General features: G+C 70.0%; 42 protein-coding genes, 1 tRNA gene and 3 pseudogenes. 34 read left to right on the top strand and 12 right to left on the bottom strand.

Translation table 11 applies throughout. From position 1 onward, the window contains the following. Positions 1–564: 564 nt before the first annotated feature. The 3 genes from ABZY11_RS14445 to ABZY11_RS14435 all read left to right on the top strand — a co-directional run bounded on the left by ABZY11_RS14445 (position 565) and on the right by ABZY11_RS14435 (position 4097). Positions 565–1494 carry a class I SAM-dependent methyltransferase gene (locus ABZY11_RS14445; protein ID WP_356479428.1) on the top strand — a complete coding sequence of 310 codons (930 nt, stop codon included), beginning with the start codon at positions 565–567 and terminating at the stop codon, positions 1492–1494. Positions 1495–1967: 473 nt separating this feature from the next. After that, positions 1968–3125, top strand: a complete 1158-nt coding sequence (locus tag ABZY11_RS14440; protein WP_356479427.1) for a CoA transferase — start codon at positions 1968–1970, stop codon at positions 3123–3125. A gap of 414 nt (positions 3126–3539) precedes the next feature. Further along, complete coding sequence (locus tag ABZY11_RS14435; RefSeq protein ID WP_356479426.1) at positions 3540–4097, top strand: hypothetical protein; 558 nt, start codon at positions 3540–3542, stop codon at positions 4095–4097. 464 nt (positions 4098–4561) lie between these two features. On the opposite strand, the gene ABZY11_RS14430 is transcribed toward ABZY11_RS14435, so the two are convergent. After that, the gene (locus ABZY11_RS14430) at positions 4562–5044 is read right to left on the bottom strand and encodes an RICIN domain-containing protein (protein WP_356479425.1); all 483 of its coding nucleotides are present in this window, start codon (positions 5042–5044) and stop codon (positions 4562–4564) included. Positions 5045–5149: 105 nt separating this feature from the next. After that, complete coding sequence (locus tag ABZY11_RS14425; RefSeq protein WP_356479424.1) at positions 5150–5986, bottom strand: aldo/keto reductase; 837 nt, start codon at positions 5984–5986, stop codon at positions 5150–5152. Positions 5987–6679: 693 nt separating this feature from the next. On the opposite strand from ABZY11_RS14425, the gene ABZY11_RS14420 reads away from it, so the two are divergent. Together ABZY11_RS14420 and ABZY11_RS14415 are read left to right on the top strand one after the other, a co-directional pair. Then, positions 6680–8296, top strand: a complete 1617-nt coding sequence (locus ABZY11_RS14420; RefSeq protein ID WP_356479431.1) for a glycosyl hydrolase family 8 — start codon at positions 6680–6682, stop codon at positions 8294–8296. A 10-nt stretch (positions 8297–8306) separates the two neighbouring features. Then, the gene (locus ABZY11_RS14415) at positions 8307–10370 is read left to right on the top strand and encodes a PQQ-dependent sugar dehydrogenase (protein WP_356479423.1); all 2064 of its coding nucleotides are present in this window, start codon (positions 8307–8309) and stop codon (positions 10368–10370) included. 81 nt (positions 10371–10451) lie between these two features. Here ABZY11_RS14415 and ABZY11_RS14410 read toward each other — a convergent pair whose 3' ends face one another. Both ABZY11_RS14410 and ABZY11_RS14405 read right to left on the bottom strand, forming a co-directional pair. After that, positions 10452–12251 carry an AMP-dependent synthetase/ligase gene (locus ABZY11_RS14410; RefSeq protein ID WP_356479430.1) on the bottom strand — a complete coding sequence of 600 codons (1800 nt, stop codon included), beginning with the start codon at positions 12249–12251 and terminating at the stop codon, positions 10452–10454. Between the two features lie 334 nt (positions 12252–12585). Next, a complete protein-coding gene (locus ABZY11_RS14405; RefSeq protein WP_356479429.1) occupies positions 12586–13497 on the bottom strand; it encodes a LysR substrate-binding domain-containing protein in 912 nt (303 codons plus the stop codon). A gap of 110 nt (positions 13498–13607) precedes the next feature. Here ABZY11_RS14405 and ABZY11_RS14400 point away from each other — a divergent pair, with 110 nt between their 5' ends. Continuing rightward, positions 13608–14636 carry a bile acid:sodium symporter family protein gene (locus ABZY11_RS14400; RefSeq protein WP_356479422.1) on the top strand — a complete coding sequence of 343 codons (1029 nt, stop codon included), beginning with the start codon at positions 13608–13610 and terminating at the stop codon, positions 14634–14636. Between the two features lie 55 nt (positions 14637–14691). On the opposite strand, the gene fdhD is transcribed toward ABZY11_RS14400, so the two are convergent. Further along, a complete protein-coding gene (gene fdhD / locus ABZY11_RS14395; RefSeq protein ID WP_356479421.1) occupies positions 14692–15540 on the bottom strand; it encodes a formate dehydrogenase accessory sulfurtransferase FdhD in 849 nt (282 codons plus the stop codon). A gap of 284 nt (positions 15541–15824) precedes the next feature. On the opposite strand from fdhD, the gene ABZY11_RS14390 reads away from it, so the two are divergent. The 18 genes from ABZY11_RS14390 to ABZY11_RS14305 all read left to right on the top strand — a co-directional run bounded on the left by ABZY11_RS14390 (position 15825) and on the right by ABZY11_RS14305 (position 39131). Next, positions 15825–16775 (top strand): beta-ketoacyl-ACP synthase III, encoded by a 951-nt coding sequence (locus tag ABZY11_RS14390; protein WP_356479420.1) that lies wholly within the window; start codon positions 15825–15827, stop codon positions 16773–16775. 67 nt (positions 16776–16842) lie between these two features. Continuing rightward, positions 16843–17520, top strand: a complete 678-nt coding sequence (locus ABZY11_RS14385; protein ID WP_356479419.1) for a GntR family transcriptional regulator — start codon at positions 16843–16845, stop codon at positions 17518–17520. A gap of 75 nt (positions 17521–17595) precedes the next feature. Beyond that, complete coding sequence (locus tag ABZY11_RS14380; protein ID WP_356479418.1) at positions 17596–19059, top strand: VWA domain-containing protein; 1464 nt, start codon at positions 17596–17598, stop codon at positions 19057–19059. 207 nt (positions 19060–19266) lie between these two features. Further along, the gene (locus tag ABZY11_RS14375; protein WP_356086781.1) at positions 19267–20448 is read left to right on the top strand and encodes an ROK family transcriptional regulator; all 1182 of its coding nucleotides are present in this window, start codon (positions 19267–19269) and stop codon (positions 20446–20448) included. A gap of 155 nt (positions 20449–20603) precedes the next feature. Beyond that, the gene (locus ABZY11_RS14370; RefSeq protein ID WP_356479417.1) at positions 20604–22130 is read left to right on the top strand and encodes a sugar ABC transporter ATP-binding protein; all 1527 of its coding nucleotides are present in this window, start codon (positions 20604–20606) and stop codon (positions 22128–22130) included. Then, positions 22127–23173, top strand: a complete 1047-nt coding sequence (locus tag ABZY11_RS14365; protein WP_356479416.1) for an ABC transporter permease — start codon at positions 22127–22129, stop codon at positions 23171–23173. Before ABZY11_RS14370 ends, ABZY11_RS14365 begins: the two co-directional genes overlap by 4 nt. 80 nt (positions 23174–23253) lie before the next feature. After that, positions 23254–24291, top strand: coding sequence for a substrate-binding domain-containing protein (locus tag ABZY11_RS14360; protein ID WP_356479415.1), 1038 nt, complete (start codon positions 23254–23256; stop codon positions 24289–24291). 68 nt (positions 24292–24359) lie between these two features. After that, positions 24360–25598: a Gfo/Idh/MocA family oxidoreductase gene (locus tag ABZY11_RS14355; RefSeq protein ID WP_356479414.1), complete on the top strand. Its 1239-nt coding sequence runs from the start codon at positions 24360–24362 to the stop codon at positions 25596–25598. Between the two features lie 12 nt (positions 25599–25610). Next, on the top strand, positions 25611–26615 hold the full coding sequence (locus tag ABZY11_RS14350; protein ID WP_356479413.1) for a sugar phosphate isomerase/epimerase family protein: 1005 nt from the start codon (positions 25611–25613) through the stop codon (positions 26613–26615). A 309-nt stretch (positions 26616–26924) separates the two neighbouring features. Further along, entirely contained in the window at positions 26925–30653 is a 3729-nt protein-coding gene (locus ABZY11_RS14345) for a ThuA domain-containing protein (protein ID WP_356479412.1), read from the top strand. Between the two features lie 131 nt (positions 30654–30784). Then, positions 30785–31903: an inositol-3-phosphate synthase gene (locus tag ABZY11_RS14340; protein ID WP_356479411.1), complete on the top strand. Its 1119-nt coding sequence runs from the start codon at positions 30785–30787 to the stop codon at positions 31901–31903. Continuing rightward, complete coding sequence (locus tag ABZY11_RS14335) at positions 31900–32931, top strand: SCO3242 family prenyltransferase (protein ID WP_356479410.1); 1032 nt, start codon at positions 31900–31902, stop codon at positions 32929–32931. The genes ABZY11_RS14340 and ABZY11_RS14335 overlap by 4 nt, the downstream gene beginning before the upstream one ends. After that, on the top strand, positions 32928–33815 hold the full coding sequence (locus ABZY11_RS14330) for a sugar phosphate isomerase/epimerase family protein (protein ID WP_356479409.1): 888 nt from the start codon (positions 32928–32930) through the stop codon (positions 33813–33815). Before ABZY11_RS14335 ends, ABZY11_RS14330 begins: the two co-directional genes overlap by 4 nt. A gap of 21 nt (positions 33816–33836) precedes the next feature. Next, positions 33837–34499: an EboA domain-containing protein gene (locus ABZY11_RS14325; RefSeq protein WP_356479408.1), complete on the top strand. Its 663-nt coding sequence runs from the start codon at positions 33837–33839 to the stop codon at positions 34497–34499. Next, positions 34499–35347 (top strand): TatD family hydrolase, encoded by an 849-nt coding sequence (locus ABZY11_RS14320; RefSeq protein WP_356479407.1) that lies wholly within the window; start codon positions 34499–34501, stop codon positions 35345–35347. Before ABZY11_RS14325 ends, ABZY11_RS14320 begins: the two co-directional genes overlap by 1 nt. Positions 35348–35351: 4 nt before the next feature. After that, complete coding sequence (eboE, locus tag ABZY11_RS14315; RefSeq protein ID WP_356479406.1) at positions 35352–36527, top strand: metabolite traffic protein EboE; 1176 nt, start codon at positions 35352–35354, stop codon at positions 36525–36527. Continuing rightward, positions 36524–37930 carry a nucleotide pyrophosphatase/phosphodiesterase family protein gene (locus ABZY11_RS14310; protein WP_356479405.1) on the top strand — a complete coding sequence of 469 codons (1407 nt, stop codon included), beginning with the start codon at positions 36524–36526 and terminating at the stop codon, positions 37928–37930. The genes eboE and ABZY11_RS14310 overlap by 4 nt, the downstream gene beginning before the upstream one ends. Positions 37931–37979: 49 nt before the next feature. Then, a complete protein-coding gene (locus ABZY11_RS14305; RefSeq protein ID WP_356479404.1) occupies positions 37980–39131 on the top strand; it encodes a sugar phosphate isomerase/epimerase family protein in 1152 nt (383 codons plus the stop codon). Positions 39132–39402: 271 nt separating this feature from the next. Here the strand turns inward: ABZY11_RS14305 and ABZY11_RS14300 are convergent. Further along, positions 39403–39664: pseudogene (locus ABZY11_RS14300) on the bottom strand (DUF2254 family protein); the annotation flags it as partial. 251 nt (positions 39665–39915) lie between these two features. Here ABZY11_RS14300 and ABZY11_RS14295 point away from each other — a divergent pair. After that, positions 39916–40000 (top strand) — tRNA-Leu (locus ABZY11_RS14295). Between the two features lie 122 nt (positions 40001–40122). Here the strand turns inward: ABZY11_RS14295 and ABZY11_RS14290 are convergent. Both ABZY11_RS14290 and ABZY11_RS14285 read right to left on the bottom strand, forming a co-directional pair. Beyond that, complete coding sequence (locus tag ABZY11_RS14290; protein WP_356479403.1) at positions 40123–41583, bottom strand: amino acid permease; 1461 nt, start codon at positions 41581–41583, stop codon at positions 40123–40125. 221 nt (positions 41584–41804) lie between these two features. Further along, positions 41805–41999, bottom strand: a pseudogene (locus tag ABZY11_RS14285) (sphingomyelin phosphodiesterase); the annotation flags it as partial. Between the two features lie 269 nt (positions 42000–42268). Between ABZY11_RS14285 and ABZY11_RS14280 the strand changes: the two are divergent. The 6 genes from ABZY11_RS14280 (at position 42269) to ABZY11_RS14255 (ending at position 48901) form a co-directional block, all read left to right on the top strand. Further along, positions 42269–43285, top strand: coding sequence for a LacI family DNA-binding transcriptional regulator (locus ABZY11_RS14280; RefSeq protein WP_356479402.1), 1017 nt, complete (start codon positions 42269–42271; stop codon positions 43283–43285). Then, positions 43282–44856: a sugar ABC transporter ATP-binding protein gene (locus tag ABZY11_RS14275; RefSeq protein ID WP_356479401.1), complete on the top strand. Its 1575-nt coding sequence runs from the start codon at positions 43282–43284 to the stop codon at positions 44854–44856. Before ABZY11_RS14280 ends, ABZY11_RS14275 begins: the two co-directional genes overlap by 4 nt. Continuing rightward, a complete protein-coding gene (locus ABZY11_RS14270) occupies positions 44846–46819 on the top strand; it encodes a substrate-binding domain-containing protein (RefSeq protein ID WP_356479400.1) in 1974 nt (657 codons plus the stop codon). The genes ABZY11_RS14275 and ABZY11_RS14270 overlap by 11 nt, the downstream gene beginning before the upstream one ends. Before the next feature lie 118 nt (positions 46820–46937). After that, entirely contained in the window at positions 46938–47906 is a 969-nt protein-coding gene (locus ABZY11_RS14265) for a ribokinase (RefSeq protein ID WP_356479399.1), read from the top strand. Further along, the gene (rbsD, locus tag ABZY11_RS14260) at positions 47903–48292 is read left to right on the top strand and encodes a D-ribose pyranase (protein ID WP_356479398.1); all 390 of its coding nucleotides are present in this window, start codon (positions 47903–47905) and stop codon (positions 48290–48292) included. The genes ABZY11_RS14265 and rbsD overlap by 4 nt, the downstream gene beginning before the upstream one ends. 9 nt (positions 48293–48301) lie before the next feature. Continuing rightward, complete coding sequence (locus tag ABZY11_RS14255; RefSeq protein ID WP_356479397.1) at positions 48302–48901, top strand: hypothetical protein; 600 nt, start codon at positions 48302–48304, stop codon at positions 48899–48901. A 4-nt stretch (positions 48902–48905) separates the two neighbouring features. Here ABZY11_RS14255 and ABZY11_RS14250 read toward each other — a convergent pair whose 3' ends face one another. After that, the gene (locus ABZY11_RS14250; RefSeq protein WP_356479396.1) at positions 48906–49331 is read right to left on the bottom strand and encodes an SMI1/KNR4 family protein; all 426 of its coding nucleotides are present in this window, start codon (positions 49329–49331) and stop codon (positions 48906–48908) included. Positions 49332–49366: 35 nt separating this feature from the next. Here ABZY11_RS14250 and ABZY11_RS14245 point away from each other — a divergent pair, with 35 nt between their 5' ends. The 3 genes from ABZY11_RS14245 (at position 49367) to ABZY11_RS14235 (ending at position 51557) form a co-directional block, all read left to right on the top strand. Next, positions 49367–49513: a hypothetical protein gene (locus tag ABZY11_RS14245; protein ID WP_356479395.1), complete on the top strand. Its 147-nt coding sequence runs from the start codon at positions 49367–49369 to the stop codon at positions 49511–49513. A 248-nt stretch (positions 49514–49761) separates the two neighbouring features. Then, positions 49762–50721 (top strand): hypothetical protein, encoded by a 960-nt coding sequence (locus ABZY11_RS14240; protein ID WP_356479394.1) that lies wholly within the window; start codon positions 49762–49764, stop codon positions 50719–50721. Continuing rightward, positions 50718–51557 carry an alpha-L-glutamate ligase gene (locus ABZY11_RS14235; protein ID WP_356479393.1) on the top strand — a complete coding sequence of 280 codons (840 nt, stop codon included), beginning with the start codon at positions 50718–50720 and terminating at the stop codon, positions 51555–51557. Before ABZY11_RS14240 ends, ABZY11_RS14235 begins: the two co-directional genes overlap by 4 nt. Here ABZY11_RS14235 and ABZY11_RS14230 read toward each other — a convergent pair. The 3 genes and pseudogenes from ABZY11_RS14230 to ABZY11_RS14220 form a co-directional block, all read right to left on the bottom strand. Further along, a pseudogene (locus tag ABZY11_RS14230) lies at positions 51545–51934 on the bottom strand (3'-5' exonuclease); the annotation flags it as partial. The gene ABZY11_RS14235 and the pseudogene ABZY11_RS14230 sit on opposite strands and share 13 nt — an antisense overlap. Continuing rightward, complete coding sequence (locus ABZY11_RS14225; RefSeq protein WP_356479432.1) at positions 51910–52188, bottom strand: hypothetical protein; 279 nt, start codon at positions 52186–52188, stop codon at positions 51910–51912. The pseudogene ABZY11_RS14230 and the gene ABZY11_RS14225, both read right to left, overlap by 25 nt. Positions 52189–52298: 110 nt before the next feature. Continuing rightward, positions 52299–52771 (bottom strand): class F sortase (locus ABZY11_RS14220; protein WP_356479392.1); only part of this gene is annotated, 473 nt, incomplete at its 5' end.

Raw genomic sequence — 52771 nt, 5'->3', positions numbered from 1 at the left:
GCAGATCGTGCGTTACGCCGTCGATGACGAGGCGCACGGTCGTGGCGTCGGCGTCGGCGGCGGCGTCGGCGGGGGAGGCGGGCGCGGCGACGGCGGCCGATGCCGCAGACACGGCGATCGCGGGTGTGGTCACGGCGGCGGTTCCGGCAAGGAAGGTGCGGCGCTTCATGGGTACGCTCCGGCGTCGGCTCGATGGGGGCGGCGTGAGCACCGTATGGGCTCGGCCATAACGCGTCAACACCGTTGCAGCGCAAGTTTGTTGGGCGGTGGGTTAACGCGTTAAAGCCTGTTCGGAGGTGGTGTTCGTGACGCCGGTTCGTCTCTCGCCCTGCTCACCAGGGGAGACTCCCCTCCTTTGGTGGGTCGTTGTGTCCCGGAGAGGTTTCGACCCCGAAGTGCTTGACGCATGGATGACTCACGACGCGGGAGGTCCATGACGCATCATTTCTGCGGCGCTCGGATGCGTGTGACTTCTGCGGTGCTCAGCTGGGTGCACCGATGTGGCGGATTGCCGAATCAGCAAGAAAGCTTGCCAGGGGTTTGGCGGGTGGTGAGGCTGTCCCCATGACTCAGCACACCGATCACGGTCATCACCAGGACACCCCTCACAGCCACCACCACGGCGCGCCCCAGGGGCATCACCACGACACCGTCGACCTCGACTGGGACGTCATGGGGCCGATGCTGGAGCAGGAGGCCGAGGTCAGCCGGCCGCAGTACGAGGAGGTCGCCCGCTGGATCGCCGGGCTTCCCGAGGCACCGAAAGTGCGCAGGGTGCTCGACATCGGCAGCGGGCCGGGCGTGATCTCCTGTCTGCTCGCCGAGGTGTTCCCCGAGGCGGAGGTCGTCGCCGTCGACGGCACCCCGGCACTGCTGGAACGCACCCGCGCCCGCGCCGAACGGCTCGGCCTCGGCGACCGGGTCCGTACCCGGCAGGCCGACATCCCCGACGACCTCGACGGGCTCGGCGCCGCGGACCTCATCTGGGCGGGCAACGCCCTGCATCACATGGGTGACCAGCGCGCCGTCCTCGCCGGCTTCGCCGCACTGCTGCGCTCCGGCGGAACGGTCGCCCTGGCCGAGGGCGGTCTGCAGCCCCGCCGCCTCCCGCGCGACATCGGCATGGGACGGCCCGGTCTGGAGGCCAGGCTCGAAGCGGTCAACGCGGACCGGTTCGAGGACATGCGGGCAGCGCTGCCCGGCGCCAAGCGGGAGACCGAGGACTGGAACGCCCTGTTCACCGCGGTGGGGCTGGAACCGCAGGGCACCCGTGGCTTCCTGCTCGACCTTCCGGCACCGCTCCCCGACGGGGCCCGCGACCACGTCGTCGCCGAGTTCACCCGTCGCCGCGAGATGCTCGCGGACGGCCTCGCGGCCGAGGACATCGCCGTACTCGACCGGCTGCTCGACCCCGAGGACCCGGCCGGACTGCGTCGGCGTCCCGATGTCTTCCTGCTGTCGGTGCGTACCGTGCACCTGGGCCGACGGGACTGACGGGAGCCCCGGCGCGCATCCGGTCCACCCGCTCAGCCCTTGGGTTCCGAAACACAGTGGACCGGGCACGGGAGATGCACGCATGGGCGTATCCCTGAGCCGGCCGATCCCACCCCCTTCGTCGCGATCACCAAGGCTGTGATGGAAAGCCGCGTCCCCGGGGGTACACCGGTCCACGATGCACAGCCGCGTGGACCGGATGCGCGCGCTGCCGGACGCCGATCCCGACCCCGCCCGCGTACGCGCGAAGCCGCTGCCGGCGCTGTCGGCCTGACCCCTCGACGGATTGGAGTGGTACGGGGTGTCCGCGCGGGACATCTCGTCCACTGCGGTGGAGTGTCCGGCAGGCCCAGGATGGGGCCTGACGATCCCGGCGCATCGAGAGGAAGTCACATGCAGCACCGCAGCCACCCCGGTAGGCCCCACCGACGCATACCCGTACCCCGGATACGCGGATTCCGGACGGTGACCCGGTGAGCACCCCCGTTCCCGGCCCCCTGTCGGGGGTCGTGGTCGCCGACTTCGGACGGGTGCTGGCCGCTCCGTACGCCACGATGCTCCTCGCGGACCTCGGCGCCGACGTCATCAAGGTGGAACGTCCCGGCTCCGGCGACGACACCCGCGCCTGGGGCCCGCCCCGCGCCCACGGGGAGTCGACGTACTTCCTGTCCGTGAACCGCAACAAACGGTCCTTCGCCATCGATCTCGGCACGCCGGACGGGCGCCGCGACGCCCATGAACTGGTGCGCCGCGCCGATGTGCTCTTCGAGAACTTCCGCCCGGGCACGATGGACAAGTACGGACTCTCCTACGCGCAGGCCCAGGTGCTCAACCCCGGCATCGTCTACTGCTCGGTGACCGGATTCGGGGCCGGTGAAGGCGCCGCGCTGCCCGGCTACGACCTGCTGCTGCAAGCGGTCGGCGGGCTGATGAGCGTCACCGGGCCCGCACCGGGACAGCCCGTCAAGACGGGTGTGGCGCTGGTGGACGTGCTCACCGGCCTGCATGCCGCTGTGGGGGTCATGGCGGCGCTGCGCCACCGCGACGCGACCGGTGACGGCCAGCACGTCGAGGTCAATCTGCTGTCCTCGCTGCTGTCGAGCATGGTGAACCAGGCGGGTGGCTACACCCTGGCCGGTCAGGTGCCGGGCATCCTCGGCAACCGTCACCCGTCCATCGCCCCGTACGAGATCTACCGGGCGGCGGACCGGCCGCTGGTCGTCGCCGTCGGCAACGACCGGCAGTTCCGGGCCCTGTGCCGGGGCCTGGACGCCGAGGAACTGGCCACCGACCCCCGGTTCGCTTCGAACGCGGACCGGGTCGCTCACGTCGATGTGCTGGCCGAGGAGATCTCCACGCGGCTCGCCCCGCGCACCGCAGCCGAGTGGTTCGCCCTGCTCACCCCGCTCGGGGTGCCCTGCGGTCCGGTCAACGACCTCGCGGGCGCCTTCGACCTCGCCGAACGCCTGGGCCTGTCCCCGCGGGTCGCACCGGCCGACGCGGGCCCCGGCGACCCCATGCGCCTGGTGGCCAACCCCATCGGGCTGTCCCGCACCCCGCCGCGGTACGAACGGCGGCCGCCGCGCCTCGGCGAGCACACCGAGGAGCTCAGGCGCTGGCTGGACGGCTGACCGTCCGCCGAACCGCTCCTTCCAGCCCATCCGGCGCGAGTCGGCCAACACGGCGCCGCCGTGGAACGAGCTGCGGGACCCGCGGCGGCGAAGTGCGGACGGGGCCGTGGACGCCCGGCGTCCACGGCCCCGTCCGCTGCCCGGACCGTGTCAAGAACGGACGCGCTGCCGCCAGGGTGAGTGGGCATCAGAAAGTCCCCTGGACAGGCTAATGGCGGATCAACTCGCCTACGAATAACGGCAATTGATACCCTGCCTAATTATATGAAAATAGCATATGGCGTACTTTATGTACCTCGATCGGAGCGCAGGGGGCGATCCTCGATATGTCTGAAATGACAGGTATGGGGATGGTCGGTACGTTCATCCACGGGTCGACTGCTCAGCCGACCTCTCTGAGACAGGAGAAGCGAAATGATTACCCGTTCCACCATCGTTACGGCCGCCGTCGCGGCCGCTGCGGCCCTGGCCGCCACCGGCATCACCTACGCCTCGGCCGCCACCTCCGAGCCGGTCCAGGCAGCTCAGGCCGTCGAGCAGGCCGCTCCCGCTCCCGGTTCGGCTCTCGGCGGCGGCGACGTCGGCAAGGGCAACGAGGGCAAGGGCAACGAGGGCAAGGACAACGAGCGTGGCGGCTACGGCGGGGGCCGTGACCACTACGAGGGCCGCATCCACATCAACGAGCGGACGTACTCCGACGAGCGGGGCGGCTGCGTGACCGTGGTCAGCGGTCTCGGCTCCAAGAGTCTCAACATCCGCAACGACAGCCGCCGGACCGTCGAGGTCTTCCGCGGGGCCACCTGCGACAACGGCGCCCCCATCGCCACCGTCGGACCGCACAGCTCCAGCGACGGGGTGCACCCGGGCCACGTCCACGGCGGCGTGTGGGTCAAGAACGGAGTGGTGGGCAGCTTCCGGGTGATCGAGCACCACTACGACGAAGGCCGTGACCGCGGTGGTCGAGACTGGTGACCGAGTCACTCGGTTGACGTAGGACCCCGGCCCGCCGCAATCGGGCCGGGGTTCCAGTCAGGGTATCCGGCCGGAGCGGCCGGTCGGATACCCGCACCTGAACGACGAGTGACAAAATCAAACACCTGCCAGGCCATGTTAAGCCGGACGGTGAGGCACTGCCAGCCGACCGGAACAGCCGTGCCGCACACGGCCACCGGGCTCCGGTTCCTTTCCGGTTCCGGGATTCGGCTTCCGGGATTCGTTCTCGGCCCGCGGCCCTCGGTGGGGCCCGGCGACCGGGCGGCAGAACGTGGCGCCGGCGCGGCAGACGCCGCCCATGTCCCGGCCGCCAGGGGGGCCGACGGGCCGTCTTGGCCCAGGGGGAGTGACGGCCCGGGCGGCACGCCCCGAGGGGCCACCCGAATTCCGGTCCGCACGCATCCCCGCATCCGCACGCATCTGCGTGCCGGACTGTATCCGGCCTATGCCCCGGGGGTGTCCCGCACCGGCTCCAACTGCCACCACTGGCTGGGGGAGTCGGTGTCCTCCCACTGCTGGACCCGTCCGCAGTCCGCCGTGCTGCCGTCGGCCACTTCGAGGACGAGCCCGCTGATGAAGCTGACCAGGGTCACCACCCCCGGCGCTTCCAGGTGCTGCTCGATCAGCCATTCCTGGGCGCCGTAGTTGTTGGCCCGCCACTGCTGGATCACGGCGCCGTTCTCGGTGGAGGCGTTGGCGACGTCCAGACGCTTTCCGCTGTGGGCATTGACCAGGTAGTAGAGCGCGGCGCCCTCGTGCACGGGCGACAACTGCCACTGCTGGGCCGCCGAACCGCTCTCCTCGCCCTGCTGGACCGGGGCGCCGCCGCCCTTGGCGGAGCCGTACACCTCCAGCAGCAGCCCACTGGCCACATTGCGCAGCCGGTAGCGGCCCGCTGCCACGACGGGCGCGGTGTCCCCGCTCATGTTCCGGTCCTTCCTGCCCGAGGGCTGTCCCGTAGCGGACCGCCGCCCGGCTCGGCAGCCGGGCGGCGGTCTGTGTCGTGTGTTTCGGAGATACGGCGCTACGGATCAGGCGCCGAGGTTGAACTCGCCGGGGTTCGGGCCGAGGCGCTTGCCCTCGTCGAGCGCGGCGAACGCGGCCAGGTCGTCGGCGTCCAGCTCGAAGCCGAACACATCGAGGTTCTCCACGATCCGGGACGGTGTCACGGACTTCGGGATCACCACATTGCCGGTCTGGATGTGCCAGCGAAGCACCACCTGTGCGGGGGTGCGGCCGTGCTTCTGTGCGATCGCGACGACCGTCGGGACCTCCAGGAGGCCCTTGCCCTGGCCCAGCGGCGACCAGGCCTCGGTCGCGATGCCGTGCTTGGTGTGGAAGGCGCGCGAATCGGCCTGCTGGAGCTGCGGGTGGAGCTCGATCTGGTTGATCACCGGGACCACGGAGGTCTCGCCGAGCAGGCGCTCCAGGTGCTCGGGGAGGAAGTTCGAGACACCGATGGCCTTCGCGCGGCCGTCGGAGTAGATCTGCTCGAAGGCCCTGTACGTGTCGATGTACGCGTCCTTGGCCGGCACCGGCCAGTGGATCAGGTACAGATCGACGTAGTCCAGACCCAGTTTGTCGAGCGAGGCGTCGAAGGCGCGCAGGGTCGCGTCGTGGCCCTGCTCGGTGTTCCACAGCTTCGTGGTGACGAACAGATCTTCGCGGGCGACACCTGAGGCCGCGATCGCCCGGCCGGTGCCCCGCTCGTTCTCGTAGATCGCGGCGGTGTCGATGCTCCGGTACCCGGACTCGATGGCGGTGGCGACCGCCTTCGCGGCCTCGTCGTCCGGCACCTGCCAGACACCGAAACCGAGCTGCGGCATCTCGACGCCATTGTTGAGAGTGATGGAGGGGACCTGGCTCACGAGCGGTCGATCCTTACGTCGTCGGTTGGTACTCGCATGGTCAACGATCACCGGCCGCCATGCATTCCCCTGCCGCCCGACGTTCCATGGCTCCTCACCCGACCCGCCCGGGGGCGGCACAGGCCCGCCGGGTTGTCGCCGCGACCCCGCCCGTGATCGCTCCGGCCCCATCCGTCCGGGCCATTGATCGCGTCCCGTCAGCACGCGACCCTGGAGCACGTTCCTGAATGCTGGACACTCTTGTGAACGTGCAACGCCGAGTTCCCGAACGAACGACTCCGAGCGAGGTCGAAGTGACGAACCCTTCCAGGCGGGCGCCGCTCCGGCGGGGCAGCCGCACATCCTCGCCGAGGGCGACAACTTCCGGTTCAACATGCACACCGTCGACCGGGACACCTCCTCGGGACCGCTTCAGGACATCCATCTCCTGCTCACCCGCATGCGCGGCTACCAACTGGTCTGAGTAGCGGGAGGGGCGGCACGCCCTCGCCAGGCCGGGCGGCGGGGTGTGACTCGCTCCGAAGGGCTGCCCGCACTCGTCCAACCCGACTGTCCCGCCCGAGATTTGGGCCCGCGCGGGGCATTGACAGAAGGCTCCGCAGGGAATCCTATGCAGTGTCGGTTAGGAACCTTTCCTAACACCGAACTCGGAAGGGATCATCCGTGCACCCTGGCGCACCCCCACGCCGCTTGGTGGCTGTCCTCACAGGTCTCAGCTGTCTGCTCCTTCCCCTGCTGGGTCACCTCCCGAAGTCCTACGCCGCCACCCACGCGTACGAGGCCGAGAACGCGGCCCTGTCCCGGGCCGCCGTGGCGACGAACCACACCGGCTACACCGGCACCGGCTTCGTCGACTACACCAACATCGCCGGCGGCTACATCGAGTGGTCCGTCGACGCCGCCACCGCGGGCTCCGCCACGCTCGACCTGCGCTACGCCAACGGCACCACCACCAACCGCCCGCTGGACATCAGTGTGAACGGTACGGTCGCCGCCTCCGGCGTCGCCTTCGGCGGGACCGGGTCCTGGGACACCTGGGCGACGAAGACCATCAACGCACAGCTCGTCGCCGGGACCAACACCGTCCGGGCCACCGCGACCACGGCGAACGGCGGCCCCAACCTCGACTACCTCAACACCGGGATTCCCGCCGCCGGCGGTCCCGCGGTGCCCTTCGGCAGCCATGAATTCCCTTACGCGGCAGGGACGCTGAAGCCGTCGGGCTCGCAGTCGGCACTCGACCAGGCCGTGATCAAGACGTACAACGCCTGGAAGTCCGCGTTCGTCAGGAAGAACTGCGGCAACGGCTGGTACGAGGTCATCTCGCCCGACGCCGACCATCCCTACGTCGCCGAGGCCCAGGGCTACGGGATGGTCGTCACCGCGACGATGGCGGGGGCCGACCCGGAGGCGAGGACCGTCTTCGACGGCATGGTCAAGTACATGCTCGCGCACCCCTCGGTGAACAACGCCAACCTCCTCGCCGCCGAGCAGGACGCCTCCTGCAAGAGCGTCGACGGCTCCGACTCGGCGACCGACGGGGACCTCGACGTCGCCTACGGGCTGCTCCTCGCCGACAAGCAGTGGGGCTCCACCGGCACGTACAACTACAAGGACCTCGCGGTCAAACACATCAACGCCATCAAGAAGAGCGAGGTCAACCCGACCACGCACCTGATGCTGTTCGGCGACTGGTCGGACTCGGGCGAGTCCCACTACTGGATGACCCGCTCCTCGGACTGGATGATCGACCACTTCCGCGCCTTCAGGACAGCCACCGGTGACAGCACCTGGGACACCGTGCGCACGGCGCACCAGAACCTGATCACCTCCCAGCAGTCCAAGTACGCCTCCGGGACGGGACTGTTGGCGGACTTCGTCGTCAACACCAACACCACGGCCAAGCCCGCCCCGGGCGAGGTGCTGGAAAGCCCCAACGACGGCGACTACTCCTGGAACGCCTGCCGTGACCCGTGGCGCATCGGCGCCGACGCCGTCACCAGCGGGGACAGCGCCTCGCTCACCGCGGCCCGCAAGCTCAACTCCTGGATCAAGACCAAGACGGGCGGGGACCCGGACAAGATCGCCAGTGGCTACCACCTGAACGGTTCGGTGTTCGACAGCGGCAACGACATGGCGTTCACCGCCCCGTTCGTCGTGACCGCGCTGACCGACTCCGGTTCCCAGGCCTGGCTCGACGCACTCTGGAACAAGCTCGCCACCACGTCGATCGACCCGCAGCTCTACTACGGCGGGAGCGTCCAGCTCCAGTCGATGATCGTCGCATCCGGTAACTACTGGGTTCCCTGAGGAGGTTCGGATGCAGGTCGGAACGCTCACCACGGCACGCAGCAGAGTGGCGGCCCTCACGGCCGTGCTGCTCTGTACCGCCCTGGTACAGGCCGTCCCGCAGTCGGCCTCCGCGGCCGCCACCCGGTACGAGGCGGAGTCCGCGACGATCGTCAAGGGCGCCGCCGAGTCCAACCACTCCGGCTACTCGGGCACCGGATTCGTCAACGGTGACAATGTCGTCGGCAGCTATGTGGAGTTCACGGTCACCGCGGCCTCCGCCGGCACCGGGAAGATCGCCATCCGGTACTCCAACGGCACGGCGGACGCCCGGCCCGCCGATGTAGCCGTGGACGGCACGGTCGTCTCGGCCGCCCGCGCCTTCAACGCCACCACCGACTGGAACACCTGGGCCACCTCCACCCTGACCACGCCGGTCAAGGCGGGCGGCAACAAGATCCGGCTGACGTCCACGACGGCCAACGGGCTGCCCAATCTCGACTACCTCGACGTCACGGTCACCTCCTCGGACACCGAGGCCCCCACCGCACCCACGGCGCCCAGCTGCTCGGAGATCACCGAGAACAGCCTCACGCTCAACTGGGGCGCCGCCACGGACAACGTGGGTGTCGTCGCGTACGACATCTACGAACACGGCAACAAGTTCGGCGAGGCGCCGGGCACCGCCACCACGAAGAGCCTGACCGGGCTCGCCCCCGACACCACGTACAACCTCACACTGTTCGCGCGTGACGCGGCCGGCAATGTGTCAGCGGTCAGCCCGATCGTGGACTGCACCACCCTGCGCAGTTCCGACACCACCGCACCCTCGGCACCCGGCACCCTGTCCGCCTCGGGCCTCACCGCCAACAGCGCCGTCCTGAACTGGGGCGCGTCCACGGACGACAAGGCCGTCACCGGCTACGAGGTGCGCAGCGGCAGCACCGTCTACAAGACCGTGACCGGCACCCCGCCCGCCACCACGACCACACTCACCGGGCTCGCCTGCGCCAGCCCGTACACCCTGGACGTCGTCGCCAAGGACGCGGCGGGCAACGCCTCACCACCGAGCAACACGGTCACCTTCACCACCCCGGACTGCGCCACCGACGGCGGTGTGCCGTCCGGCATCGCCACCGTCTCCAGCGGCTGGTCCATCCCCTGGGGCACCTACTGGATGCCCGACGGCAAGACCGCGCTGGTGACCGAACGGGACAGCTTCAAGGTCCTCAAGGCCACCCCCGACGGCACCCGGACCCAGGTCGGGACCGTACCCAACGCCGTCACGACCGACGGCGAGGGCGGTCTGCTCGGCGTCGCCGTCGACCCGAAGTGGTCCACCAACCACTACGTGTACTTCATGCACACCGCGTCCGAGGGCAACCGCGTCGCCCGTATGACCTACGACGGCAGCTCGCTCAGCGGGTACACGGTCCTGCTCCAGGGGATCAAGAAGAGCAGGTACCACAACGGCGGACGGCTTGCCTTCGGCCCCGACGGCTACTTGTACGCGTCGACCGGCGAGGCGCAGACCCCCGACCTCGCCCAGGACAAGAACTCGCTGAACGGCAAGATCCTGCGGATGACGACGGACGGCAAGGCCGCCCCCGGCAACCCGTTCGGCAACTACGTCTACAGCTACGGTCACCGCAACCCGCAGGGTCTCGCCTTCGACCGCAACGGCCGTCTGTGGGAAGCGGAGTTCGGCGACAGCAAGAAGGACGAGCTCAACCTCATCAAGCCGGGCAGGAACTACGGCTGGCCCGTCTGCGAGGGCACCTGCACCACCGACGGGATGACCAATCCGAAGAAGACCTGGAACATCTCCGAGGCCTCGCCCAGCGGGATCGCCATCGTCCGCAATGTCATCTACATGGCCGCCCTGAAGGGCGAACGGCTGTGGCGGGTGCCCATCACCGGTGACACCGAGAACCTCGGCACACCGAGTGCGTACTACGTCGGTACGTACGGCAGGCTGCGCACGGTCACCAAGGTGCCCGGCCAGGACCAGCTCTGGCTCTCCACCACCAACTGCGACAACAAGGGGAACGAACCCGACGGCTCGGACAAGCTGTTCCGGGTCTCGATCACCTAGGGACTCTCGTCCGGATCGGGCCGCGGCCGCGGTACCGTTTCGCCCGCCCCGTGGGCTGTACCGCTGGAGCACCCCGGTGCCTCAGCGGTACAGCGCGTCGACCTCCGCCGCGTACGCCGTCTCGATCGCCCTGCGCTTCAGCTTCAGCGACGGGGTGAGCAGACCGTGCTCCTCGCTGAAGGGATGCGCCAGGATCCGGAACGTACGGATCGACTCGGCCTGCGAGACCGCCGTGTTGGCGGCCACCACCGCCCGCCGGACCTCCATCTCCAGGTTCGGGTCGCGCACCAGTTCCTCCGGCTTCAGCGGATCCCGCCCCTGCATGGCGAGCCAGTGGTCCACCGACTCGTGGTCGACCGTGACCAGGGCCGCGACGTAGGGCCGGTCGTTGCCGACCACGATGCACTGCGCGACCAGCGGATGCGCCCGCACCCGCTCCTCCAGACCGGTCGGCGACACACTCTTGCCGCCCGACGTCACCAGGATCTCCTTCTTCCGCCCGGTGATCGTCAGATAGCCGTCCTCGTCGAGCGAACCGAGATCCCCGGTGGCCAGCCAGCCCTCGCGCAGCACTGCTTCGGTGGCCTTCGGGTCGCCGAGATAGCCCTCGAACACATTGCTCCCGTGCAACCACACCTCGCCGTCCTCGGCGATGTGCACGGTCGTACCCGGGATCGGCAGCCCGACCGTGCCGTACCTGGTGCGTTCCGGCGGATTGGCCGTGGCCGCTGCGGTCGACTCGGTCAGCCCGTAGCCCTCGTACACGGTGATGCCCGCGCCCTCGAAGAACAGCCCGAGCCGCCGCTCCATCCCCGAACCGCCGGACATGGCGTGCCGGATCCGGCCGCCCATCGCGTCGCGCACCTTCTTGTACACGACCTTGTCGAAGAACTGGTGCTGCATGCGCAGCCCGGCGGACGGCCCGGGACCGGTCCCGAACGCCCGCGCCTCCAGCGCCTCGGCGTACTTCACCGCGATGTCCGCGGCCTTGTCGAACGGCCCGATCCGGCCCTCCGCCTCGGCCTTGCGCCGGGCGCCGGCGAAGACCTTCTCGAAGATGTACGGAACCGCCACGATGAACGTCGGCCGGAACGACGCCAGGTCCGGCATCAGCGCCCTGGCCGACAGCTCCGGCTGGTGGCCCAGCTTCACCCGGCCGCGGAGCGCCGCGATTTCGACCATCCGGCCGAAGACATGGGCCAGCGGCAGGAAGAGCAGGGTCCCCGCCTCGTCACCCGGCTTGGAGTGGAAGACCGACCTCCAGCGGGCGACCATGGTGTCCGTCTCGAACATGAAATTGGCGTGCGTGAGCACACAGCCCTTGGGGCGTCCCGTCGTCCCCGAGGTGTAGATGACGGTGGCGGCGGACTCGGGCGTCACCGCGCGGCGGTGGCGGTGCACCACCTCGTCCTCGACGTCCGCCCCCGCGTCGACCAGCTCGGCCACCGCGCCGGCGTCCAGCTGCCAGAGCCGCTTGAGTCCGGGCAGCCGGTCGATCACCGAGGCGATCGTCATCGCGTGGTCCTCGTGCTCGACCATGACGGCGGACACCTCGGCGTCGTGCAGCATCCACAGCACCTGCTCGGCCGAGGACGTCGGATAGACGGGTACGGACTGGGCGCCGACCGTCCACAGCGCGAGGCCGAAGAGCGTCCACTCGTAGCGCGTACGCGACATCAGGGCCACCCGGTCGCCGAATCTGACGCCGTGCGCGATCAGTCCCTTGGCCAGCGCCAGCACCTCGTCGCGGAAGGCCGCAGCAGTGACATCCCGCCATTGCCCGCTCGCGTCCTTCCGACCGAGCGCGACCCGGTGCGGGTCCTCTTCTGCATGGTCGAACACCACATCGGCCAGGCCGCCCACGAGGGGCGCGGCCGCCATGGGTGGGACAGTGAACTCGCGCAATGACCTGCTCCTTGTGGCGCTCCGCACAGCGCCGTGACGCTACCCCACCGGGCGGCGCGGCGGGAGGGGCCCGTACCGGCGGACAACGTGGCATATGCACAGGTCAGCCGCCGAAATCCGGCCAGATGGGCAAGGCTCGGGCGTGGCCTGGACCGTACGGTAAGCGGCAGCCTCCGGAATCTCCACCGAATCTGTACGCCGCTACCACTCCCGTTCCGGGCTCATACGCGGGGATCCACCCGCAATTGCCCGGATCGGACGGGGCGAGTCCGTGACCGCCACTGGCCATGCTTCCCTTGCGCGCAGGCGGTCATGCGCCGTCCCGGCCGTTGATCGAGCCCATCGTGCCGACGCCGCGGATCAGCCGGTCACCGCCCGCCAGGATCGCCGCCGCCAGGGCATCCGCGGCCTCGTGCGCCCCGTCGCGACGCCGGCCGTGCGACAGCACGAAGTCCACCCCGCCCAGCTCCGGCAGACCCGCCCTGGCCGGCACCGGCGCCAGGCCCGGCGGGATCAGCCCCCGGCTGTGGGCCATCACGCCCAGCCCCGCATGGGCCGCCGCGATCAGCGCGCTCAGGCTGGTGCTGGTGCAGGCGACCCGCCAGGACCGGCCGTGCTCCTCCAGGACCTCCAGGGCGCGGGCCCGGGTGATGCCCGGCGGCGGAAAGAGGATCAGCGGAACCGGACGGTCCGGGTCGATCCGCAGCTGCGGTGCGCCGATCCAGGTCAGCGCGTCCTGCCAGACCAGCTCGCCGTGGGTGTCACCGGCGCGCCGCTTGGCGAGCACCAGATCGAGCCGGCCGGCCGCGAGGCGCTGATGCAGCGTCCCGGAGAGCTCCACCGTCAGTTCCAGCTCGACCTCCGGGTGGTCGCGGCGGAACGACTCCAGGATCTCCGGCAGCCGGGTCAGCACGAAGTCCTCGGAGGCCCCGAACCGCAGCCGCCCGCGCAGCCGGGTGCCGGTGAAGAAGGCCGCCGCCCGCTCATGGGCCGCGAGTATCGTCCGGGCGAAGCCGAGCATCGCCTCGCCGTCCACGGTGAGATCGACCCGGTGCGTGTCCCGGGTGAACAGCTGCCGCCCCGCAGCATCCTCCAGACGCCGCACATGCTGGCTCACCGTGGACTGCCGCACCCCCAGCCGGCGGGCGGCCTGGGTGAAACTCAGCGTCTGGGCGACGGCGAGAAAGGTACGGAGCTGAGCCGGGTCGTACATGTGGACCAGGCTATCGCAAACCGTGATGACAGTGAGAAGGGTGTGCGGGATTCCCGATCGCCCCGATCGGGAGCAGCATGGAGTGGGCACGACCAGACCCAAGAGAACATGTGGAGCACATGAGCCGCCGCACCCTGAAGCTGCCGTCCTGGCTGCCGCTCGACCCGTACATCCTGGCGCTGATCGGCACCGTCGTGCTCGCCGCGATACTGCCCGCGTCGGGGACCGCCGCAGAGGTGGCGGGCGGTGCCTCGACCGGAGCGGTCGCCCTCCTCTTCTTCCTGTACGGCGCCCGGCTCTCCACCGCCGAGGCACTGGACGGGCTCAAGCACTGGCGGCTCCATCTCACCGTGCTGATCTGCACCTTCGTTGCGTTCCCGCTGCTCGGGCTGGCGGGCAGAGGGCTGGTTCCGTACGTCCTTACACCGCAGCTCTACAGCGGTTTCCTCTTCCTCTGCCTCGTCCCGTCGACCATCCAGTCCTCGATCGCCTTCACCTCGATCGCCCGCGGCAACGTGCCCGCGGCGATCTGCGCGGGCTCCTTCTCCTCGATCGCCGGGATCTTCCTCACCCCGCTGCTCGCGGCCGCCCTGCTCGGCAACAGCGGCGGCGGATTCTCGGCGGACGCGCTGCTGAGGATCGGGGCCCAGCTGCTGCTGCCGTTCGTCGCCGGGCAACTGCTGCGCCGCTGGATCGGTGGCTTCATCACCCGCCACAAGAAGGTCCTCGGCTATGTCGACCGCGGCTCGATCCTGCTCGTCGTCTACACGGCCTTCAGTGAGGGCATGGTCGCGGGCATCTGGCACCAGGTCACCCCGGCCCGGCTCGGGGCGCTGCTCGGCGCCGAAGTGCTGCTGCTCGCGCTGATGCTGGCGCTGACCTGGTACGGGGCGAAGCGGCTCGGCTTCGACCGGGACGACCGGATCGCCATCCAGTTCGCCGGTTCGAAGAAGAGTCTGGCCTCGGGGCTGCCGATGGCGAGCGTGCTGTTCGGGGCGCAGGCGTCCCTCGCCGTACTGCCGCTGATGCTCTTCCACCAGATGCAGCTGATGGTGTGCGCGGTGCTCGCCAAGCGCCGCTCGCGCGATCCGCGGGAAGAGGACGTGGCGAACGGCGCGGTGCCGCGTGAGCCCGCGGTCGCGAGCTGACGGCGCGACCCGCCCGGGGACACTCCGCCGGGCGGGCCGGTCGCCCGACAGGCTCTCAGTCCCGGCCGGCCGTGGCGTCCAGGGCGATGCGGTGCTCGCCCGCGTACACGTTCATCGACGGACCCCGCAGAAAGCCGACCAGGGTCAGTCCGGTCCCGGCCGCCAGATCGACGGCGAGGGACGACGGAGCCGAGACCGCCGCGAGCATCGGGATCCCGGCCATCACCGCCTTCTGGGCCAGCTCGAACGAGGCCCGCCCCGACACCAGCAGAATCGCCCGGGACAGCGGCAGCCGATGGTCGGTCAGGGCCCGGCCGACCAGCTTGTCGACCGCGTTGTGCCGGCCGACGTCCTCCCTGATGTCGAGCAGTTCGCCCGTCTCGGAGAACAGCGCCGCCGCGTGCAGCCCCCCGGTCCGGTCGAAGACCCGCTGCGCGGCGCGCAGCCGGTCGGGGAGGGCGGAGAGCAGCGCGGGCTCGACCCGGACGGGGGGAGCGTCGGCGACCGGGTGCCGGGTCGTGGTGCGCACCGCGTCCAGACTCGCCTTGCCGCACAGCCCGCAGGACGAGGTGGTGTACACATTGCGTTCGAGCGTGATGTCGGGGACCGCGACACCGGGGGCGAGCTTCACGTCGACCACGTTGTACGTGTTGACGCCGTCCGCCGTCGCTCCGGTGCAGTAGACGATCGACTGCACCTCGGAACCCTCCCCGATGACGCCCTCGCTCACCAGGAATCCCGCCGCCAGCGCGAAGTCGTCACCCGGTGTGCGCATCGTGATGGCGAGCGGCCTGCCGTTCAGCCGGATCTCCAGGGGCTCCTCGGCGACGAGCGTGTCGGGGCGGGTGGAGACGGCTCCGTCCCGGATGCGGATGGTGCGGCGACGCTCGGTGACCCGTCCCATGGCGGTTGAACCCGATTCTGTACGTGGTGGAAGAGGAGAGCTGGTCTCCGGGGTTTCTCATTGTCCGGCATGGAGCTTGTCCGGCATGGAGCGCACCGGGCGACGAGCGGGAGAACATGTCACGTCGACAGAATATTGTCCGCAATGTGCTTTCCGGGGCGTCAAGGCTGTTGCCAAGCCTCCAACCTCCGGGTGATATTCCTGTGGGAACACGTGCCCCTGTACCCGGCAGTAGCGACCAAGACTGGATGGTTCCTGCCATACGTAGCGAGGGGACCCCGTACATGACCGGCTCACGTGTCGTGGCGCTCGGCCACTATCAGCCCGCCAAGGTGCTCACCAACGACGATCTGGCGGCCATGGTCGATACCAGCGACGAGTGGATCACCAGTCGCGTCGGCATCAGGACCCGTCACATCGGGGGCCCGGACGAGCCGGTGGACGAGATGGCCGCGCACGCGGGGGCCAAGGCGCTGGCCGCGGCGGGGCTGCGACCGGCCGAGGTCGACATGGTCCTGGTCGCCACCTCGACCGCGATCGACCGCTCGCCGAGCATGTCGGCGCGCGTCGCCGCCCGGCTCGGGATGGGCTCGCCCGCGGTGATGGACATCAACGTGGTCTGCTCCGGCTTCACCCACACCCTCGCCACCGCCGACCACGCCATCCGGGCCGGGGCCGCCGAGCGCGTCCTGGTCATCGGTGCCGACAAGATGGCGGACATCGCCGATTGGACCGACCGCAGCACCTGCGTCCTGCTCGGCGACGGAGCCGGCGCGGCGGTCGTCGTCGCGGACCCGGACGAGAGCGGCCGGCCCGGGATCGGTCCCGTTCTGTGGGGTTCGGTGCCGGAGATGGGGAAGGCGGTGCGGATCGAGGGGACGCCGCCGCGCTTCGCGCAGGAAGGGCAGTCCGTCTACCGCTGGGCCACCACACAGCTGCCGCCCATCGCCCGCAAGGTGTGCGAGAAGGCCGGTGTTGCGCCCGAGGATCTTGGGGCGGTGGTGCTCCACCAGGCCAATCTGAGGATCATCGAGCCGGTCGCCAGGAAGATCGGCGCGGTCAACGCGGTCATCGCCAGGGATGTCGTGGATTCCGGCAATACGTCCGCGGCCTCGATCCCGATGGCCTTGTCCAAGCTGGTGGAACGCGGCGAGGTGCACAGCGGTGCGCCGGTTCTGCTCTTTGGTTTCGGCGGGAATCTCTCGTACGCGGGTCAGGTGATCCGCTGTCCCTGAGGGACGTTGTGCTCGGTAGACTGTAGACGATAAGCAATGGGTGCTCGTCGGCTGGAGGGGGACCGCGATGTTGTCCACAGGACTGCCGCAAGGGGCTGTGCCGAAGCTGGAACGGCCCGGTCCGCTGCGCGAACGCGTCTATGAGGCGCTGCTCGAACTCATCACGACGCGTGCGCTCCGTCCCGGCCAGCACCTGGTCGAGAGCGAGCTGGCAGGCCATCTCGGGGTGTCCCGTCAGCCGGTGCGCGAGGCGCTGCAGCGGCTGAACACCGAGGGCTGGGTCGACCTCCGGCCCGCCCAGGGCGCGTTCGTGCACGAGCCCACGGAGGAGGAGGCGGACCAGTTGCTCTCGGTCCGCACCCTTCTGGAGGCGGAGGCCGCGCGTCTTGCCGCGGCCAATTCCCCCGCCACCGGCATCGCCGCCCTGGAGGAGCTCTGCGCCAAGGGCGAGCAGGCCGTCGCCGACGACGACGTGGACCTGGCGGTCGCCACCAACGCGGCCTTCCACGCCAAGGTCATGGAGCTGGCGGGCAATGTCGTCCTCGCCGAGCTCGCGGGCCAGGTGGACCGCAGGGTCCGCTGGTACTACACCCCGGTGGCCCGGCAGCGCGGCACCCAGTCCTGGATCGAGCACCGCTCACTCATCGCGGCGATCTCCTCGCGCGACGAACAGCGGGCCACGGAGATCATGCGGGCACACACGGAACACACCCGCGAGACGTACCACCAGCGCGACGAGAGCTAGGGTCCGGCGGAGTCCTGGGGCGGTACCGCGGGGCCATCCCCGCGGGTGCGCCGGACAGCAGGCAGACTTGCTGCCGTGACGATACTGAGCAAAGGCGCCAACGTGCCGGTCGCGGCCTCCGCGGTCAGGGCCGTACTCGACTGGGCGGCAGGGTCCGGAGTGCCGGACGTGGATGCTTCCGCTCTGCTGCTGAACGGCGGCGGACGGGTGCGCTCCGATGACGACTTCGTCTTCTACAACCAGCCGCGGCACGCCTCGGGCGCCGTGAACCACCTCGGCAAACGGCCCGGCAGCGACTCGCTGGACGTCCATCTGGGTGCGCTGGGGCCGGACATCGAACGCGTCGCACTCTGCGCGTCCGCCGACGGCGGCACGTTCGGTCAGGTGCCGGGGCTGTGTCTGCGGCTGCTCGACGCGGCGTCCGGTGCCGAGCTGGCACGCTTCGACATCGCGGCCGGGACGGAGACCGCCCTGGTCGGCGGTGAGCTCTACCGGCGGGACGGTGGCTGGAAGTTCCGCGCGGTCGGCCAGGGCTATGCGAGCGGGCTGGCGGGACTGGCGACCGACTTCGGGATCAGCGTCGACGAGGAACCGCCCGCGCCCGGGGCCGGCCCGCCGCCCGTGACGACTCCGGCCCCCGCACCGTCGTACCCGCCCGCGTCGGCTCCGTCGTTCCCTACCGCACCGGCATCGTCATACCCTCCCTCACCCGCACCGTCCCTCCCGCCCGCGCCGCCTTCGCCGGAGCCGGCCGGAGGCGGGCCCCGTCCCCGGCTCACCAAGGGCGAGGAGAAGCTGCCCGTGGACATGCGCAAGCGCCTGTCGCTGCGCAAGCAACAGGTCCTGGTCAGCCTGAGCAAGCACGGCGTACCGGAGTTGCGCGCACGCGTCGTCCTCGTACTCGACGCGTCGGGTTCGATGGGCGGCCTCTACCGGCGGGGCACAGTGGTGGGTGTCGCCGAGCGGATGGTGGCCGTCGCGGCGCAGCTCGACGACGACGGCGAGATGCAGGCGTGGACATTCGCCACCAACCCGGCCCGGCTGCCCGACCTCGCCGTGGGCGATCTCCCCGAGTGGCTCGGGCTGCACGTACGCGTGGGCCAGAGCTTTGGCTTCGGTCGCAGGAAGCCGCCCAAGGGACTGCTCCCCGGCCAGATCGACATGCGTACGGTCGGCATCCAGAACGAGGAACAGAAGGTCATCGCCGAGGTGCGGGCCTTCGTGCGTGCTCACCCGGTGCCCGACCCGACGCTGGTCCTGTTCTTCTCGGACGGTGGTGTGCACCGCAACAGGGAGATCGAGCAGGAGTTGCGGGCGGCCGCCGAGGAGCCGGTGTTCTGGCAGTTCGTCGGACTCGGCAGTTCTCAGTACGGCGTGCTGGAACGATTCGACACCATGCCGGGCCGCCGGGTCGACAACGTCGGCTTCTTCGCGGTGGACGACATCGAGAGGATCTCCGACCAGGAGCTGTACGACAGGGTCCTGTCGGAGTTCCCGTCCTGGCTGTGGGCCGCCCGGCAGGCCGGAATCCTGCGCTGAGACAGCCGGCTCCCGCCGCCCGGTCCGTGTCGCCGGCACGGACCGGCGCCCCGGACCGCGACGGCGACCGACCGGCTTTGTCCTCGGTGTGGAGAAAGTTGTAGTGGATTCCTGCGCAACTTCTTCCCACTCCCGGCAACCGCTGCTACGTTCCCCTCGAAAGCCCGACGTACAGGCCGATGTGGCGGGGAGGGGCGCGTGAGACGTATGACGGCACGACCCGCGAATGCGCATCAGGCGCGACTGCTGCGGCTGTTGCGCGACGGCGGGCCCAACTCACGGGCACAGCTGGGGGATCAGGTCGATCTCTCCCGCTCCAAGCTCGCCGTCGAGGTCGACAGACTGCTGGAGACCGGGCTCGTCGTGGCCGACGGCCTCGCCGCATCCCGCGGCGGGCGCCGCTCGCACAACATCCGGCTCGCACCGCAACTGCGCTTCCTCGGCGTCGACATCGGTGCCACATCCGTCGATGTGGCCGTCACCAACGCCGAGTTGGAGGTCCTGGGCCACCTCAACCACCCGATGGACGTACGCGAGGGTCCCGTCGCGATCTTCGAGCAGGTGCTGTCCATGGCGGCCAAGCTCCGGGCCTCGGGGCTCGCCGAGGGTTTCGACGGAGCGGGCATCGGCGTACCCGGACCGGTCCGCTTCCCCGAAGGCGTACCGGTCGCGCCGCCGATCATGCCCGGCTGGGACGGCTTCCCGGTCCGCGAGGCGCTCAGCCAGGAACTGGGCTGCCCCGTCATGGTCGACAACGATGTGAACCTGATGGCGATGGGGGAGCAGCACGCGGGCGTGGCGCGCTCCGTGGGCGACTTCCTCTGCGTCAAGATCGGCACCGGAATCGGCTGCGGCATCGTCGTCGGAGGCGACGTCCACCGCGGTACGACGGGCAGCGCCGGAGACATCGGCCATATCCAGGTGGAACCCGAGGGGCGGGCCTGCGCCTGCGGCAACCGGGGCTGCCTGGAGGCCCATTTCAGTGGTGCCGCGCTCGCCCGCGACGCCGAGGACGCGGCACGCACCGGGCGGTCGGCGGAGCTCGCCGGCCGGCTCGAAGCCGCCGGGAAACTCACCGCCGCCGATGTGGCGGCCGCCGCGGCCGCCGGTGATGCCACCTCGCTCGACCTGATCCGTGAAGGCGGCAACCGGGTCGGCCAGGTCATCGCGGGACTCGTCAGCTTCTTCAACCCCGGACTGGTGGTGATCGGCGGCGGTGTGACCGGCCTCGGCCACACGCTCCTCGCCAGCGTCCGGACCCAGGTCTACCGGCAGTCGCTGCCGCTGGCCACCGGCAATCTCCCCATTGTGCTGGGCGAGTTGGGACCGGCCGCCGGAGTGATCGGCGCCGCCCGGCTCATCAGCGACCACCTCTTCTCACCGGCCTGACCCCGGGCCGGCAGCACACGGGCGCACCCCGGAAACACCGGGAGCCCGCAACACCCGCACCACCGCACCTGGTACAGCCCTGCCCGCTCACCGGCCTTCCCCAAGCTCTCGGCTGCGTTCGAGCAGGGGAGACCCCATTCGCCGAGGGGATCGTCATGGCACCAGAACCACCCCTGCTCACCATGTCCGGCATCACCAAGTCGTTCCCCGGAGTGCGCGCCCTCGACGGCGTGGACCTGGAGGTCCAGGCCGGCGAAGTCCACTGTCTCCTCGGACAGAACGGCGCCGGCAAGTCCACCCTCATCAAGGTGCTCGCCGGGGCCCACCAGCCCGACGGCGGCGAGATCACCTGGCGCGGCGAACCGGTCGCGCTGAAGTCGCCCATCGCCGCCATGCGGCTGGGCATCGCCACCATCTATCAGGAACTCGACCTGGTCGAGGGGCTGTCGGTCGCCGAGAACGTCTTCCTCGGCCATGAACCCACCACCGCCCGCTTCGTCGTCCGCACCCGGGAGGGCCGCACGGCCGCCGCCGCACTGCTGAAGCGACTCGGCCACCCGGAGATCGACCCGGCCCGCCCGGTCGGCGACCTGTCCGCCGCCCAGCAGCAGATCGTCTCCATGGCGCGGGCGCTCTCGCACGACGTACGGCTCATCGTCATGGACGAGCCGTCCGCCGCACTCGACCCGGACGAGGTCGACAACCTCTTCCGTATCGTCGCCTCCCTCACCGCGGACGGCGTCGCCGTCGTCTACATCTCGCACCGTCTGGAGGAGATCCGCCGGATCGGTGACCGGGTGACCGTGCTCAAGGACGGCCGCGCCGTGGCCGTAGGACTGCCCGCCGAGTCCACGCCGACACGCGACATCGTTGCCATGATGACCGGTCGCGATGTCGAGTACGTCTTCCCGCCACGTACCACGGACCGTGCTGGAACGACCGCGGCGGAGCCCGTCCTGAAGGTCGAGGGGCTGACCAGGAAGGGTGAATTCGCCCCCGTGGACCTGGAGTTGAGGCCCGGCGAGATCGTGGGCCTGGCCGGACTCGTCGGTTCGGGGCGCTCCGAGATCCTGGAGACCGTCTACGGCGCCCGCAGGCCGAGCGCCGGACGGGTGGCCGTGGCCGGCCGGCCGCTGAGGCCCGGCAGCGTCCGCGCGGCCGTCGCCGCCGGAATCGGCCTCGCCCCCGAGGAACGCAAGGCGCAGGCCCTGCTGATGCTCGAATCGGTCACCCGCAATGTCTCCGTCTCCTCGATGTCCCGTTTCTCCAGGGCGGGTTGGCTCGACCGCGGGGCCGAACGCCGGGCGGCCCGCGAGGCCACCCGCGAACTCTCGCTGCGCCCCGACAACCCGGACACCCCCGTCCGCACGCTCTCCGGCGGCAATCAGCAGAAGGCGGTCCTGGCCCGCTGGCTGCTGCGTGGCTGCCGGGTGCTGCTGCTCGACGAACCGACCCGCGGTGTCGACGTCGGCGCCCGCGCCGAGCTGTACGCCGTGATCCGCCGGCTGGCCGACGAAGGCCTCGCCGTCCTGCTCGTCTCCAGCGAGGTGCCCGAAGTGCTGGGCCTCGCCGACCGGGTGCTGGTGCTCCGCGAGGGCCGCGTCGTGCACACGGCGGACGCCCGGGAGCTCGACGAGCACCGCGTACTCGACCTTGTGATGGAAGGGAGCCCGACGTCATGACGCAGCCCGTCTCCTCGGCGCAGCAGGGCGGGCCGGACAAGGGGGCCGTGGCCCCGCTCTCCGGCCCCCGGAAGAAGGACGGACCCGCGCGCACCTCCGGCCTGCGCGTGGACGTCCGTAACCTCTCGCTCCTCGGCGTCCTCGCGGTACTGATCGCCGTCGGCGGATTCACCGAGCCCGAGGCGTTCCTGGACACCGGGAACCTTCAGCTGATCCTGACCCAGTCGTCCGTCATCGGTGTCGTCACCGTCGGGATGACCTTCGTCATCACCAGCGGCGGCATCGATCTGTCGGTCGGTGCGATGGTCGCGCTCGCCTCCGTCTGGGCGACCACGGTCGCCACCCAGGAGTACGGCTTCGCCGGGATCCTGTTCACCGCGGTGGTCGTCGGACTCGGCGCCGGGCTGGTGAACGGGCTGCTGATCGCGTACGGGCGGATGGTGCCGTTCATCGCGACGCTGGCGATGCTCGCCTCGGCCCGTGGGCTGGCCCTCCAGATCACCGACGGCAAGACCCAGATCGTCACCGTCAAGTCGGTCCTCGACCTGGGCCTGCCCGACTCCTACGTCCTCGGCATCCCGCCGCTGGTCATGGTGTTCGCGGGGGTCACCGTCATCGGCTGGCTGGTGCTGAACCGTACGACGTTCGGACGGCGCACGGTCGCGGTCGGCGGCAACGCGGAAGCCGCCAGGCTGGCCGGCATCGACGTACGGCGCCAGCGGCTCCTTCTCTATCTGCTCTCCGGGCTGTGCTGCGGCATCGCCGCCTTCATGCTGATCATCCTGTCCGGCTCGGGGCAGAACACCAACGGCAATCTGTACGAACTCGACGCCATCGCGGCCGCGATCATCGGCGGCACCCTGCTCAGCGGTGGGCGCGGCACCATCGTCGGCTCCGTACTCGGTGTCCTGGTCTTCACCACCATCACCAACATCTTCGCGCTCAACAATCTCCAGAGCGACGTCCAGCAGATCGCCAAGGGCGCGATCATCGTCGCCGCCGTCCTGGTCCAGCGCCGCACCTCGGCGCACGGCGAGACCTGACGCTCCACCCCGCCCGTCCCGCCCACCACCCCGTTCGCCCCATGTGACATGTCACGCACCGGATGAAGGGTTTGACAGCCATGCCAGAAACCAGCCGCAGACGACTGCTCCTCGGCACCGCCGCCGTCTCCGCGGGCGCCCTGCTCACCGCCTGCACCAGCAACGACCCCAAGACCGAGGACACCGCCAAGAACACCGGTCCCGCCGCCGACGACAAGCCCGGCAAGCCGGTCACCATCGGCTTCGCGGGCCCGCAGGCCGACCACGGCTGGCTCAACGCCATCAACGAGAACGCCAAGTCACGGGCGGCCAAGTACTCCGAGGTGACACTGGAGACCACCGAGGGCTCCAATGACACCGCCGCCCAGATCGGCCAGGTCAAGACCCTCATCAACAAGAAGGTCGACGTCCTCGTCATCCTCCCGGCCGACGGCAAGGCGCTCACCCAGGTCGGCCTGGAAGCCATGCGGGCGGGTATCCCCGTCATCAACCTGGACCGGATCTTCGCCTCCCCGCAGGCCTACCGCTGCTGGGTCGGCGGCGACAACTACGGCATGGGCCTCAACGCCGGTACGTACATCGGCGAGCAGCTCAAGGGCAAGGCGGGCGCCAAGGTCGTCGAGCTGGCGGGCATCGACAATCTGGAGCTCACCAAGCAGCGCAGCCAGGGCTTCTCCGACGCGCTGAAGAACTACTCCAACATCGAGCTGGTGGGCCGTCAGGCCGCCGACTTCACCGTCGAGTCGGGCCAGGCGAAGATGGCCCAGCTCCTCCAGGCGCAGAAGAGGATCGACGCCGTGTGGAACCACGACGACGACCAGGGCGTGGGCGCGCTGCGCGCCATCCAGCAGGCGGGCCGTGACGAGTTCCTGATGGTCGGCGGCGCCGGGGCCAAGTCCGCGATGGACGCCATCAAGGCCGACAACAGCGTCCTGAAGGCCACCGTGCTCTACCCGCCGACGATGGCCGCGTCCGCCATCGACCTGGCCCGCGCGCTGGCCCAGGGCAAGGGCGTCGGCGGCCTGGCCGAACTGGAGATCCCGACCAGCCTCACCCTCTACTCGGCCGTGGTCACCAAGGAGAACGTCGACCAGTACCTGCCGACGGGCTTCAGCTGATCCACCCCGCAGGAGGGTGCTGACCCTCCTGCCGCACCCATCGAACGACCGACGAGGAGGAAGCCCCGATGGCCCGTAGGGAAGAGACGGATCAGGAGGCCGCAGCGCCGCCGACGCACCGGCCGACGGCGAGTGTGCCGGTGCTCGGAGTCGGCATGGTCGGATACGCGTTCATGGGCGCCGCCCACTCACAGGGCTGGCGCACCGCGGGACACGTCTTCGACCTGCCGATGAAACCGGCTCTCGCCGCGATCTGCGGACGCGACCGGGCGGCGGTCGACGCGGCGGCCGCCCGCCACGGCTGGGCGGCGGCCGAGACCGACTGGCGTGCCCTCATCGCCCGGGACGATGTGCAACTCGTCGACATCTGTACCCCGGGCGACAGCCATGCCGAGATCGCCATCGCCGCCCTGGAGGCGGGCAAGCACGTGCTGTGCGAGAAGCCGCTCGCCAACACGGTCGCCGAGGCCGAGGCGATGACCGAGGCCGCGGAGCGCGCGGCGGCCCGCGGCCAGGTCGCGATGGTGGGCTTCAACTACCGCCGGGTGCCCGCGATCGCGTACGCCCGGCACCTGATCGCCGAGGGACGGCTCGGCACCCTGCGACATGTCCGCGCCGCCTACCTCCAGGACTGGCTCGTCGACCCCGAATCACCGCTCACCTGGCGGCTGGAACGGGAACGCGCCGGCTCGGGCGCGCTCGGCGACCTGGGCGCGCACATCGTCGACCTGGCCCAGTATCTGGCGGGGGAGCCGCTGGTCGGGGTGTCGGCGGTCAGCGAGACGTTCGTACGCGAACGGCCCCGGCTCGCTGGCCCGTCGGCCGGGCTCTCCGGAGCGGCGGGCACGGGTGCGCGAGGAGCGGTGACGGTCGACGACGCGGCCCTGTTCACCGGCCGGCTGGCCTCCGGGGCGCTGGCCTCGTTCGAGGCGACCCGGATGGCGGCCGGGCGGAAGAACGCACTGCGGCTGGAGATCAACGGGGAGCGCGGCTCGCTCGCCTTCGACCTGGAACGGCTCAACGAACTGTCCTTCCACGACCACACCGAACCCGCCGCCACGGCAGGGTTCCGGCGCATCCTCGTCACCGAACCCCAACACCCCTACCTGGAGGCGTGGTGGCCGCCGGGCCACGCCCTCGGCTACGAGCACACCTTCGTCCACCAGGCCCGCGACCTGGTACGCGCGATCGCCGAAGGGACCGCCCCCGCACCGTCGTTCGCCGACGGACTACAGGTGCAGCGGGTGCTCGCAGCGGTCGAGGAGAGCGCCGAGAAGAACTCCGTACACACTCCCGTGGTTCTCTAGGAGGTCCCGTCCATGCCCCGTCCCTTCACACTCTTCACCGGCCAGTGGGCCGACCTGCCGCTGGAGGAGGTCTGCCGGCATGCCCGGGACTTCGGTTACGACGGGCTCGAACTCGCCTGCTGGGGCGATCACTTCGAGGTCGACAAGGCGCTCGCCGACCCCGGCTATCTGGAAGGCCGGCGGCAGCTGCTCGACAAGTACGGGCTGAAGTGCTGGGCGATCTCCAACCACCTCGTCGGACAGGCCGTCTGCGACGACCCGATCGACGAGCGGCACCGGGGCATCCTGCCCGCGCGCATCTGGGGCGACGGTGAGCCCGAAGGAGTCCGCCGCCGGGCCGCCGAGGAGCTCAAGGACACCGCGCGTGCGGCCGCCGCCTTCGGGGTGCGTACCGTCATCGGCTTCACCGGCTCGTCGATCTGGCACCTGGTCGCGATGTTCCCGCCGGTTCCGCCGCACATGATCGAGCGGGGCTACGAGGACTTCGCCGAGCGCTGGAACCCGATCCTGGACGTCTTCGACGCGGAGGGCGTGCGGTTCGCCCATGAGGTGCACCCCAGCGAGATCGCGTACGACTACTGGACCACGCACCGCGCACTGGAGGCAGTCGGCCACCGGGCTGCGTTCGGGCTGAACTTCGACCCGAGCCACTTCGTCTGGCAGGACCTGGATCCGGTCGGCTTCCTGTACGACTTCCGGGACCGGATCTACCACGTGGACTGCAAGGAGGCACGCAAGCGCCTCGACGGCCGCAACGGCCGGCTCGGCTCGCATCTGCCCTGGGGCGATCCGCGGCGCGGCTGGGACTTCGTCTCGGCCGGACACGGCGACGTGCCCTGGGAGGACGTCTTCCGGATGCTCCGGTCCATCGGCTACGAGGGGCCGGTCTCCGTGGAGTGGGAGGACGCCGGGATGGACCGGCTGGCGGGTGCGCCGGAGGCGCTGGCCACGCTGAAGCGGTACGACTTCGATCCGCCGGCGGCGTCGTTCGACGCGGCGTTCGGGGGTGGCGACTGAAGGTCTCCCGCGGTGGCGGGTCCCCGGGCCTCCGGTCCGGGCAGGGGCGGGCCGGGAGAGCGCTTCGCGGCCGTCCCGCGCCCACCCCTGCCCTCGTCCCGCTTTGTCCTGACGCAGGAAAAAGTTCAACCGGACTGCTGCGCAAGGGCTTTCCGTCCCGGACGAACAGGTCTACGGTCCACAACGTGTACATGGCATGACTCGGGTCTCCGGTGTCCCACACACCCCGGACGACCCGCGCGGCAGTCCCCGCGCAGCACGGCACGGCAGCACCCCGCCCGTACAACCGGCACTCTCCGGAGGACACTCGTGCACAGAACCACAACCGGAAACAGGAGCAGAACACGGCTCCACGTCCGCAAATCCCTCGCGCTGTTCACCGGTGGCCTGCTCGCCGCGGCCACCCTGGCCCTGGGCGCCACGCCCGGAGCAGCGGCGACGGGGCCGTCCTCGCCGGCCGCCACCGATGCGGCGGCCGACGAGTTCCAGCAGGTCACCCTCGCCAAGGGCGTGGCCGAGACCGGCGAGCCCATGACGCTGGCGGTGCTCCCGGACCGCAGCGTCCTGCACACGGCGCGCGGCGGCGAGCTCTGGCTCACCGACAACGGCGGCGACACCACGCTCGCCGGTGTCCTGCCCGTCTACTCCCACGACGAGGAGGGCCTCCAAGGCGTCGGCGTCGACCCGGACTTCAGCAGGAACCGGGCGATCTATCTCTACTACGCGCCCCCGCTGGACACCCCGTCCGGCGACGCCCCCGAGAACGGCACCGCCGCCGACTTCGCCAAGTTCGACGGAGTGAACCGGCTCTCGCGCTTCGTCCTCAAGGAGGACGGCACGCTCGACACCGCCAGCGAGAAGAAGGTCCTCGACATCCCGGCCTCGCGCGGCATCTGCTGCCACGTCGGCGGCGACATCGACTTCGACGCGCAGGGCAACCTGTACCTGTCGACCGGCGACGACTCCAACCCGTTCGCCTCCGACGGCTACACCCCGATCGACGACCGGCCCGACCGCAACCCCGTGTTCGACGCCCGTCGCACCTCCGGGAACACCAACGACCTGCGCGGCAAGATCCTCCGCATCAAGGTGGCCGACGACGGCACGTACACCGTCCCCGAAGGCAATCTCTTCGCCCCGGGCACGGACAAGACCCGCCCCGAGATCTACGCGATGGGCTTCCGCAACCCCTTCCGCTTCACCGTCGACAAGCCCACCGGCATCGTGTACGTCGGCGACTACGGACCCGACGCCGGTGCGGCCGACCCCAAGCGCGGACCGGGCGGACAGGTCGAATTCGCCCGCGTCACCAAGCCCGGCAACTTCGGCTGGCCGTTCTGCACGGGCAAGAACGACCCGTTCGTCGACTACGACTTCGCGACGAAGACCTCCGGTGAGACCTTCGACTGCGCCGCGCCCAAGAACACCTCCCGGTACAACACCGGGCTGGTCGACCTGCCGCCGGCCCAGCCCGCCTGGATCCCGTACGACGGCGCGTCCGTGCCCGAGTTCGGCAACGGCTCCGAGTCCCCGATGGGCGGACCCGTCTACCACTACGACGCCGCACTTGACTCGCCCGTGAAGTTCCCCGAGGCCTACGACGGCAACTTCTTCGCCGGTGAGTTCGGCCGGCGCTGGATCAAGCGCATCGACCAGGACACCGACGGCACGGTCAAGTCCATCAACGCCTTCCCGTGGTCGGGGACCCAGGTGATGGACATGACGTTCGGGCCCGACGGCGCGCTGTACGTCCTGGACTACGGCACCGGCTACTTCGGCGGCGACCAGAACTCCGCGCTCTACCGCATCGAGAATGCCACCGGCGGCCGCTCACCTATCGCCGAGGCGAGCGCCGACAAGACCTCCGGAACCGCCCCCCTCAAGGTCGCCTTCTCCTCGGCCGGAACCACCGACGCCGACGGAGACGCGCTCAGCTACAGCTGGGACTTCGGTGACGGCGGCACATCGACCGCCGCCAACCCCACGTACAGGTACAAGAAGAACGGCACCTACACCGCCACCGTCACCGCCAAGGACCCCACCGGCCGCACCGGCTCGGCCAACGTCCATGTGACGGTCGGCAACACCGCGCCCACGGTGAAGCTGGAACTCCCCGGTGACGGGCAGATGTTCTCCTTCGGCGACGAGATCCCGTTCAAGGTGACCGTCACCGACCCCGAGGACGGCACCATCGACTGCTCCAAGGTCGAGGTCCGCTTCATCCTCGGACACGACAGCCACGGCCACCCCATCACCTCGGCCCACGGCTGCACCGGCACCATCAAGACGGAGATGGACGGCGGACACGACCCCAACGCCAACATCTTCGGCGTCATCGACGCCTCGTACACGGACGGCGGGGGAGGCGGCCAGGCCGCCCTGTCCGGCCACGACCAGGCCGAACTCCAGCCGCGCCACCGGCAGGCCGAGCACTACACCGACTCGCACGGCGTCGCCCCGCAGAACAAGGCGACCGCGCACGGCGGCAAGACCGTCGGTGACATCCACAACGACGACTGGATCTCCTTCAAGCCGTACCTCCTCACCGGTTCCACCAAGCTGACCGCGCGGATCTCCTCCGGCGGTGCCGGTGGCTTCCTCGAAGTCCGGACCGGCTCGCCGACCGGCAAGATCCTCGGCTCCGCACCCGTCCCGGTGACCGGTGCCTGGGACAACTTCCAGGACATCGACGTACCGCTGCGTGGAGTCCCGAAGACGTCCACCGAACTCTTCCTGGTCTTCAAGGGAGGTGCCGGAGCGCTCTACGACGTCGACGACTTCGAGCTCTCCAACAGTGCCCCCGACAGGACCGCCAAGCGGGTCCTGGTCTTCTCGAAGACGGCCGGCTTCCGCCACGACGCGATCCCCGACGGCATCGCGGTGCTGAAGGAACTCGGCAAGGACAGCAACATCACCGTCGACGCCACGGAGGCGGCCGGGCAGTTCACCACCAGCAACCTGGCCCGCTACGACGCCGTGGTCTTCCTCTCGACGACCGGTGACGTACTCAACACCGACCAGCAGAAGGCCTTCGAGAACTATGTGGCCACCGGCGGCGGCTACATGGGCGTGCACGCGGCGGCGGACACCGAGTACGACTGGGCGTTCTACGGCGGACTCGTCGGGGCGTACTTCTCCTCGCACCCCGCCATCCAGCCCGCCACCGTCCGCGTCGAGGACCACAACCACCCGGCCACCGCGCACCTCGGCGACGAATGGAACCGCACCGACGAGTGGTACAACTACCGCACGAATCCCCGCGGTCAGGCCAAGGTCCTCGCCACCCTCGACGAGACCACCTACACCGGCGGCACCATGAAGGGTGACCACCCCATCACCTGGTGCCAGACCTACCAGGGCGGCCGCTCCTTCTACACCGGCCTCGGCCACACCAAGGAGTCGTACGCCGAACCGGCCTTCCGCAAGCTGCTCCTCGGCGGCATGCGGTACGCGGCCGGTCAGGTGAGCGCCGACTGCAAGCCCGACACCGGCTACCGGTCGATCTTCAACGGCAAGACGCTCGAAGGCTGGAAGCAGGCGGGCCCAGGAAAGTTCGACATCGTCGACGGTGAACTCCGCTCCGAGGGCGGCATGGGCCTGCTCACCTACCGGGCCAAGGAGCTGGGGTCGTACTCGCTCAAGCTCGACTGGAAGATGCAGGGCGACGACAACTCCGGTGTCTTCGTCGGCTTCCCGGAGTCCGACGACCCCTGGTCCGCGGTGAACAACGGTTACGAGGTCCAGATCGACGCCACCGACGCGCCCGACCGCACCACGGGCTCCGTCTACACCTTCAAGGCGGCGAACGCCAAGGCCCGTGACCAGGTACTGCGGCCGCCCGGCCAGTGGAACAGCTACGAGATCAGGGTCCAGGGCGAACGTCTCCAGGTCTTCCTCAATGGAGTGAAGATCAACGACTTCACCAACACCGACCCGGTACGCAGCCTGACGAACGGCTACATCGGCCTCCAGAACCACGGTGCCGACGACCATGTGTCCTTCCGCAACATCCAGCTGAAGGAACTGCCCTCGGCGTAGGGCGCCCACCCCGGCGACGGCGGGCGAGGAAGGCAACCCCCTCCCCGCCCGCCGTCCCCACCGGCCCCGTCCCCCGACGCACAGCGCCACTAGCTCTGCCCAGCCAGCACCCCCAGCCAGGGAGGCAGCCCGTGTCAGCACCCGCCGTACGTACCGGAGTCTGGTTCATCGGAGCACGCGGCTCCGTCGCCACCACCGCCACCGCGGGGTGCGCGGCGGTCGCGGCAGGGCTCCACCCGGCGGCAGGCATGGTCACCGAGACCCCACCCTTCACCGACAGCGGGCTGCCCGCACTCACCTCACTCGTCTTCGGCGGACACGACACGGCCGGCTGCCCACTGCCGAAGCGGGCCGAGGCACTGGAGGCCGGGGGAGTGCTGCCGCACGGACTGCCATCGGCGGTGCACTCCGAACTCGCCGCCACGGACGCCGCGATACGGCCCGGCGGGCCACTGCCCGGCGACACCCGCAGCGACGAGGAACTCATCACCGCTTTCGCCGCCGACCTCACCGACTTCGCGCACCGGCACGACCTGGCCAGGACGGTCGTCATCAACGTGGCGTCCACGGAACCCGTCCCGGCACCCGGCGAACCCGGGCTGCCCGCCAGCTCGCTCTATGCGGCGGCGGCACTGAGGGCCGGCTGCCCCTACATCAACTTCACCCCATCCACCGGGCTGCGCACCCCCGCCCTCCAGGACGCCGTCGCGGGCTGCGGACTTCCTCACGCGGGCCGCGACGGCAAGACCGGCCAGACGCTGCTCCGCTCCGTCCTCGCCCCGATGTTCGTGCAACGCGCCCTGCCCGTACGGGCCTGGTCGGGCACCAACCTGCTGGGCGGCGGGGACGGAGCGGCGCTGGCCGACCCGGGCGCGGCGGCCGCCAAGAACGCGGGCAAGGAACGCGTCCTCGCCGACACGCTGGGCACCGCACCCGAGGGCGAGGTCCACATCGACGACGTACCGGCCCTCGGCGACTGGAAGACAGCCTGGGACCACATCGCGTTCGACGGATTCCTCGGCGCGCGGATGGTGCTCCAGACCACCTGGCAGGGCTGCGACTCCGCACTGGCCGCGCCCCTGGTCCTGGACCTTGCCAGGCTGGTGGCCCGCGCCCACGAGCAGGGCATGAGCGGCCCCCTGCCCCAGCTCGGCTTCTACTTCAAGGACCCGGACGGCGGCCCGGCCGCGCTCTTCGAGCAGTACCGGGCGCTGCTCGCCTTCGCCGGGACGCTGCGGGGGGAACGATGACGGTACGCGCCTGGGCGGAACTGCTACGGGTGTCCGCGCTCTTCACCGTCCCCGGCGACGCGCTGGCCGGGGCGGCGGCGAGCAGCCGGCGCCCCGACCGCGGAACCGTGCTCGCCGTCGGCGCCTCGCTCTGCCTGTACGAGGCGGGCATGGCGCTCAACGACTGGGCCGACCGCGACGAGGACGCCGTCGACCGCCCGCACCGGCCCATCCCCTCGGGCCGGATCGCACCCGGCGCGGCTCTCGCGGCGGCGGGCGCGCTGACGGCCGCGGGGCTGGGGCTCGCCGCGAGGGCCGGCCGCCCGGCCCTCGCGGTGGCCACGGGACTGGCGGCGACCGTGTGGGCGTACGACCTCCGGTTGAAGCACACCCCGGCCGGGCCCGCGGCGATGGCCGCGGCACGCGGACTGGACCTGCTCCTCGGGGCCACCGCCACCGGGACGGCGAAGCGGACCACGAGGTCGGTGGTGGGTTCGAGATCCGCCCGTGGTTCGGATCGGGCCGTGCATGGCTCCATTCGCGCCGCCCTGCCGGCCGCCGGTCTGCTGGGGGCGCACACCTACGCCGTCACCGCCGTCTCCCGGCACGAGGCGCACGGCGGATCCACCACCGCACCCCTCGCCGCGCTCGCGGCCGTCGCCGCACTGGGCGCAGCGGCCCTGCACGAGCAGCGTGGCCGGCACGGAGACCGGCCGACGGACCCGCACACGGGACGCGGCAGGCAGGACGAGCCGCCCCGGCCCCACCCCTCGCACCGCACACCCGCGCCCCTTCCCGTCACCACCCCCGGTCTCGTGCGCACCGCGCTCACCGGCTCCTACGTCCGGACCGCCGCGGTCCCACTCCTCCACGCCGCGCTCAACCCGTCCCCGCCGCTCACCCAGCGCGCCGTCGGCGCCGGTATCCGGGCGATGATCCCGCTCCAGGCCGCTCTTACCGCCCGCGCGGGAGCGGCCGGCTCGGCGCTCGCCGTCATGGGACTCGTACCGATCGCCCGCACCCTCGCCCGGAAGGTGAGCCCGACATGACGATCCGCTACGGCTACGGCACCAACGGGCTCACCGACCTCCGCCTGGACGACGCCCTCGGACTCCTCGCCGACCTCGGGTACGACGGGGTCGGCCTGACCCTCGACCACATGCACCTCGACCCCCTCGCCCCGGACCTCGCCGCCCGCACCCACCACGTGGCGGCCAGGCTCCAGGAACTGGGGCTCGGCGTCACGGTCGAGACCGGTGCCCGCTACGTCCTCGACCCCCGCCGCAAGCACGGTCCCTCCCTCCTCGATCCCGACCCCGAGGCCCGCGCCGCCCGCACCCGGCTGCTCGTACGGGCCGTCGGGATCGCCGCCGACCTCGGCGCCCACGCCGTGCACTGCTTCAGCGGCATCACCCCACCGGACACCACCCCCGACACCGCCTGGCAGCGGCTCACCGAATCCCTCGCCCCGGTCCTGGACGCCGCCGAGCGCTCCGGCATCCCCCTGGCGATCGAACCCGAGCCCGGACACCTCCTCGCCACCCTCGCCGACTTCCACCATCTGCGCGTCCTCAGCGGAGATCCGTCACCGCTCGGGCTCACCCTCGACATCGGCCACTGCCAGTGCCTGGAACCCGCCCTGCCCGTCGACTGCGTCCGCGACGCCGCCCCCTGGCTGCGCCACGTCCAGATCGAGGACATGCGCCGCGGCGTCCATGAACACCTCCCGTTCGGTGACGGCGAGATCGACTTCCCGCCCGTACTCGAAGCACTCGACACCCTCTCGGCCACCGGCTACCGCGGCCTCACCGTCGTCGAACTGCCCCGCCACTCCCACGCCGGCCCCGAACTCGCCCGCACCTCCATCGAGTTCCTCCGCAAGCACGGTCCGTCGAGCCACAGCCTGTCGGGCAACAGTCCGTCGAGCTACTGAACCCCCGAAGGGAGCGACGCCATGCCGATATCCCCGACGAACCCCCCGCTGCTCACCCGCAAGGAACTCGACGCACAGCTCGGCGGAGCCGCGCGCGCCTGGCTCGACGAGGCGCTCGCCGAGGCGGAGCACGCCGCCTCCCACCAGGACACCGAACCGCCCGGCGGACCGTACGCCGCCCCGCCCTGGGAACTGCGGTACGCCGCGGCCGGCCGGCACTGCGGACTCGAACACGCCGACTCCGTACGCGCCCTGCTGCTCATCGAAGCCCGGGCCGCGCTGCCCGCCCTGACCAGGCTCTACGAGCAGGGCACCGCCGCCGAACGACGCGCCGTCCTGCTCACCCTGCACCGGCTGGACCTCGGCCCCACCGCCCTTCCGCTCATCGAGGACGCCCTGCGCACCAATGACACCCGGCTGATCGCCGCGGCCGTCGGCCCGTACGCCGCCGCCCATCTCGACGCGCACAACTGGCGTCACGCCATCCTCAAGTGCCTCTTCACCGAGGTCGACGTCGACGCCGTCGCCGGACTGGCCCGACGCGCGCGCGGCGACGCCGAACTCGCCCGCATGCTGGGCGACTTCGCCGCCGAACGTATCGCAGCGGGCCGCAGTGTCCCCGCCGACCTCACCCGCGTCCTCGAACTCGCCACCCCCGGTGCCGCCCCCACGGAGGAGTCCTGATGCGCATCTTCGACCCGCACATCCACATGACCTCCCGCACCACGGACGACTACCAGGCGATGTACGACGCGGGGGTCCGCGCCCTCGTGGAACCCTCCTTCTGGCTCGGCCAGCCCCGCACCTCTCCCGCCAGCTTCTTCGACTACTTCGACGCCCTGCTCGGCTGGGAACCCTTCCGCGCCGCCCAGTACGGCATCGCCCACCACTGCACGCTCGCCCTCAACCCCAAGGAGGCGAACGACCCGCGCTGCGTCCCCGTCCTGGATGCCCTGCCCCGCTATCTCGTCAAGGACTCCGTCGTCGCCGTCGGGGAGATCGGCTACGACTCCATGACCCCGGCCGAGGACACCGCCCTGGCCGCCCAGCTCCAGCTCGCCGCCGACCACGGCCTGCCCGCCCTCGTACACACCCCGCACCGGGACAAGCTCGCCGGACTGCACCGCACCCTCGACGTCATCCGCGAATCCCACCTCCCCCCGGAACTGGTCCTGCTCGACCACCTCAACGAGACAACCGTGAAGGACGCCAGGGACAGCGGCTGCTGGGCCGGCTTCTCCATCTACCCCGACACCAAGATGGACGAGGACCGCATGGTCGCGATCCTCAGGATCCACGGCACCGAGAAGGTCCTGGTCAACTCGGCCGCAGACTGGGGCAGAAGCGACCCGCTCAAGACCCGCAAGGTGGGCGACGCGATGCTCGCCGCCGGATTCAGCGACGACGACGTCGACCAGGTGCTCTGGCGCAACCCCGTCGCCTTCTACGGGCAGAGCGGCCGGCTCCAGCTCGGCATCGCCGCGCCGGAACCACTCCACGAAGGCAACTCCATCCTGCGCGGCGGGGAGTGAGGCGATGCGCTTCCGCCACCCCGACGGCTCCACCGTCCATCTCTCGTACTGCACCAACGTCCACCCCGCCGAGACGCTCGACGGTATCCGCGCCCAACTGCGCGACCACTGCGAACCCGTCCGCAAACGCCTCGGCCGCGACCGGCTCGGCATCGGCCTCTGGCTCGCCAGGGACGCCGCCCGCACCCTGATCAACGACCCCGCCGAGCTGCGGTCCCTGCGCGCCGAGCTGGACCGCCGCGGTCTGGAGGTCGTCACCCTCAACGGCTTCCCGTACGAGGGATTCGGCGCCGACGAGGTCAAGTACCGGGTGTACAAGCCGGACTGGACGGATCCGGAACGGCTCGCCCACACCACCGACCTCGCCCGGCTGCTGGCCGGCCTGCTCCCCGACGACGCCACCCGAGGAACCATCTCCACCCTCCCGATCGCCTGGCGCACCCCCTTCGACTCGGACCCCGAGGCGGCCCGCACGGCACACAGCGCGCTCACCACCCTCGGCGAACGCCTGGACGCACTCGCCGAGCTCACCGGCAAGTCCATCCGGATCGGCCTCGAACCCGAGCCGGGGTGCACGGTCGAGACCACCGCCGACGCCATCGTCCCCCTCACCGCCGTCGGACACCCACGCATCGGCGTCTGCATCGACACCTGCCACCTGGCCACCTCCTTCGAGGACCCCGACACCGCCGTCGACGCGCTCGGCACCGCGGGCATCCCGATCGCCAAAGCACAACTCTCCGCCGCCCTGCACGCCGAACACCCCCACCTCCCCGAGGTGCGCACCGCACTCGCCGCCTTCGCCGAGCCCCGCTTCCTGCACCAGACCCGCACCAGCACCGCCGCCGGGCTGCGCGGCACCGACGACCTGGACGAGGCCGTCACCGGCCGGGCCCTGCCGGACGGCGCCCCATGGCGCGCCCACTTCCACGTCCCCCTGCACGCACCCCCCGCACCACCGCTCACCTCCACCCTTCCCGTGCTCCGTTCCACACTGACCCGACTGGTGGGCGGCGCACGGCCCCTCACCCGGCACCTGGAGGTCGAGACATACACCTGGCAGGCGCTCCCGGCCGCACTGCGCCCCCGCACCCGCACCCAGCTCGCCGACGGCATCGCCGCTGAACTCACCCTCGCCCGCGACCTCCTGGTCGACCTCGGCCTCAAGGAGCTCCCATGACCGCAGCCGAGCAGACCACCACACCCACCACACCCACCCCGCTTCTCGTTCTCGACGTCGTCGGCCTCACCCCACAGCTCCTCGACCACATGCCGCACCTCAAGGCCCTGGGGCAGGCCGGCACCCACGCCCCTCTCGGCACCGTGCTCCCCGCAGTCACCTGCGCGGCCCAGTCCACCTTCCTCACCGGCACCACGCCCGCCGAGCACGGCATCGTCGCCAACGGCTGGTACTTCCGCGAGCTCGGTGACATCCTGCTCTGGCGCCAGCACAACGGTCTGGTCGCCGGGGACAAGCTCTGGGACGCCGCCCGCCGCGCCCACCCCGGCTACACCGTCGCCAACATCTGCTGGTGGTACGCGATGGGCGCCGACACGGACATCACCGTCACCCCGCGCCCCGTCTACTACGCCGACGGCCGCAAGGAACCCGACTGCTACACCCGGCCGCCCGCCCTGCATGACGAACTCACCGAAAAACTCGGCACCTTCCCCCTCTTCCACTTCTGGGGCCCCGGCGCCGACCTCGTCTCCTCGCAGTGGATCATCGACGCGACCCGGCACATTCTCGACACCCGCCACCCCGACCTGGCCCTGTGCTACCTCCCGCACCTCGACTACGACCTCCAGCGCTATGGCCCCGACGACCCGCGCTCCTACCGGGCCGCGGCCGAACTCGACCGCGCCATGGCCCCCCTCCTGGACGACGCCCGCCGCGAAGGCCGCACCGTCGTCGCACTCTCCGAATACGGCATCACCCGCGTGGACCGGCCGGTCGACATCAACCGGGCCCTGCGCCGAGCCGGCCTCCTGGAGGTCCACACCCAGGACGGCATGGAGTACCTGGACCCGATGGCCTCCCGCGCCTTCGCCGTCGCCGACCACCAGCTCGCCCATGTCTACGTACGCCGCCCCGAGGACCTCGAAGCCACCCGCGATGCCCTCCAGGACCTCCAGGGCATCGAGCAACTCCTCGACGACGAGGGCAAGAAGACACACGGCCTGGACCACCCGCGCTCGGGCGAACTGGTCGCCGTCGCGGACCCGGATGCCTGGTTCACGTACTACTACTGGCTAGACGACGCCCGCGCGCCCGACTTCGCGCAGCTCGTCGAGATCCACCGCAAACCCGGCTACGACCCCGTCGAACTCTTCCTGGACCCCCAGGATCCGTACGTCCGGGTCAAGGCGGCCACGGCCGTCGCCCGCAAGAAGCTGGGCATGCGCTACCGCATGGCGGTCGTGCCGCTTGACCCGTCACCTATTCGCGGCAGCCACGGACGCCTTCCGCAGAGCGACGAAGAAGGTCCGCTCATCCTGTGCTCCACCCCCCACGCGTTCACCGGCCCCGTCCGGGCCACCGAAGTGAAGTCCTTGCTCCTCACACTTGCCGGCCTCGCATGAGATCGGTTCGTGCACAGCGTTTCGAGCATCTTCGAGAAAGAGAGAGACCGTGATCGCGTACAACGACGAACCCGGAACGGACGGCGACCTGCGCCGCAGCCTCGGCGTCAGCCGCCGCCGTTTTCTGAGCACCTGCACGGCTGCTGCGGCAGCGGCGATCGCCGCGCCCGCCTTCGGCGCTTCGCCGGCCCTCGCCCAGACCGCCTCCGGCAGGGAGCGGGGCGTCGGCCAGGCTCTGGTCCCGGCGGAGCGACGAGGGATCATCCTGTACACCGTGCGCGACGCCACGGGCCGGGATCCACTCAGCACCGACCTTCCCTCGGGCTTCCGTGAGGTCTTCAGGGAGCTGGCCCGCTACGGCTACCAGCAGGTCGAGTTCGCCGGGTACGGCCAGCACGCCAACGCACCCGGCGGAAGCAACCTCGAATCGGTGGAAGGCGCGAAGCTGCTGCGCTCGTGGCTGGACGACTACGGTCTGCGCGCCCAGGGCAACCACGGCTTCATCCCGTCATCCTGGCCGCTGGACCAGAGCGACCTGGACCAGTTCAAGCGCCACCTCGAGATCGCGAACATCCTCGGCATGGAACACATGGGCACCGGTGGCGACCCCATCGGCAGCGCCTACCGTGTCGACTGGGACATGGCGGCCGACAAGTGGAACACGCTGGGACGGATCGCTCAGGGTGCGGGCATCAAGCTGTACACCCACAATCACGACGCGGCCTACGGCTTCCTGCTCGACGGCGGTCCGCTGGACGCACAGGGCCGCCCCACCCGCAGCTCCGGCATCCGCAAGCTCGAGTACTTCCTTCAGGTCACCGACCCGAAGTCCGTATGGCTGGAGATGGACATCTTCTGGGCGCACGTCGCTCAGTACAAGTTCCATACCTACACCGCGCACGACGGATCGCAGCAGGAGAACATCTTCGACCCGGCGGCACTGGTCCGCTGCAACACCAAGCGCTACCCGCTGTTCCACGCCAAGGACGGCATCGTCAACACGACCAGCGGCAATGGCTACGACATGGTCCCCTTCGGTACCGGGGTCATCGACTACCGGACGTTCTTCCGCCGCGTCGGGGCGAAGAACTACCACAACCCGATGGTCGAGCAGGACAACGCACCGAGCTCGACCGTCCCGGCGCAGTCCCTGAACCATGCGCGGACCGGCTACGACAACTTGGCGGCGCTGCGCAAGTAGGACCATCGGCGGTACCGGAGCGGCGGTCCGCGCCTCACCCCGGACTCCTGGAGACCGGGAAGCGGTGCGAACGTCGCCCGGTGACGTCAGGCACCGTACGCTCCACCGCAGTCACCAGGAGCGTACGGTGCCTGACCAGCACCCCGAATGCTTGTGGTCCCACGCCCCACCATCATGCTGACCGTGCCGGAGCCCGGTGCGGGAGGAACTGCCGCCCGGGGTGGAGAGCACCCGGATCGGGCACTCGGGACGGGCGGGGGTGCTGCGCGATCCTGACGAAGATCCTCACCACCCGGGGCGTGAGCTGCCCGCTCGCCGTCTGCACGGCCACCAGCGAGATGCTGAGGACGACACCGATGAAGGTCATCATTGCCGAGCTGATGGTGGTGACGATGGTCCTGGAATCGTCGGCGAACCTGATCAGATCGCCGACTTCCTTGTAGGCCCGCTCGAGCGCGAAGGAGCACAGCCACCACCGTCGGAGCGAACCAGAACGTATCGCGCAGATGCTCACGCAGGGGGGACAGCGCCAGGGGCCGTCGGCAGCCGCGATCACTCGTGCCCGCGAAGGTAGCCCGGCCGCCCCCACCACGCCCGCACGCCGCCCGGCAACCGTCCCGTGAGCTGTGCGTACGTATGTGAATGCGGACCGTACACAACGCTCCCCAGGTCCCACGGACACGCCCACCCTGCCGCACTGACCACCGAATATGCAGGTGAGAGGCGCCCCGAACCCCTGGTATTGTTTTCTTTGTCGCCGCGGGAGACCGGGGCCGATCACCTGGTCCGGGTGGCGGAATGGCAGACGCGCTAGCTTGAGGTGCTAGTGCCCTTTATCGGGCGTGGGGGTTCAAGTCCCCCCTCGGACACAGAGAGAGACCCCAGTTCATCTGGGGTCTTTTGCGTTTCCGGACGGCTCGGCCAGCATGGGGACGGCCCCGGTGGAAGCGTCCTCGCGCTTCCACCGGGGCCGTCCACGCAGCCGGAAGGATCAGACGTCCCGGCGCTCCCGCGCGAGGTCGTTCACCCGTCGCCGGACGACGAACCAGCCGCCGACCAGCGCCGCCGCGATCAGCGGCAGGCACAGCACGGTCGTACGGCCCACTCCGCCGCCCCACCACATCAGGAACACGACACCGGCGAGGAACGCCAGCGTGACGATCTGCGTGTACGGGGCCCAGGGCAGCCGATACGAGGGGCGGGTGACCCTGCCGTCCCGCGAGCGGTGCCAGAACAGCAGGGAGCAGAGCATGATCATGCCCCAGGTGCCGAGGATGCCGATCGAAGCGAAGTTGAGGACGATCTCGAACGCCTGGCCCGGCATGACGTAATTGAGCACGACGCCGAGTACACCGAAACCGGCGGTCAGCAGGATGCCGCCGTAGGGCACCTGGCCCTTGTTCATCCGGCCGGTGAACTTGGGCGCGGAGCCCGCCAGCGCCATGGAGCGCAGGATGCGCCCGGTGGAGTACAGACCGGAGTTCAGGCTGGACAGCGCCGCGGTCAGCACGACCAGGTTCATCACACCGGCCGCGCCCGGGATACCGAGCTTCTCCATGACGGTGACGAAGGGGCTCTCGTCCGCCGAGTACGAGGTGTACGGCAGCAGGAGGGCCAGCAGCACCACCGAACCGACGTAGAAGAGTCCGACACGCCACATGATCGAGTTGATCGCCTTGGGCATGATCTTCTCGGGGTTCTGCGTCTCACCCGCGGCGACGCCGCACAGCTCGACGGAGGCGTACGCGAACACGACGCCCTGGATCACCATCAGCAACGGGAGCATGCCGGTGGGGAAGATACCACCGCTGTCGGAGATGGTGGAGATGCCCGGCGTGTGACCGTCCACCGGGTGCTGGGTGACCACCAGGAAGATGCCGATGAGCATGAAGGCCACCAGGGCGGAGACCTTGATGATCGCGAACCAGAACTCCATCTCACCGAAGTACTTCACCGAGATGAGGTTGGCGGTGAGGACGACGGCAAGGGCGATCAGCGCGAGGATCCACTGTGGGATGTCGCTGAACATCGCCCAGAAGTGGGCGTAGGTGGCGGCCGCGGTGATGTCGGCGACGGCGGTGGTCGACCAGTTCAGGAAGTACAGCCATCCGGCCGCGAAGGCGCCCTTCTCGCCCATGAACTCCCGGGCGTACGAGACGAAGGCGCCGGAGGAGGGCCGGTAGAGGACCAGCTCGCCGAGCGCGCGGACGACGAAGAAGGCGAAGACACCGCAGACCGCGTAGGCAACGGCGAGGGAGGGACCCGCACCGGCCAGTCGCCCGCCCGCACCCAGGAACAGGCCGGTGCCGATCGCGCCGCCGATGGCGATCATGTTGATGTGACGGGACTTGAGGTCCTTGCTGTAACCGGCGTCGCCGGCGTCCCGGTGGGGGGAGCCCGCCGCCGGTGGGGCGGCGGCGAGCGTATCGGCCGCAGTGGTGCGGTCACTCATGGAGCAGATTCGCCTTTGTGAGGGGAGGGTGGGCGGTCCCGGCCATGACCGGCCAGGGAGTCGTCACCGTGGCGCGGCTCGACGACACATCATCCGGGATTCCTGCGATTCTGTCAGTGCCCCACATCACTGAGGAATGAATCTGAGGTACTTCAGAGGTTACGGGCCGGTAATCAAGGGATCTCGTGGGGGAGGGGCCGTCGGGTGCCGGTGCCGCTGCCGGTGCGCATCTGCGCTGCCTCACCCGCCCCGCAACCCCGCTCGGTCACCTGTGCGTGCGTCCCCACCGCATGCGCCTTCGTGCCGTTCACGTTCAACTCGGCATGGACGAAGCCCTTGTTGGGCCACCGGTCGCTACCGTAGGCGTCCTTGTGGATGCACTGCTCCTTGCGGACGATCGGCCACTTGCTCAGTACGGAGGGAGTTCGCCACGGCTGTCGCGGGAGCCGTCGGGGAGCGCGACCGGCCGGTGCCGCTGCCCCGAGCCGACCCGCCCGCTGCCGGGTGTGCCGCCCCGGACCGTGCCCCGGCTCCCTCCGTGTCCTTCGTCACGATCAGGCCCCGGGTGCCCTGTGAGGTCTTGTTTTCGGTCATGTAATCGATTCCAATCGTCGCTGTAATCGATTCCACGGCTCTGGGCCGCTGGTTTCGAGGCTCACGGAAACCACAAGGAGGTGGTCCGGAAATGGCGAGCATCAAGGATGTCGCGGCCGAGGCGGGAGTGTCCGTCGCCACGGTCTCCCGTGTTCTCAACAGTCATCCCTCCGTCAGCCCGGACGCGCGGACACGAGTCCTCGCCGCCGTCGACGCCCTCGGCTACCGGCCCAACGCCGTCGCCCGTTCGCTGCGTACCGACCAGACGCGCACCCTCGGCCTGGTCATCAGCGATGTGCTCAATCCCTACTTCACCGAACTGGCCCGCTTCGTCGAGGAGGAGGCCCGCGCCCTCGGCTACAGCGTCATCATCGGTAACGCGGACGAGCGGCCGGAGTTGCAGGACCACCACGTCCGTACGCTGCTCGACCGAAGGATCGACGGGCTTCTCGTCTCCCCCGCGGACGGCGACTCCCCGCTGATGGCGGATGTGGCGCGCGGCGGCACCCCGATGGTCTTCGTGGACCGCTGGATGCCCGGCGTCGACGTCCCCGTCGTACGTGCCGACGGTCGCCGTGCGATCCGGGACCTGGTCGCCCATCTGCACGCGCTGGGCCACCGAAGGCTCGCCATCATCGCCGGCCCTGCGGCCACCACCACGGGCAACGAGCGAGTCGAGGCCTTCCGCGAGGCACTGCGCGCGTACGAACTCACCCTGCCCGAGGTCTATATCGGCCAGGGCGACTTCCAGGCGGACAGCGGTCGGCGCGTCACCGAGCGCTTCCTGGCACTCCCCGAGCCGCCCGAGGTGGTCTTCGCCGCCGACAACCTGATGGCGCTCGGCGCGCTGGACGCCATCCGGGCGGCCGGCCTGCGAGTCCCGCAGGACGTCGGACTCGCCGCCTTCGACGACATCCCTTGGTTCGTCCACACCGACCCGCCGATCACGGCGATCGCCCAGCCGACCGGCGAACTCGGCCGCGCCGCCGTCCGCGCGCTGGTCGACATCGTCGAGGGCCGGTCCCCGCAGTCCGTCACCCTTCCCGCCCGCCTCGTCGTACGCCGTTCCTGCGGCGAGCCCGCATCGGACCAGAGGAGCAGCTTGTGAGCAGTCCGGACGAGTTGCTGCGCATCGAAGGCGTACGCAAGACCTTCCCCGGTGTGGTCGCGCTGGACAGCGTGGACTTCGACCTGCGCAGCGGCGAAGTGCACGTCCTGCTCGGCGAGAACGGAGCGGGCAAGAGCACCCTCATCAAAATGCTCTCCGGCGCCTACCGCCCGGACAGCGGCCGGATATTCGCCCAGGGGCGCGAGGTCCGCATCCACAGCGCGCAGGACGCCGAACGGCTCGGAATCGCGACGATCTACCAGGAGTTCAACCTGGTACCCGATCTGACGGTCGCCGAGAACATCTTCCTCGGCCGGCAGCCGCGCCGCTTCGGGATGATCGACCGGCGCCGCATGGAGGCTGACGCCGAGGTCCTGCTGCGTAGGGTCGGCCTGCACGTCTCGCCGAAGGCCAAGGTCCGTGAACTGGGCATCGCCCGGCTGCAGATGGTGGAGATCGCCAAGGCGCTCAGCCTGGACGCACGCGTCCTGATCATGGACGAGCCGACTGCGGTCCTCACCTCGGAAGAGGTCGACAAGCTCTTCCGGATCGTGCGGCAGCTGCGTGCGGACGGGGTCGGGGTCGTCTTCATCACCCACCACCTCGAAGAGATCGCGGCGCTCGGCGACCGGGTCACGGTGCTGCGCGACGGCCGCAGCATCGACCAGGTACCCGCCTCTACGCCCGAGGCGGAGCTCGTACAGCTGATGGTGGGGCGCAGCATCGACCAGCAGTACCCCCGTGAACGCCCGGAAACCGGGAGCCCGTTGCTGTCCGTGCGCGGCCTGACCCGCAACGGCGTGTTCCATGACATCAGCTTCGAGGTGAGGGCCGGAGAGGTGGTCGGTCTCGCCGGTCTCGTCGGCGCCGGCCGCACCGAGGTCGCCCGCGCCGTCTTCGGCGCCGACCCCTACGACGGCGGCACCGTCGACGTGCTCGGCGAGCGGCTGGCCAAGCACGACGTCACCGCCGCGATGGGCGCCGGAATCGGCCTCGTGCCCGAGGACCGCAAGGGGCAGGGCCTGGTGCTCGATGCCTCGGTGCAGGAGAACCTCGGCCTGGTCACCCTGCGCTCGGCGAGCCGCTCCGGGCTCGTGGACCTCAAGGGGCAGCGCCTGGCCGCCGCCCGGATCGCCGAGCAGCTCGGCGTACGGATGGCGGGTCTCGGACAGCACGTCCGTACGCTCTCCGGTGGCAACCAGCAGAAGGTCGTCATCGGCAAGTGGCTGCTCGCCGACACCAGGGTGCTGATCCTCGACGAACCGACCCGAGGGATCGACGTCGGCGCCAAGGTCGAGATCTACCAGCTCATCAACGAACTGACCGCATCGGGTCACGCGGTTCTGATGATCTCCAGCGACCTGCCCGAAGTCCTCGGGATGAGCGACCGGGTGCTGGTCATGTCCCAGGGCCGCATCGCCGGAGAACTCCCCGCGCACGAAGCGACCCAGGACGCCGTGATGGCCCTCGCCGTCAGCGCGGCCCCCACCACATCGCCCACCACATCGCCCACAACAACTACGGCAGCGGATCCGACCGTGAACGAAGAGGAGAGCCCCCGTGGCCACTGACACGCTCAAGAGCAATACGGGCGCCAGTGGCGCCGCAGGGCGCACGGTCCGCCGACTCCTGCTCGACAACGGTGCCCTGACCGCCCTGGTCGTACTGCTGGTGGCGATGTCGCTGCTCTCCAGCGACTTCCTGACCACCCAGAACCTCCTGAACGTCGGCGTGCAGGCCGCCGTCACCGCGATCCTCGCGTTCGGCGTCACCTTCGTCATCGTCTCGGCTGGCATCGACCTGTCCGTCGGCTCGGTGGCCGCGCTCTCCGCGACGGTCCTCGCCTGGTCGGCCACCTCGGAGGGGCTGCCGGTCTGGCTGGCGGTCATCCTCGCCGTCGCCACCGGCATCGCCTGCGGCTTCGTCAACGGAGCCCTCGTCTCGTACGGCAAACTGCCGCCGTTCATCGCGACACTGGCGATGCTGTCGATCGCGCGAGGTCTGTCCCTGGTCATCTCCCAGGGCAAACCGATCGACTTCCCCGGCTCCGTCTCCGTGCTCGGCGACACGCTCGGTGGCTGGCTGCCCGTCCCCGTCCTCGTGATGGTCGTGATGGGGCTGATCGCGGCGCTGATCCTGGCCCGTACTTACATCGGCCGTTCGATGTACGCGATCGGCGGCAACGAGGAGGCCGCGCGGCTCTCCGGACTGCGCGTCACCCGGCAGAAGCTGGTCATCTACGCCCTGTCCGGGCTCTTCGCCGCGGTCGCGGGCATCGTCCTCGCGTCCCGGCTGACCTCCGCGCAGCCGCAGGCCGCGCAGGGGTACGAGCTCGACGCGATCGCCGCGGTCGTCATCGGCGGCGCCAGCCTCGCCGGCGGCGTCGGCAAGGCCTCCGGCACTCTGATCGGCGCGCTCATCCTCGCCGTGCTGCGCAACGGGCTGAACCTCCTCTCCGTGTCCGCCTTCTGGCAGCAGGTCGTCATCGGTGTCGTCATCGCCCTCGCGGTGCTGCTGGACACGCTCCGCCGCAAGGCCGGATCCGGAGCCGCGGCGCCGGGCGGTTCGTCCGCCGCGCCGGGCTCACCGGGATCCGGTCGCAAGGGAGCGGGAGCGGTCAAGTTCGGTATCGCCGCACTGTGCGTGGCCGTGGTCGTGGGCGGGGTGTCCTACTTCAACTCCGGTTCCTCCGGCGGCAACACCAAGGTGGGCATGTCGCTCTCCACGCTCAACAACCCCTTCTTCGTGCAGATGAAGGCGGGCGCGCAGGCGGAGGCGAAGACGGCCGGGGTCGACCTCACCGTCACCGACGCCCAGAACGACGCCTCGCAGCAGGCCAACCAGCTCCAGAACTTCACGAGTTCGGGCGTGAAGTCGATCATCGTCAATCCGGTGGACTCGGATGCGGCGGGCCCCGCCGTCCGGGGCGCCAACAACGCGGACATCCCGGTGATCGCCGCCGACCGGGGGGTCAACAAGGCAGAGACCGCCACGCTCGTGGCATCCGACAACGTCGCCGGCGGCAGGCTCGCCGCCAAGGCGCTGGCCGACAGGCTCGGGGGCAAGGGCAGCATCGTCATTCTCCAGGGGACGGCCGGCACCTCGGCCAGTCGCGAGCGGGGCGCGGGCTTCGCCGAGGGCCTCAAGGCGTACCCGGGCATCAAGGTCGTGGCCAAGCAGCCGGCGGACTTCGACCGCACGAAGGGCCTGGACGTCATGACCAACCTGCTCCAGTCCCACCCCGGTATCACCGGTGTCTTCGCCGAGAACGACGAGATGGCGCTCGGTGCGGTCAGGGCACTGGGCAGCAAGGCAGGAAAGTCGGTGTCCGTCGTCGGATTCGACGGAACTCCGGACGGCCTGAAGGCGGTTGGCGCGGGCACGCTGTACGCGTCCGTGGCCCAGCAGCCGAAGGAGCTGGGGAAGATCGCCGTGCAGAACGCGGTGAAGGCGGCGCAGGGCAAGAAGGTCGACAGCATGGTGAAGGTGCCGGTGAAGGTCGTCACCAAGCAGAACGTCGCCGATTTCTCCTGAACGCGACTGAGCACGACTGAACACGACTGAGTACGACTGAGCGGGACCGGTCGGCCCGGTGCACCTGAGCGGGACCGAGCACAAGCCGAGCAGTGCCTGACCACGGAAAGCAGGAACCATGCACGAGAGCGACCACGACGACGATCACGCCCGGTACGACCTGCTGGTCGTAGGCTCCGCCAACGCCGACCTGGTCGTCGGCGTCGAGCGCCGCCCCGCAGCCGGTGAGACCGTCCTCGGCTCCGATCTGGCCGTCCACCCGGGCGGCAAGGGCGGGAACCAGGCAGTCGCCGCCGCTCGCCTCGGAGCCCGTACGGCCCTGCTGGCCAGGGTCGGCGACGACGCGCATGGCCGTCTGCTGCTGGAATCACAACGGGCGGCGGGCGTCGACACCGCCGGCGTCCTCGTGGGCGGCGCCCCCACCGGCGTCGCGCTGATCACCGTGGACCCCTCGGGCGACAACAGCATCGTGGTGTCGCCGGGGGCCAACGCCCGCCTCACCCCGAAGGACATCCGGGCGGCCGGCGCCCTGTTCGGTGCGGTCCGGGTCGTCTCCGTACAGCTGGAGATCCCGCTGGAGACGGTTGCCGAGGTGGCCGGTGCGATGTCACCCGGTACCCGGCTGGTGCTGAACCCGTCCCCGCCCGCGTCCCTGCCCGACCATGTGCTGGCCGCCTGTGACCCGCTGGTGGTCAACGAGCACGAAGCGCGCTACCTGCTGGGCGAAGCCGCAGGCACCACGCCCCAGGAGTGGGCGCGAGCACTGCTCGGACTCGGCCCGCAGTCGGTCGTGGTCACGCTGGGGGCGGCGGGGGCGCTCGTCGCGGACGGCCGCACCGGCGATGTCGTACCCGTACCGAGCCCCAAGGTCGAAGCAGTGGACACGACCGGGGCCGGCGATGCCTTCACGGCCGCCCTGGCCTGGCGGCTCGGCCTGGGCGAAGAGCTCACCGATGCTGCCGCGTTCGCCGTGCGGGTGGGGGCGGCAGCCGTCACCAGGCAGGGCGCGCAGGCGTCCTTCCCGACGGCAGAGGAAGTTCCGGCGGTAGAGGAAGTTCCGGCGGCAGAGGAAGTCCCGGCCCCGTGAAGAGGGCAGGAATCCTCAACCGCCACCTCGCCGGGGCCCTGGCCGAACTGGGCCACGGCGACGGAGTGCTGATCTGCGACGTGGGCATGCCCATCCCGGACGGCCCCCGCCTCGTCGACCTGGCCTTCCGCGCCGGCGTCCCGTCGTTCGCCGAGGTTCTCGACGGCCTGCTGGACGAACTCGTGGTGGAGGGCGCGACAGCGGCACACGAGGTCACGGAGGCCAATCCGGAGGCCGCCCGTCTCCTGGACGACCGTCTCCCCGGACTCGCCCACGTACCCCACGACGAGCTCAAGCTACTCTCGGCGGGAGCCCGACTGGTGGTACGGACGGGCGAGGCGCGGCCGTACGCGAATGTGCTCCTCCGGTGCGGGGTCTTCTTCTGACCTCTCCTCATGGACCGGGCGCTACCGTGCGGTGCACGAGAAGAGGGGGCAGGTGGGCCGGTGCGACCAGTGCTGTTGGTGGATGTGGACGGGCCGCTGAATCCGTATGCCGCGAAGCCGCACCGGCGGCCCGAAGGCTATGAGACGCACCGGTTCCTGACGCCCCGCTGGAAGGCCGCCGAGCGGCGGCGGCTGATCGGGAGAGGGCTGCCGAACAAGGCCGTGAAGCCGCTCCGGGTGTGGCTCAATCCGAGTCACGGTCCGGCATTGGAGGCGCTTCCTCTCGACCTGGTGTGGGCGACGACGTGGGAGGAAGAAGCCAACGAATTCATCGCACCGGTCCTGGGACTGCCCGAACTGCCCTTCATCCCCTGGTCCCCGTCGCGAGCCGTGCCCGGCGGTGGTGTGTTCTGGAAGACGCCGGAAATCGTCGAGTGGGCGCAGGGCCGACCGTTCGCCTGGGTCGACGACGAGATCACGGAGGCCGACCGCACCTGGGTGAACGAACACCATGACGGTCCTGCCCAACTGCACCGGATCGACCCTCGGCGCGGCCTTTCCGGTGACGACTTCGCCACGCTGACGGCGTGGGCGGGCGGCCTGGTCTGACGTCTCAGGTGCGGAGCCAGTCCAGGAACTCGGAAAAGGAAGACGAAACCTCCTCCAGGCCGCTGTCCCAGATCAGGAGATAGATTCTTCCGTGGCTCGAAGGACTCACGGAGAGAAAGAACACCCCGCCGAACAGCGGGAATGCGAACGGAATCATCTCCCTCAGGTCGTACTCCGACGACGACTCGTGCTGGTCCAGCATGTCCTCATAGGTGCTCTCGACCGTGAAGCGCCCTGTGCGGATCGAGCAGAAGGACGAGACGAGCTTCTCGCCGACGATTTCTTCGTCGGTCACCTCGCCACCGTTCTGCTCCAGATAGAAGTCGCGGAACGACTCGGGCAACGAACACCGGAACTGTTCCTCGAAATCCTTCAACTCCTGTGCGGTCAGGGAGTCGCCACCGCCTTCCAGGATCAGTTTGTGGCTCACAGGGGCCTTCCTTTTGCTGCTGTCAGCTCCGGTTCGTGTACACGAGAGATTGTCACCGGGTGGCCCTGGGTGTCGAAGGCGCCGTCACTGTCGTGCTCGCCGTCGGAGTGGACGCGGCAGCCGTCACCAGGCAGGGCGCGCAGGTGTCCTTCCCGACCGCAGAGGAAGTCTCCGCGGTGTGAAGTAGGCAGGGATCCTTGACCGCCCTGGTGGCGCGGTCGGGTGGGCGCGGCCGTATGCGAAGGCGCTGCTGCGGTGTGGGTCTTCTTCTGACGAGAACAGCCGGTGAAGCAACAGACCATCAGTAACCCACGGCCGAGGTCGCTTTGGGGAAGGTGTGACGTAGCGTTGCCCTTTTGGTGGTGTTCGAAGGAGCACCGCGAGGCACCGTTGTGCCCCCATCAGCTGTGGGGCACCGAGGGGTTTTGGGATGAAGCTCTGCTTCCTCGTCGAAGAGCTGTACCGGCATGACGGCATGCCGCTCGACGTTGTCCGGCAACTGACGTCGTGGGGACACCAAGTGGACGTGGTGCGCCCCGGCGGCTCACTCCTGCGGATCTCGGAGGAGGTACGGGCGGGAACCCATGACGCCTGGGTACTCAAGACCGTGTCCGGCGGCCCCGGGCTCGCCCTGTTGGAGGCCGCGGCGGCGGTGGGACTGACCACGGTGAACGACGCGCGGTCCATCCGCGCGGTGCGTGACAAGGTCCTCACGTCGGTCATCGCGCGACATCACGGGCTGCCGGTCCCGGTCACCTATTCGGCACCGAGGGCCACGCTGTTCGCGGATGTGCCCGACGAGCTCTTCCCCCTGGTGGTCAAGCCCGCCGACGGCAGCTCGGGGCGCGGGGTGCGACTTGTGTCGGCCCCCGGGCGGCTGGCGGAGGCGGAGCAGGCGGACGAGGGCCAACTCATCGCACAGCCCTACGTGTCCAATCCGGGCTCCGACCTCAAGGTCTACTGCCTCGCGGGCGAGTTCCACGCGACCGTGCGCCGCTCCCCGCTCCACCCGGACGCGCCGGTCGACGAAAGAGTCGTCCCCCTGCCCGCCGAGGTGGCCGAAGCGGCGGCGAAGGTGGGCGCGGTCTTCGGACTCGATCTCTACGGCATCGACGTGGTGCTCGGCCCCGACGGCCCCGTGATCGTCGACATCAACGACTTCCCGAGCTTCCGCCAGGTTCCCGATGCCGCATCACGGTTGGCCCGCGCCGTTCTTGAGCTGGCCAGGACCGGCGGCGCCGACCGGACGGGCATGCTCGCTCCCGCCCCGCGCATTCCCTTGCAGCCGCAGGTCCCCCACGGACGGCCCCATCCGCACCCCGTCGCCGGCCTCGGTCCCGGCACCGAAGCGGACATGGTGGCAGCGGTGCCTGGAGGTGCGCAGATATGAGGGTGTGCCTGCTGACCGACAAGCCGGATCATCCGCTGCTCGCCGCGGCCGCCTCCGCACTGACCGAGGCGGAGCACCGGGTGACGTTCCTGGACCCGGACGCCGGAACCGGATCCCCCTCGCAACTGGTGGCCCCGGACGATCCCGCCGATGTCTACCTCCTCAAGGCCCATACCCCCCGGGCACTCGCGCTGGCCCGCTTCCTCGAAGCGCTCGGCGCCCGGGTGGTGAACTCCGCCGCCGCGACGGAGCTGTGCCAGGACAGGAGCCGGATCGCCGCCGTGGCGGAAGGCGCCGGTCTGCCGATGCCCCGGACACGGACCCTGGACGCACTGTCCGAAGCTTTCCACGGCCCGGAGCTGCCGGAGAGCGGTTACCCGCTCATGGTCAAGAGCCGCCATAGCCGCCGCGCGGACCTGGTCGCCCGCGTGGACGGCCCGGCCGGGCTCGGGGACCTTGCGGCAGAGTGGTCCGACGAGCCCGTCGTGCTGCAGGAGTTCGTCGCGAACAGTGGCTGGGACCACAAGCTCTGGGTGATCGCGGGAGAGGTGTTCGCGGCGGTGCGACCCGCACCGGTGGGCGCACCGCCGGACGGCGCGCGGCCCGCGCCGCTGGTCCGCGACCTGCCGCAGACCTGGACCCGGCTCGCCCTGCGCACAGGAGATGTCTTCGGCCTCGACGTCTACGGTGTCGACCTGCTGGACCGCGAGGGAGAGCCCGTCGTCGTCGACATCAACGCCTTCCCGGGCATCCGCGGCCCGAAGGGCGCCCCCGAGGCGCTGGCGGCCCTGGCCCTGCGACGCCCCCGGCCCGGCCCTCCCGCCTACGAGGCCTGAGACACCCCGGCCTCCACCAGAAACTCGCTCGGCGTATCCGACCACGACACATGCAGCCCGTCCCGGGCCCGTGTGCACGCGACGAACAGCAGGCAGCGTTCCGCCAGGAGGTCCGACTCGTGCTGGAGCCGGTCGATGTCGGCCGGGGTCACCGCACGCGCGTACGGCAGCGCACCCTCACTCACGCCGATGACCGCGACGCACCGGAACTCCAGCCCTTTGAAGGAGTGCATCGTGCCGACCTGCACGGCGTCCGCGTCGGAGGGCACATCGCCCCGCAGACGTGTGACAGGGATGCCCGCGGCCTTGAGCCGCTGCACCGCCTTGTCGCAGTTCCTGTTGAAGCGGGCGCTCACCCCGATCTCGCCCGGGGATAGAAGCGGGAACCCATGCTGGAGCCGACGAAGTCGTCGGGGCGGACCGTGAGCAGACCGCCCCGGCTGCGGCGCAGCACATTGATCAGCCGGTCGACGCCACCGTCGTCGAGCGCCCGCAGATCCTGGTTGGGAGCGGTCTCGGTGGCTCCGGTGTGACGGCCCCACAGGAAACCGTGGACGTACCGGTGGAAGAGACGGTCGCGGGTCAGGGCATCCGGGAACCGGCCGCCGTGCTGGTGGAGCAGACGGCTCATGACCGGAAACGCGGCCCGGCCGTTCAGAACCCACCCGTGGTCGAGTCCGGGTCCGCAGGATGCCCTGCATGGTTGTCCGGTATCGCCGGCACGGGCCCTGGTCGCCGTCGTCAGCTCCGGTTGGCGTACACGATGAGATTGTCCACCGGGTGGCCCCGGTCGTCGAAGGCGCCGTCGCAGGTGATCAGGCGCAGGGCGCGTGTGTTGGTGGCACCGTAGACCTTCTCGGTCGGGAACGCCTTCTTGCTGACCGTCTCGGTGCCGGTGACCCTGAAGTGGAGTTCCGCGCCGTGGTCGTTGCGGACGGCTATGTCGGCTCCCTTGCCGATCTTCTTCAGGTCGTGGAAGACGGCCTTCCCGAACCGGGTGCTGTTGTGCCCGATGATGACCGCGGCGCCGGGTTCGCCGGGAGTGGCGCCGCCGGTGTACCAGCCGGCGGTCATGCCCTTCTCGGCGGGCGGGACCTCGACGGTGCCGTCCTGGTTGAGACCGAGGCGCATCAGCTTGCTGTCGATTCCCAGCGACGGGATGCTGAGGTGGACGGGGGCGGCTGCCGGGGAATCCCCGGATTTCCCGGTCCCCG

It is taken from the genome of Streptomyces sp. NPDC006510 (genome assembly GCF_040611955.1).
Taxonomy (GTDB): Bacteria; Actinomycetota; Actinomycetes; order Streptomycetales; family Streptomycetaceae; genus Streptomyces.
The sequence above is the reverse complement of the archived record's forward strand: the minus strand, read 5'-3'. Positions and strand labels throughout refer to the sequence as shown.

Bases quoted from the DNA above. Each gene is read 5' to 3' on its own strand.
- ABZY11_RS14320 (WP_356479407.1), top strand. From the start codon at position 34,499: ATGCGCATCTTCGACCCGCACATCCACATGACCTCCCGCACCACGGAC.
- ABZY11_RS14290 (WP_356479403.1), bottom strand. From the start codon at position 41,583: ATGAGTGACCGCACCACTGCGGCCGATACGCTCGCCGCCGCCCCACCG.
- ABZY11_RS14240 (WP_356479394.1), top strand. From the start codon at position 49,762: ATGAAGCTCTGCTTCCTCGTCGAAGAGCTGTACCGGCATGACGGCATG.
- ABZY11_RS14310 (WP_356479405.1), top strand. From the start codon at position 36,524: ATGACCGCAGCCGAGCAGACCACCACACCCACCACACCCACCCCGCTT.
- ABZY11_RS14370 (WP_356479417.1), top strand. From the start codon at position 20,604: ATGGCACCAGAACCACCCCTGCTCACCATGTCCGGCATCACCAAGTCG.
- ABZY11_RS14265 (WP_356479399.1), top strand. From the start codon at position 46,938: ATGCACGAGAGCGACCACGACGACGATCACGCCCGGTACGACCTGCTG.
- ABZY11_RS14385 (WP_356479419.1), top strand. From the start codon at position 16,843: ATGTTGTCCACAGGACTGCCGCAAGGGGCTGTGCCGAAGCTGGAACGG.
- ABZY11_RS14365 (WP_356479416.1), top strand. From the start codon at position 22,127: ATGACGCAGCCCGTCTCCTCGGCGCAGCAGGGCGGGCCGGACAAGGGG.
- ABZY11_RS14350 (WP_356479413.1), top strand. From the start codon at position 25,611: ATGCCCCGTCCCTTCACACTCTTCACCGGCCAGTGGGCCGACCTGCCG.
- ABZY11_RS14410 (WP_356479430.1), bottom strand. From the start codon at position 12,251: ATGGCGGCCGCGCCCCTCGTGGGCGGCCTGGCCGATGTGGTGTTCGAC.
- ABZY11_RS14280 (WP_356479402.1), top strand. From the start codon at position 42,269: ATGGCGAGCATCAAGGATGTCGCGGCCGAGGCGGGAGTGTCCGTCGCC.
- ABZY11_RS14330 (WP_356479409.1), top strand. From the start codon at position 32,928: ATGACGATCCGCTACGGCTACGGCACCAACGGGCTCACCGACCTCCGC.
- ABZY11_RS14430 (WP_356479425.1), bottom strand. From the start codon at position 5,044: ATGAGCGGGGACACCGCGCCCGTCGTGGCAGCGGGCCGCTACCGGCTG.
- ABZY11_RS14360 (WP_356479415.1), top strand. From the start codon at position 23,254: ATGCCAGAAACCAGCCGCAGACGACTGCTCCTCGGCACCGCCGCCGTC.
- ABZY11_RS14375 (WP_356086781.1), top strand. From the start codon at position 19,267: ATGACGGCACGACCCGCGAATGCGCATCAGGCGCGACTGCTGCGGCTG.
- ABZY11_RS14225 (WP_356479432.1), bottom strand. From the start codon at position 52,188: ATGAGCCGTCTGCTCCACCAGCACGGCGGCCGGTTCCCGGATGCCCTG.
- ABZY11_RS14355 (WP_356479414.1), top strand. From the start codon at position 24,360: ATGGCCCGTAGGGAAGAGACGGATCAGGAGGCCGCAGCGCCGCCGACG.
- ABZY11_RS14445 (WP_356479428.1), top strand. From the start codon at position 565: ATGACTCAGCACACCGATCACGGTCATCACCAGGACACCCCTCACAGC.
- ABZY11_RS14335 (WP_356479410.1), top strand. From the start codon at position 31,900: ATGACGGTACGCGCCTGGGCGGAACTGCTACGGGTGTCCGCGCTCTTC.
- ABZY11_RS14400 (WP_356479422.1), top strand. From the start codon at position 13,608: ATGAGCCGCCGCACCCTGAAGCTGCCGTCCTGGCTGCCGCTCGACCCG.
- eboE (WP_356479406.1), top strand. From the start codon at position 35,352: ATGCGCTTCCGCCACCCCGACGGCTCCACCGTCCATCTCTCGTACTGC.
- fdhD (WP_356479421.1), bottom strand. From the start codon at position 15,540: ATGGGACGGGTCACCGAGCGTCGCCGCACCATCCGCATCCGGGACGGA.
- ABZY11_RS14235 (WP_356479393.1), top strand. From the start codon at position 50,718: ATGAGGGTGTGCCTGCTGACCGACAAGCCGGATCATCCGCTGCTCGCC.
- ABZY11_RS14255 (WP_356479397.1), top strand. From the start codon at position 48,302: ATGGACCGGGCGCTACCGTGCGGTGCACGAGAAGAGGGGGCAGGTGGG.
- ABZY11_RS14390 (WP_356479420.1), top strand. From the start codon at position 15,825: ATGACCGGCTCACGTGTCGTGGCGCTCGGCCACTATCAGCCCGCCAAG.
- ABZY11_RS14435 (WP_356479426.1), top strand. From the start codon at position 3,540: ATGATTACCCGTTCCACCATCGTTACGGCCGCCGTCGCGGCCGCTGCG.
- ABZY11_RS14325 (WP_356479408.1), top strand. From the start codon at position 33,837: ATGCCGATATCCCCGACGAACCCCCCGCTGCTCACCCGCAAGGAACTC.
- ABZY11_RS14415 (WP_356479423.1), top strand. From the start codon at position 8,307: ATGCAGGTCGGAACGCTCACCACGGCACGCAGCAGAGTGGCGGCCCTC.